The organism is Desulfovibrio sp. SGI.230, assembly GCF_050313065.1.
GTDB lineage: Bacteria > Desulfobacterota > Desulfovibrionia > Desulfovibrionales > Desulfovibrionaceae > Desulfovibrio.
The window spans coordinates 113,454-171,124 of record NZ_JBNPKS010000004.1 but is presented as its reverse complement, the minus strand read 5'-3'; the positions used below and the strand labels follow the sequence as shown (position 1 = coordinate 171,124).

Here is a 57,671-nt window from a genome sequence, read left to right as displayed (position 1 = left end):
ACTGGTGGAAGAACGCCACCGTCACCGCTACGAGTTCAACAACGCCTTCAAGGATCTGCTGGAAGAAAAGGGCATGGTCTTCAGCGGCACCGCCCCCGACGGCTCCCTGATGGAGATCGTGGAACTGCCCGACCATCCCTGGTTCCTGGGCTGCCAGTTCCATCCCGAGTTCAAGTCCCGTCCCATGGCGGCGCATCCCCTGTTCCGCGAATTCATCAAGGCCGCCAAGAACAACCACAAGAAATAGGGCTTTTGTGCAAGAAAAGCCGTTCAGGACGCTCCGCTGGCGCGGGGCGTCCTTTTTTTATGCAATGACTTGAAATATTCCCTTTTTTGTGCTCCCGGTCCAGCCTCCCTTGCCTATTGGTGCAGCATGTGGCATGGTATTTGAAACGTAGAAAATTTTTACTGACAGGATAGCACCCCATGGCATTGGAACTTCGTCAACAACTCAAATTGTCGCAGCAGCTGGTCATGACCCCCCAGCTGCAGCAGGCCATCAAGCTGTTGCAGCTTTCTCGTGTCGAACTTCTGGAGACCGTCCAGCAGGAATTGCTGGAGAACCCCTTCCTGGAAGAGGCCCCGGCCAATGAGCCCGTGGCTCCGCAGGATCAGGAGGAGCCGCGGCACGAGAAGCCCCAGGACGAAGTCTATGACGAAGACCTTTCCCGCAATGCCGACTGGGAGGAATATCTCGGCGAATTCGCCAGCACGCCGCGCACCTCGCAGGGGCGGGAACTGGAGATCGCGGAAGAGATCTCTCCCCTGGAGGCCCGTTACTCGGCCAAGCCCACGCTGGAAGGCCATCTGCTCTGGCAGCTGCATCTTTCTACCCTGACGGACGAGCAGAAGGAGATCGGCGAGATCATCATCGGCAATCTGGGCTCGTCGGGCTATCTGCGGGCCAGCGTGGAAGAGATCGCCGAGATGGCGTCCACCACGCCGGAGGCCGTGCAGACCGTGCTGGAGCGCGTACAGCTTTTCGACCCGGTGGGCGTGGCGGCCCGGGATGCCCGCGAATGTCTGCTGGTGCAGCTGAAGAGCCTGCGCTACGACCGTGACCCCATCCTGCTGGAACTGGTGCAGTCGCATCTGGAAGATCTGGAAGCCCACCGCTACAAGCCCCTGCTGCGCAAGTTCAAGCTGGATATGGAAGGCCTGCGCGAGTACCTGGACATCATCCAGTCCCTGGAGCCCCTGCCCGGTGCCAGCTTCGACGGCAGCGAGCCCACCTATGTAAGCCCTGACGTCTTCGTGTACAGCGTCGGTGACGAATTCGTCATCCTGCTCAATGAAGATGGTTTGCCGCATCTGCAGCTCTCCAGCATGTTGCGTGATGGCGTTCCCTCCTGTAATGAAAAAGAGAAGGACTACGTTTCGGAAAAGGTGCGTTCCGCATCCTGGCTCATCCGCAGTCTGTACCAGCGGCAGCGGACGCTGTATAAAGTGGTGGAGAGCATCGTCAAACATCAGCAGCCCTTTTTCCGTGACGGCGTCACCAAGCTCGCGCCGCTCATCCTCAAGGATATCGCCGACGATATCGGGATGCATGAATCCACGGTCAGCCGCATCACCACCAACAAGTATGTGGCGACGCCGCACGGCATCTTCGAACTGAAATTTTTCTTCAACAGCGGGCTTGAACTGGACGATGGAAGTCAGGTAGGCTCAGAGAGCGTCAAGGCTCTGATCAAAAAGTTCATCGCTGGCGAAGATCCCAAATCGCCCCTGAGCGACGAGCGGCTCGGCGAGTTGCTCAAGGAACAGTTGAAGGTCAATATCGCACGGCGCACGGTGGCCAAGTACCGCACGGCGCTGAACATCCCCTCATCCTCAAAGCGCAAGGAACATTTCTGATTCCTGCACCACGGGAGGTTCTATGAACATTGCTTTCACTTTCAAGAACTTCGAGGCCTCCGATCATCTGAAGAAGTATGCCCGTCGCCGCATGGAGAAGATGGGACGCTTTTTTGGCAAGGCTTCCGGACTGGAAGTCGGTGTTGTGCTTACTGTGGACAAGTTCCGGCATCGCTGTGAAGTGACCATCGCCGGCGAGGGGCTGCACCTGAGTGCTTCCGAGCAGTCTTCCGACATGTACGCCGCCATCGACCTTGTGGTGGACAAGGTCGAGGCCCAGATCAAGAAGCACGTCTCGCGCGTCAAGGAACAGCGCCGTCAGGCCCGCAACGCCAGCGTGGACGTCTTCACCTACAACCTGGAAGCCGATCCCGATGAAGAACCCGCCGTGGTGGGCACCGAGCGCTTTGCGCCCAAGCCCCTGCATCTGGACGAAGCCCTGATGCAGCTGGAATCCATCGGCAGTGAGTTCCTGGTCTTCATCAATGCCGAGACCGACCGCGTCAATGTGGTGTACCGCCGTCGCATCGGCGGCTATGCCGTCATCGACCCCGTCCTGTAAAGACTTCGGGGCCCCCGCAAGGGGGCCCCTTCGAGATTGCCATGAGCCAGACACCATCCGAGGGCGCGGCAGCGCCTGTCCAGGTCTGTATAGTCACCGGCCTTTCGGGGGCCGGTAAAAGTACGGCGCTGCGGGTCTTTGAAGACCTGCGCTATTTCACTGTGGACGGGTTGCCTGCCGGGCTGGCCGTCGAGATGGTGGAGATGATGCGGCGCGGATCTATGGAACGCTTCCGGGGCATGGCCCTGGGCATGGACATGCGCCAGCAGGACTTTCTGGAAGAGCTCAATGTGGCCCTTGCCCAGCTTTCCGAGCACGGGGTCCGGCCCATACTGCTTTTTCTGGAAGCCGGAGCGCAGGAGCTCATGCGCCGTTATGCCACCACCCGCCGGCCCCATCCGCTGGAGCGTGAGGGCATGGGCCTTGAGGATGCCCTGCACGAGGAACGCACGCGTCTGGCCCCCGTGCGCGAGATGGCGGATCTGGTCATAGATACCAGCCGTTTTTCCATCCATGACCTGCGCCGCGCCATCCAGAAGCGCTGGAGCAGGACGTCGGGCAAGCTGCGGGCCATCCGGGTCAACGTCATCTCGTTCGGCTTCAAGTACGGCGTCCCGCGCGAGGCGGATTTCGTCTTTGACCTGCGCTTTTTGCCCAATCCCTATTTTGTAGAAAAATTGCGTCCCCTCAGCGGCAAGGACAAGGCTGTCCGTGACTATGTCTTTGCCTCCGAGGCCGCGCAGGAATTCGAGAAGAAGCTTTTTGACCTGGTGCGTTTCATGCTGCCGCAGATGGAAGCGGAAGGCCGCTACCGGGTCGCCATCGCCGTGGGCTGTACCGGTGGCCGCCACCGTTCCGTCGCCACGGCCGAGGCCCTGTTCCAGATGCTGCGCCAGGCGGATTATCCGGCCAGTATCGAGCACAGGCACCTTGAACTTGGCTAGGAAAGCTGGCACTCTTGGCCTTACGTGCTGCATTTTGCAGAAATTTCAGTTCCAGCGCGAGGTATGTCATGTCGGAACAGCAATCTTCCACCCAGGTCGGCATTATCGTTGTCGCCCATGCCGACTATGGCTCTGCCATGCTGCGCACGGCGGAGTTCATCCTTGGTACCCTGAGCGACTGCACCTCCATCAGCGTGGACATCGCCCAGGAGGTGCCCGAGACCGTGCGCCGTCTGGATGATGCCGCCCAGCGGCTGGACAAGGGCGCAGGGGTCATCATCCTCACCGACATGTTCGGTGGCACCCCCACCAATCTGGCCCTCTCCCTGCTGGGGAGCCATAATGTGGAAGTCGTCACCGGCGTCAACCTGCCCATGCTGCTCAAGGTCTTCACCTGTCGCGAAAAGCCCCTGGCCGAGCTGGCCAAGCTGGCCGGAGAGGCCGGAACCAAGGGCATCGTCGTGGCCGGCAGCATGCTGCGTTCCCGGAACAAAGAAAAAACAGGCGATTGATCCGTATGCTCTGGTTCAGAGTGGACAACCGTCTGGTGCACGGGCAGGTCATCGAAGGCTGGCTGCCCTATGTGGCCGCCCGGCACCTGATAGTTGCCAATGACGCCATGTCGGCGGACCTTCTGCAGCAGCAGATCGTCTCCTTGGCCGTGCCGGAGCAGGTGGCCATCCACTTCGTACCGGTGGACGCCCTGCTTGAGACCCTGGCCTGCTGTGGCGAGAGCAGCCTCGTCCTCTTTGCCGACTGTCAGGATGCCCGCAGGGCCCTGGAGAGCGGCGTCGACATCCGGGCCCTCAATATCGGCAATCTGCACTACGCACCGGGCAAGATCCAGGTTTTCCCGCATGTGGCCCTTTCCGAACAGGACAGGGAGGACTTGCGGGCCATGCTGCAACAGCAGGTAGAGCTGGATTTCCGCTGTGTGCCTTCCGACAAAATCCGGGATGCTTATGAGCAGCTTCTCTGATGCCCTCTGGCTGGGCGTGCAATACGCTTTTTTTTTGTCCTCGCGGGGGTAGCCCGTTCCTCCTTTGTCTTCAGGCTGGCTGACAGGCCCCTGTTCTGGGCCCTGTTGCTGGGCGGCCTTTCCGGCCAGTGGCAGCCCGCGCTCTCGCTGGGGATCGTGGTGGAGCTGCTCTGGCTCGATGTCATCGCCCTGGGCAGTGTGGTCCCGCCTTTCGGGACCCTGGCCTTCCTGCTGCTTTTTCCCCTGTCCATCATCCCGGGCTGGTCTGAGGCCCATCAGTTCCTGGCCCCCCTGATGTTCGCGGTATTCGCGGCTTACGGCGCCAGCTATGCGGAGCGCTACCAGCGGGTGGCCCTCAATCCGTTGGTGGATCTGGTCACGGCGTGGTTCACTTCCGGTCGCGGCTGTACGCCGGGGCAGGCCGTAGCGCTGGGGGCCGTGGTGCGCGCTGCCTGGCAGTTCTCGCTCTACATGCTGTGCTATGTGGCCTTGTGGCTGGCCTGTGATCTGCTGGGAGAGGCGATATTCCTTTTTGAAGGGCAGATGGGCTGGCCCATACTGTTTGCTGCCAGCATGGTGGGCGGCATCCTTTCTTTGCGCACCCGCCGGGCGTATGCCTGCCTTACGGGGATGTTCGTGGCTGTCTGCGGCTTTTTGGCCGTGACCAGACTGGACATGTTCTAGGAGCTGCCGGGCGCTTCCGGGGAACAGATCCTTCATCACCTTGCCATAAAAAAGCTGCGTCCTGCACGGCATTGCCATGCGGACGCAGCTTTTTTCGGTCGCCATCCGTGGTGGCGGACAGTGCCGGAGGGAGACGGTTTCGCCGTCATCCCTGTTGAAAAGCCTGTATCCAGGCCAGCACGGGCAAGAGCAGGGCCAGCAGGGCGGACAGCCATTGCGGCAGGCCCGGCCAGCGCCGCCTGGTACGCAGGGCCTCCCAGAAGCCGAGGGTCATGCCGGCCACCAGGCCGCAGATGTGGGCCAGATAGTCCACGTTCCCTTCGCCCATGCCCCACATGGCCAGAATGCCTACGCCGGCCGCCAGCGGCAGGTAGCGCTTGCTTTCATGATGCAGGACCATATACCCGGCCAGGGCCCCGATGGCCGCGAAGACAGCCGTGGAAAAGCCCAGGCTGAGGACGAATTCCCGTCGCAGCGCCACGGTGAGCAGATTGCCGAGCCCGCCGCCCAGCACGGTGAGCAGCAGGGCCCGTCCCGGACCTGTCAGCCGGGCCAGCAGGGGCAGCATGATGCCGCCCAGCAGGATATTGCCGCCCAGGTGGGCGGCGTCGGCATGCAGGGTCAGGGCCGTGAACAGGCGTTGCCATTCTCCGTAGATGCGCAGGCGGACGTTGTCCAGCGCTCCGGCCTGTTCCCAGCCCATTGGGAGGGGCAGCCCGTCGGGCAGCGGCCACCAGCCGCTGCGCAGGCCGTGCCAGAGGACGAGCAGGAGCAGGGGCAGGGCAGCCAGCCAGCAGCGGGCATGGAGCGCGGGCGGCAGGCCGCGGGGTGCCGGAGGGCGCTGCTTTTCCGCATGGAAGTGCTGCAACTCCTGCCGGGCCAGACCTTCCAGCAGGGCAGGTACATAGATGTATTCTTTTTGGCGGAAGCGCCAGAGCTGATGGGGCAGACCGCAGGCGCTGAGCACGAGGATTATTTCCTGGCGCTGGCTGTAGGAGGTGATGCCCTCGGGGCCGGTGAGGGAACGCCAGTGGAACGGCAGGGGACGCGGGCGGCGCTGGGCGTGCCAGTACCCCGCAAAAGGGGCAGGCAGACGCAGAAGGCGGGGCTTCATAGCAAAAAAGCCCCGATTGCAGTGGCAACCGGGGCTTTGCGGACAAAAAACAAGTTAGTCCTGCTTGGCGCGGGCGGCGGGCTTGGTCACCACACCGGAGCGCAGGCAACGGGTGCACACGGTCAGGGTGCGCACGGTGCCGTCAGCGAACTGATGACGCACGCGCTGCAGGTTGGGGTTGAAGCGGCGCTTGGTCTTGATGTTGGAATGGCTGACAAGATTGCCGACCTGGGGCTTTTTGCCGCAGAAATCGCATTCTTTGCTCATGATGTCCTCCGTATATGCAGAAAACTGTGTGTATCGTTTATGCGGCAAAGCCGGGTAACAGCGGCCGCGCATTGCGCAGGCAATGAGCCATGCATCCAGCATGGCCGCGCAAGCAGTTCCTTTACCCAAGCTTTGCCAAAAAGGCAAGCCTTTTTCCGGGAAAAGCCCAAATTTCTTTGCTGCGGGCTATTTTTCGGGCGTCAGGCATGGGCAGAGCATCTGGCGCCGGGGCAGGGCGGCCCCTTCCGGAGGGCGACATCCTGCCTGTCCGGCTTCCGTATGCGACAGCAGGCGGGCATGGACGCGGCAGCCGATGGCGTAGGGGGGCAGCCACTGCCGCCACTGTGGTGTCGCGGCGTCGATGGCAAGCCGTGCCAGATCCGGGCAGGCGGTGCAGGAAGCACAGGGGGCATCCGGCAGTTCCAGAACGCAGCAGGCATCCGGGGATTGCTCCAGCGTGGCCATGAGGCTGACGGTGCGGTGGCGCAGATCCAGCTCGGCATCCATGACCGTGGCGCAGGCCTCGGCATCATAGCCCAGTTCTTCATAAGCCATCCAGATCACTTCGCCGTTCATGCGCCCGTACAGGGGATGGCTGTTCCGCAGGCGTTTTTTTTCAGCATCGGGCAGCGTGGCGCTGTCCACCAGGGGAAGGGTGTCGTCCATGGTCCTCCAGAGGCAAAAAAAGGGGCCGGCAGGGCCGGCCCCAGGATGATGGATGAGGCGGATGTTACTTCAGCAGGCCCTGCAGGGTCTGCTTGCCCTTGCTGATGGTCTGGTCGAATTCCTGCTGCAGGGATTCCATCAGTTCCTTGACGGAAACGATGCTGTTGACCCGGGCCACGTTGGCGCCGCAGAAGGCGAAGCCGCGTTCCAGGTTGCCCTTCATGGCGCTGATGAGGGCCTGGGCGATGCAGTAGGGCGTCTTTTCCTGGTCGCAGGTATGCACGCAGTGGAAGACGCATTTGAAGGGCTTTTTGTTGCCCTGGCGGGCGGCCTCGATGAAGTCGTTCTGCAGGGCGCGGCCGGGCATGCCCACCGGGCTCTTGATGATGGTGATGTCTTCCTCGCGGGCAGCAATGTAGCTCTGCTTGAAGCGGTCATCGGCATCACATTCCTTGGTGGCCACGAAGCGGGTCCCCATCTGGACGCCGGAAGCGCCGAGGTCGAGGAATTTTTTGATGTCTTCGCCGGTGTAGATGCCGCCGGCGGCGATGACGGGCACGGCGCGGCCTTTCTGGTCTTCAAGGCGCTTGGCGGCTTCGACCACCTGGGGGACCAGGACTTCCAGGGCGAAGTTCGGGTCGTTGATCTCTTCACGCTTGAAGCCGAGGTGGCCGCCGGCCTTGGGGCCTTCCACCACGAAGGCGTCGGGCAGGTAGTCGAAGCGGGAGAGCCACTTGCGGGCGATCAGGGTCGCCGCGCGGGCGGAAGAGACGATGGGGACCAGCTTGGTCTTGAACTCTTCCTTTTTTTCTTCGCAGGCCTGCAGGAGATGCTTGGGCATCTCCAGGGGCAGACCGGCACCGGAAAAGATGATGTCGGCACGGTTTTCGATGGCCGTGCGCACCATCTGGCTGAACGTGGTCAGCGCCACCATGATGTTGACGCCGATGATGCCCTGGGTCTTTTCCCGGGCCTTGGTCAGCTCCTGGCGCAGGGCGCGCAGGTTGGCTTCGATGGGGTTCTTGGCCACGTCGGGCTCTTTCATCCCGATCATGGCTCCGGCGATGACGCCGATGCCGCCCTGATTGGCAACAGCAGAGGCGAGGCCGGAAAGGGAAATGCCAACACCCATGCCGCCTTGGACGATGGGCATTTTAGCGGTCAGGTCTCCAATGGACAAAGAAGGAAAAGCCATGATGCAACCTCCAACATGGCGCTATAAGGTAAAGCCCTCGAGGGGCGGTATTGAAATCAATTTTCGGAAAGCATTACCAGAAAAACCTTATTTTCACAAGGCCGCTGTCTCTGTCAGGCATGGCAAAGTGCCTGATAGTCGCACCAGCGGCAACCTTCGCCCGGACGGCCGGTGAAATCAGGGCCGTGCTCCATATGCCAGAGCAGCAGGGAGAGGACGTCAAAGCATTGACGGATGCGTTCGCCATTGTCCAGATCCAGCCTGGGCCCGAACAGCCAGTATTCCCGCCCCTTGTCGCGCAGTTCCACCAGGGCGGCGTCGTGCAGATCCTTGAAACCGGCGGCGTGCAGCATGCACAGGTAGGCGGGCAGCTGGATCATGCGCAGCTTCTCGGCCAGCTGGTCGAAAGCCCCGGCGGCCAGCCGGCGGCGTTCCTCAAGAGGGATTCCTGCGTCCCGGACCTGCGCCATGTGGACGAACAGGGCTTCGTCATCCCATAAGGCACCGGCAGGACTGTTGATGGTACCGGTCTTGTAATCCACGATGCAGAGGCCGTCCTCACGCCTGTCCAGTCTGTCCAGGCGTCCCTTGAAGGTATATTCCCGGCCGTTGCAGCTGATGACCTGGGTCAGGGGATATTCCAGTTCCAGGATGGTGGCTTCCGGCTGGTTGCAAAGATATTCCTCCAGACGGCGCGGGGCTGCCATGGAGAACATCATCAGGCTGTCGGGCGGCAGCTGGGTCCGCAGGTCGTGTCTTTCCATCTGGCGCTGCAGTTCGGCACGCATGACGGCCATGTCGAAGGTCCCCGCATCCACCAGCTTGCCGCGATACGGACGGTAGAGCTGCTGCAGCACGTCGTGCAGCACGGAGCCCACTTCTGCCGGATCGTCTCTCTCGTTGACCTCCTGGACGGGCCGGAAGCGGCACAGATGTTTCCAGACGAAGGACAGCGGGCAATGCAGGTAGGTATCCAGGGCCGTGGGAGAGATGGGCGCGGCCAGAAAGGCCCGCATGGCATCCTGCAAGGCCTGGTTGCGCTTCAGGGACAGCTCGCGGGGCGGCATGGGGGCCACGGCACAGGTGGCCACAGCCAGCGGCGGCGTGCCCGGCTTGAGGATAGCCCCGGTGCGCTGCTCGTGCGCCCAGATGAGCTGCTCCACAAAACGGCTGCGGGCCTTCTTGCTGTCCATGAGTCCGGAACGGCCCTGGCTCTCCTGCCAGTAAAAATGCACCTCGCGGGCGCAGGCACACAGGCGGTAGAGGGTGTGGGAGGCCGCCCGTTCCCGGCGGCGGGCATCAGGCAGGCCGAGGATGCGGCGCAGGCTGTCCGGCAGCAGGGGATCCTGGCCTGGGGTACCGGGCAGGACGTCGTCGGTGGCATCGATGATGAAGATGCGGTCGAACTGGAGCAGACGGCTTTCCAGCATGCCCAGCACCTGCACACCACCCAGCGGATCGGCTTCGAAGGGGATGCGCTGCTGTTGCAGCAGCTGGCGAGCCAGACCGTGCAGAAGGCGGGAGTCCATCTCCTCGCCGGACAGGGCATTGTGCTGCAGTTCCGGCACGCAGTGGCGTACGAGCCGGTACAGGGCCTCGGCATCCAGGGGGAAACGTTCCCAGACGGCCTGTCCGTGGCGGGTCAGGAAGTCGCTCAGGCGCAGCAGGGCGCCGGCCAGACCGGACAGCGTGGAAACGGCGCCGAAATCCTCCAGCAGCAGGTGCAGCAGTTCTTCCAGCAGCGCGCGCTCGGGACTGGGGGCAGGGAGGGCACCGTCCGTGGCGTCCTCTCCGGCGGGAGCATCCATGCTTTCTTCGCCTTCGGCCAGGGTGGCCAGCAGATCCTCATGGGCCACCAGGCGCCTGCCGCTGCGGATGCGGCGCTCCAGACGGCGGAGCAGGGGCCGCAGGGACTGCCCCGTGCCGGGCTCTCCCCCGGGCGCGGCGGCCTGGAGCATGCCCAGATAGGGGTGGCGCAGGCAGGCCAGCAGATAGCGCCAGTAGAAAAGCCCGTCCTTGTCCCGTCCTTCATGCAGGCGGAACAGGCTGTCCAGCAGGTGGAAGAGGGGCGAACGGTCCAGCGGATAGCCCATGGAGATGTTGACTTCCTTGTCCGGCAGATGGTGCAGCACGGGCAGCAGAAGGTCGCCGTGGGTCAGAAGGATGGCCGTGGATGCCTCCGAAGGGGCATCCAGATCCTGTTGCAGGGCCTTGAGTTGGGAGTGGAGGTCATAACCCGCGAAATAGTGCCATTTTTGCGCGTCTTCCACCGGAGAGGGCGCGTCCGCCTCCCAGGGCCGGGCCGTGGCCTGCCAGCGTTGCAGCCACTGGACGTGTTCCTGACAGGCCCAGTGCACAGGCGGCCGCTCTTCCTCACCATGCCGGGCCAGGGCCGGATCCGTGTGCAGGCAGACACGGGCACCGGCCTGCCAGAGACTGCGGAGCAGGATGTCCTCGGTCTCGGTAAGCAGGGAAAAACCGGCCAGCAGCACGGGATGCCCGTCAGCCGGGCGCAGCAGGTCGGGGATGTCCTCCGCATGGCGGGCGGCCAGCCAGAAGTCATGGCCCGGCGTGGTCCAGCCCTTTTGAGCCAGCGCCGCCACATAGGCATCGCGGATGCGCCCCAGGGCCCCCAGCAGGGCCGCGGCTGGGGGGCTCACCTCGTCGATGAAGGGCAGGTCGTCCGTGACCATGTTCTGGCCCAGCAGTTCTTCCAGCAGATTGGCCAGACGTATGCCCCAGGGCAGGAAGGCGTCCGGGGACAGTTTGCCGAAGCGTTTTTCCAGTTCGTGGTCTTCGTCGGCCAGATCGAGGACGCAGTCCCGCAGCAGGGCCACCCTGTCCAGCAGGCAGGCCGTACGCAGCGGCACGGGGCTGGCATGCATGCGCCACAGGCGCACCATGTCCGGCAGGGAAAGGACCTTGGGCAGCAGGCCGGTGGTCCCGGCAGCGGCATAGATGTCCACAAGATAGCGCCACGGACGGTTGTGGGGGACGATGATGACGGCATCACCCGGCCGTCCGTCGCTCCAGAGGTCGGTGGCCTGTTTCAGGGCAGGCAGGAAAGGCTGCTGCCAGGAAAAGATATGGAAGGGGCTGCTCATGCCTCGTCCTCACAGAAGTAGCGGGGATAGGCCCCAAGATCCGTAAACAGTTCCGAAGCGCTGTCGGGTTCCACCAGGCGGAAAGACTGCCTGTCCAGATAGATGAGCAGGCCGCGGGCCACGGTGGTGCCGCTCTGTTCCAGACAGCGCAAATAGCGCTGCACTTGCCGGACATGCTCGTCCATGACCCTGCCGCTCTTGTAGTCCACCACCAGGGTCCCCCAGGACAGGGGGACGATGAGGTCGGCACGCAAAAGGTCCCGGCGGGAACCGTCGGCGGCCAGCATGGATTGCTCCGGCACACCGCGCCGCTGCCACAGGCCGAACTGGGGCAGACGCAACAACCAGAGCAGGCAGGATTCCATGTCGGCGGCAACGCTTTCCCTGTCGGGGGCGTCCTGTCCGTCGGCAAGGGGGATGGTGGCGAGCACTTCCCGCACGGCAGCCCTGATGTTGTCCTCACTGAGGCCGCCCAGAGGCAGCTGCTCCAGACAGGCATGGAGCAGGGTGCCGCGATCCCGTGCGGAAAAGTGCATCCGTTCCAGCGGGTTGCGGTAGATCTTGAGCCGGGGCAACCATTGCATGGGACGCCAGTCTTCCTCCGGGTCATGCGGCACTGCCGTCTGTCCGCCGGAGAGCTGGTCGGAGGCGCTATCGTCTCCTGCGTTTTCTGCTGCCGGGGGCGTATCGTCTCCTCCTTCCTCCGCCACAGCGGGCTGGACCGGATGCAGCACGTCGTCCCCGCCTTCCAGCAGGTAGGGGACCTCGAGTCCGGCCTGCTGCCAGAGGACATCCAGGGCGTGGCTGCCGCAGCCCTTGCGCACGGTGGCGGCGCTGGTACGGAAGACGAGGAGCTCTTCCCGTGCCCGGGTAAAGGCCACATAGAACTGGTTGAGCAGTTCCATGGCCTGCCGCAACAGGGCTTCGTAGTAGACCCTGCCGCAATGCGGGCCGTTCTTGCAGACCATGCGCAGGCCGTCTTCCTCCATGAGCACCGGGTCGCTCGCCTTCAGGGTGGCATCGGTCCAGGGCAGGAGGACCACAGGGGCCTCGAGGCCCTTGGATTTGTGGACGGTCATGATGCGAACGGCGTCGATGCCCTCAGGCATGGGGACTTTTTCCTCCTCGCCCTTTTCCTGCCAGTGGGCCAGAAAGTCGGGCAGGGTGGCCAGGCCCTGATCCTCGGCATTCTTGAGCACTTCAAGGAAGCAGCGCAGGAAAACATCGGCATCGGGATAGCGTTCGAAGACCTGCAGGCGGTCATACCATTCCATGACCGTGTCGTAGGGCGTCATGAGCCCGGCCTGATTGTGGAAAGGTGCCAGGACGGAGGCCCAGAAGCCGGGGAAGTTCCGTTGCAGATGCTGCACCAGGGGGATGCTGCCCCTGTCCACGCAACTGTCGTGCAAAGCCTGAAGGTCGGGGACAGGCAGGGGGCCCTGCTGCACCAGACTGCCCGTGACCACGGTCCAGAGGGCCAGCTCGTCTTCCGCGTTGCACAGGAACTGCAGCAGGGCCACGCTCTGGATCACCAGAGGATGGGTGGACAGCAGCAGGCTGTTCTCCGTGACGATGGGGATGTCGGCCGCTGCCAGATCCTCGGCCACCAGTGCGGCCTGGGCATTGCTGCGCACCAGCACCATGATCTCCTGCCAGCGACGGCGCGGGGCCAGTTCCTGCCGGAGTACATGGCGCAGGCGCGCCAGTACGGCGGTGTTGAGTTCTTCGCTGCTGTCACCGTCGATGGCTTCCACGCGCACAAGGCCGCCGGGAGGCGAGCTGGGCGAAAAATCCTGGGCCGTCCCGGCATAGCCCGCGGCCACACGTTCGGCATAGCTGTCCAGCAGATCGTCCGGCGTGTCCTGCGGCATCAAGGCGGAAAGGGCCTGCCGGGCTACGGCGGCATCCTCCAGAGGCGAGAACAGGGCATTGTTGTGCGCGATGACCTGACGGCAGCTGCGCCAGTTGGCCGTGAGCGTCTCGTGGCGCACATCCGGGGCCAGAAGGCGCAGGGGAGCTTCGATGCCGTCAAAAAGGGCGGCATCCCCGCCACGCCAGCCGTAGATGGCCTGCTTGACGTCGCCCACCCAGGTCAGGGAACCGCCCCGGGAAAGGGCCTCTTCCACCAGCGGGCTCAGGGCCTGCCACTGTTCGCGGCTGGTGTCCTGGAATTCGTCCAGCAGGAAATACTGCAGGCGGCTGCCCAGACGGCACAGGGCCTCGGAGACGCCAAAGCTGCCGCTGAGCACCAAGGCGGCCATCTCCGGCACCAGGACGGCGGGCAGGGTGCCTTCCTGCTGCTGGTTGGCCCGCATGGCGTGGACCAGCAACGTGGCCAGCTGGACGGCCGGGGCAAAATTGCGGGCCGAACGCAGCAGGGCATGACGGCGGCTGAAATCCGGCAGCCAGGACGTCAGCGCTTCCAGTGCCGACAGCAGTTCTTCCGTACGCTTCGTTTTGGCCGTGAGGAATTTGTCGACCTCGGGCTCGGCGATGGACTTGAGCTTGAAGGCCCCTTCGTCCCGCTCCTGAAGGCGCACCAGGGCCTTGCGGCTCGTGGCATGGAGCTTGGTCTTGGCCTGCTCCTCCGCGTCGAGGACAGCCCGGATCAGGCCGCGCGTCCTGTTCCAGAGCTGCTGGTGGCGGCTTTCCAGCTCTTCCGGGCTGGCGATATCCGTGAATTCGTCGCGCAGGATGCCGTCCAGCAGGGGGCGGATGATGTCGCCCAGCTTTTCCCCCGCATTGAAGCCCTTGCTCTGCTGCACATGGACGATGGCCCAGTAAAGGTCGCGCAGCAGTTTTTCCATCTTCTCGTTGCCCTGGGAGGCCTGGTTGAGCAGGGTATCGAGATAGGGCGTCACGGCATCCATGCTCACGAAGGCGGGCTGGAAATCCGGGGGCAGATCCAGCTGCAGGGCGGCCGAACGCACGATGGCGTGGAGCAGGCTGTCGATGGTGCGGATGTTGAGGCTGGCCAGATCTCGCAGGATGACGTCCAGCCAGCGGGCGGCCATGTCGGGCGTCAGGGGGATGCCTTTTTCCGGCGTGCCCAGGGCGATGGCCTTGAGGCGGCCGATGACGCGGTCGCGCATCTCGCCGGCGGCGGCATTGGTGAAGGTGATGGCCAGGATCTCGTCCCAGCCCGAGGGGCCGGTGCCCAGCCCGCAGGAGGCGGCAGCGGCCGGTGCCGGGGCCCCGCAGGCCGCCAGCAGACACAAAAAACGCCGGGTCAGGTCATAGGTCTTGCCTGACCCGGCGGATGCCTTGACTTGATACAGACTAGCCATGCGTCTCCTGCTGCGGCAGCATACCGGCCAGCATGCCCTGTCCCGTGGATTCCAGGGCGGCGCGCCAGAGATCGGAATAGATGTTGAGCTTGCGGCGGCGGCGCGTCACCAGCTCCAGCGGCAGATGCACGTAGCGGTCCTGGATCTTGCCCACCACCATGTCGGTGCGCCCGGCCATGGCCGCATGGACGGCGTACTGGCCCAGGAAGCCGCAGTAGACCTTGTCGTTGGCCGTGGCCGGCACGGAGCGGATGATGTAGCTGGGGTCGATGTACTTGAGCGCGTGGGGGATGCCGCGGGCGTCCATATAACGCTTGATCTCGGAGCGCAGCAGGTCGGCCACGTCGCCCAGCAGCAGGTTGCCCGAGGCGTCGGTGGCGCCGGAACGGTCCAGCAGATGCTGGCCGGCGCCCTCAGCCGCCACGATGACGGCGTGATGGCGGCTTTTCAGGCGTTCTTCCAGCGCGGGCAGCAGGCCGCCTTCCCCTTCGAGGGTGAAGGGCGCTTCCGGCACCAGGACAAAGTTCACTTCCTTCATGGCCAGCGTGGCCTGGGCGGCGATGAAGCCCGATTCCCGGCCCATGAGCTTGACCAGGCCGATGCCGTTGGGCATGCCCCGGGCCTCGGTGTGGGCGCATTCGATGGCCTCGGTGGCCTTGTAGACGGCGGTCTCGAAGCCGAAGGACTGGGGGATGAAGTTGATGTCGTTGTCGATGGTCTTGGGGATGCCGATGACGGCGATCTTGAGGTTGCGCGCCTGCACTTCGCGGCTGATGCTCAGGGCGGCCTTCATGCTGCCGTCACCGCCGATGACGAACAGGATGCTGACGTTGGAGCGTTCCAGGCTGTCCACGATCTCTTCCGCGGACTGGGGACCGCGCGACGAGCCCAGGATGGTGCCGCCGAAGCGGTGGATGTCGGCCACGCGTTCGGGCGTCAGTTCCATGGGCTGATGCCCGCAGGCCGGGATGAAGCCTTCCAGCCCGTAGCGGATGCCCATGATGGAGGGCACATGGTAGGCGTGGTGCGCCTCCATGACGATGGCGCGGATGACGTCATTGAGCCCCGGGCAAAGGCCACCGCAGGTCACGATGGCGCATTTTGCCCGGCTGGGATCGAAGTAAAGTTTTTTCCGGGGGCCGGCAGCCTCGAAATCCAGACATATGGGTTCGGTGAACTCGTCGCAGAGTTCCCTGTCCACCTGTATGGGCAGGCGCACGTCATCCACCCAGGTACGGTAGGGCAGCCTGGACGTGAGTTTGGGGGTGCCGAGAGTACGGATGCTGGTATCGATGGCGCCGGGTTTGGTCATGCTTCACCTCGTGGTGGGATGCTCGGTTCAGGCAGGCTGCGAAAAGCAGTCGCGCATGGCGGCGATGGAAAGGGCCAGGAAGGCATCCAGCGGCAGGCCCGCCTGTTCGCACTGGCGGATGTTGTCGCGGCAGACGCTGGCGGCAAAGGCCTTGTCCTTCATCTTTTTCTTGATGCTCTTGACTTCCATGCCTTCATAGCCCGTGGGACGCATCAGGGCGGCGGCGCTGATAAGGCCGGTGATGGTCTCGCCGCAGCGCAGGGCGAAGTCGAAACGGGTCTGGGGCGCACAGCCGGTCATCTCGCCGTTGTGGGCGCGGATGGCGGTCAGGGCCTCTTCGGGCAATTTGCCTTCCAGCAGGCGGGCGCCTTCCAGACCGTGCTTTTCCGGTGTGGCTTCCGTGGCGGGATAGTCCACATCGTGCAGCAGGCCGGTCAGGCCCCACAGTTCTTCATCTTCACCAAATTCACGGGCCAGGGCCCGCATGACGGCCTCGGAAGCAATGGAGTGTTGCAGCAGGCCCGCCTGGACATGGTTCTCCGCCAGCAGGGCCAGCGCTTCGTCTCGTGAGATCATGATGGTATTCTCCTTGCCGTGATTCTAAAACAGGCAGAACTGCATAGCAAGGGAAAGCCCCGCTATCCAGGGAAGGAAGCAAGACGGGGAAAGGAGGGCGAGTGATGCCGTTCCGTTGAGGCTCTTCCTTATATTATGGATACTGCCGGACAGCGGCAGGGCAGGGGCTTGATGGACGGAGCAGGAAGGGAAAGACTTTTGCCGGCCTGTGGCGGGCGCGGGGGCTGCCTGTTGACAGCGGCCCGGATATGCCCGATGTAAAGGGATTCAGATAATCCCCGCAACAAAGATTGGGAACTATGCCAATATACGGTTTGCGCTTTCGCGCTTTGGGACAGACCCTGTACCATACGGGCCCTGCCGATCTGGCCGTGGGCGATCATGTGCTGATCGCGGCCGATCAGGGGCAGGCCCTGGCGCAGGTGGTCTCCGGTCCCTATGATTATGTGGCCGGTGTGGAGCCGGAGAGCCTGACGCCCATCGAGCGCCGGGCCACGGAGGAAGACCTGGCCGAGGGCCGCACCAACGAGAAACTGGCCCGCGAGGCCACGGAGTTCTGCCGCCAGTGCATCCGTGACCGCCGCCTGGACATGAAGCTCGTGGACGTTGAGGTCTTTTTTGACCGCAGCAAGCTCATTTTCTATTTCACGGCGCCGGCCCGCATCGACTTTCGCGAGCTGGTCAAGGATCTGGTGCGCGAATACCGCGCCCGCATCGAACTGCGCCAGATAGGGGTGCGTCACGAGACCCAGATGGTGGGGGCCGTGGGCAACTGCGGCATGGTCTGCTGCTGCCGCCGGTACCTGCGCAAGTTCGCTCCCGTGACCATCCGCATGGCCAAGGAGCAGAACCTGTTCCTCAACCCTGCCAAGATCTCGGGCATCTGCGGCCGCCTGCTCTGCTGCCTTTCCTACGAGCAGGAGAACTACGACCGCTTCCACCACAATTGCCCGCGTCTGGGCAAGAAATACCAGACCACGCAGGGCACCATGAAGGTGCTGCGGGCCAACATGTTCCGCAATTCGCTGTCCGTGCTCAACGAGAACAACGAAGAACAGGAACTGACGCTGGAAGAATGGCAGGCCCTGGATCCGCATCGTCCCGAGCCCCATCCCAACAATGCCCAGCCCAAACAGGCGCAGCAGCCCCAGAAGGCGGCACAGGGGGATGGCCTGCTGGTGGTCTCCGTCACACCGGAGAACGTGGACGATCCCAACCTGTTCGCCGATGTGCTGCCGCCCGACGCGCCCCTGACCGCCGGGCCGGAAGTCCAGCCGCAGCAGGCCCAGCCGCAGGCCGAGGCCGCCCCCGCAGAGAACAGCAAAAGTCGCCGCCGCCGTCGCCGCAAGTCGCAGCAACGGCAGGACGGCGCCGCCGAATAAACGGAGTCAGACGTGAAGAACTTTTATATCACCACCCCCATTTACTATGTGAATGCCAAGCCCCATCTGGGACATGCCTATACCACCATCGTGGCCGACTCCCTGTCGCGCTTCCACAAGACCCTGGGCGACAACACCATGTTCCTGACCGGTACGGACGAGCACGGTGACAAGATCGTCAAGGCCGCCGAAAAGCAGGGCGTCTCCCCCAAGGAATTCGTGGACGGCATCAGCGGCCTGTTCCAGCAGCTGTGGCCGCATCTGGGCATCGAGAACGACGCCTTCGTGCGTACCACCGACGAAGACCACAAGGCCCGCGTGCAGCGCTTCCTGCAGCAGGTCTATGATGCCGGCGACATCTATTTCGGCGAGTTCGGCGGCCACTACTGCTACGGCTGCGAACGCTTCTATACGGAAAAGGAGCTGGAGAACGGCCTGTGCCCCCAGCATCTGACCAAGCCCGAATTCATCAGCGAGAAGAACTACTTCTTCCGCATGTCCAAGTACCTGCCCTGGCTGCGGGAATACATCGAGAGCCATCCCGACTTCATCCGCCCCGAGCGCTACCGCAACGAAGTGCTGTCCATGCTGGAGTCGGGCGCGCTGGAAGACCTGTGCATCTCCCGTCCCAAGTCCCGCCTGACCTGGGGCATCGAACTGCCCTTCGACAAGGATTACGTCTGCTATGTGTGGTTCGACGCCCTGCTGAACTACATCAGCGCTCTGGGCTGGCCCGACGGTGAAAAGTACAAGACCTTCTGGCCCGGCGAACATCTGGTGGCCAAGGACATCCTCAAACCCCATGCCGTGTTCTGGCCCACCATGCTCAAGGCCGCGGGCCTGCCCGTGTACCAGCACCTGAACGTGCACGGTTACTGGCTGGTGCGCGATACCAAGATGTCCAAATCCCTGGGCAACGTGGTGGAACCGCTGGAGATGCGCCAGAAGTACGGTCTGGACGCCTTCCGCTATTTCCTGCTGCGCGAGATGCATTTCGGTTCCGATGCCTCCTTCAGCGAAGAAGGCATGGTGACCCGCATCAACGCCGACCTGGCCAACGACCTGGGCAACCTGTTCAGCCGCGTGCTGTCCATGACGGCCAAGTATTTTGAGAGCAAGGTGCCCCAGCCCGGCGAATTCAGCGAAGACGATAAGGCCATCGTCGAGCTGTGCGCCACGGCCATGACCAATTACATCCAGCTGTTCGGCAACACCCAGTTCGCCCAGGGCCTGGATTCCCTGTGGGATCTGGTGCGCGCGCTCAACAAGTACGTGGATTCGCAGGCGCCGTGGACCCTGTTCAAGCAGGGCGACACCACGCGTCTGGGCACGGTCATGTACGTGCTGCTGTCGGCCATGCGCAAGGTGGCCCTGTGTCTGTGGGCCGTCATGCCCGATGCCTCCCGCACCCTGCTGGAGCAGCTGGGCCAGCAGCCCGGCGAAGGCCCTGTGACCACCTCGCTGGAAGCCGAGGCCGGCAACTTTGACGGTCTGCAGCCCGGCACCGAAGTGGCGGCCAGCTCCAACCTTTTCCCGCGCATCGACGTCAAGGCCCTGCAGCAGGAAGCTCCGGCCGAAAAGGCCCCCAAGGCCAAGAAGGAAAAGAAGCAGGAAGCCCCCAAGGCCGCTCCTGCCGCCGAAGGCCAGAGCGGCGAGATCAGCTTCGACCAGTTCAAGGCCGTGGAGATGCGCGCCGGGACCGTGGTCGTGGCGGAAAAGCATCCCAATGCCGACCGCATCCTGCGTCTGGAGATCGACTTTGACGAAGGCCAGCCGCGCCAGATCCTGTCCGGCTTGGCCGACTACTACAAGCCCGAGGAGCTGGTGGGCAAGCAGGTCATCGCCGTGCTCAACCTGGCGCCGCGCAAGATCCGTGGCCTCATGTCCAACGGCATGGTGCTGACCGCGGAAAAGGACGGCAAGCTCTCCGTCCTGACGCCTGCCGCACCTGTGCCCAACGGCAGCCAGATCGCCTAGGATAAACGATTCTCGACAAGGGCGGGGAGGGCTTTTTGCCGGCGGCAAGGAGGCCTCCCTTCCCCATGCCTCTTCCTTTTTCGGCGCCCTTCAGAGGGAGCGGGGGAGAGCAGCGGGGAGCCTCCGGGCAGAGACAAAAAACTCCCCCGTCCGCAAGGGATGGGGGAGACCGGAACAAGGGGAGTACGACCATCAGGCCGCCTTCCCTTTTTTCATACCTCGCGGCATGATGCGCACGACGGGGATTGCAATGCCCGGCATTTCCGTCTATAGGCTGGCCGCGGGCGCTGCGACCGGGGCGGCAGCCGGGGATGGGCTGCTGCCATCCGGGAAGCGCGGCACCCTGCGGGACCGGGGTCCCGGAGAGGGCGGCGATGCCCCCTGTGCGGGCTCCGGCCGCTGTCCGGGAAGGCTAGTCGTTTTTTTCCTGCGTCGCGGGATCGAACAGGCGGCCCAGTGCCGCCGCGTCCAGCGGGTTGAGGTTGAAGCGCATCCCGGCTTCGTCCAGAAGGGCGGCCAGGGATTTTTCGGGATACAGGGCGCGCTGTTCCGCCAGCCAGGCGGCGGCTCGCCGTACCAGTTCCGAAGCGGGCATGATGGTGGCCATGGAGTTCTCCTTTTTGTGGATCACTCTAGCCGAGTCCGTTTCGGGAAACAACGGGTCTTCGGATCCAAAGGACGGCATATATGGATAATTTGTGGGTTGCGTTCATCCTCAGCATCGTGGAAGGGCTGACGGAATACCTGCCGGTCTCGTCCTCGGGCCATCTGGTGCTGGTGGGCGATCTGCTCAATTTCAGCGGTGAAAAAGCTGCCACCTTCCAGGTGGTCATCCAGCTGGGCGCCATCATGGCAGTGGTCGTCCTCTACTGGGGACGCTTCTGGGGTCTGCTGCGGCCGCAACAGGGCGTGCCCTTTGCCGGTCTGCGCGGCATCTGGATGCTCTTCCTCACCTGCGTGCCCGCCTGTGTGCTGGGCCTGCTGCTGCACTCCCAGATCAAGAGCCTGTTCACGCCGAGCATGGTGCTGATCCCCTTCGTCATCGGCGCCCTGCTGATGATCTTTGTGGAGCGCCGCCAGTTCCATCCCCGTTATGAGACCCTGGACGACATGACGCCCGGCCTGGCCTTCGGCATCGGCTGCTTCCAGTGCCTGGCCCTGTTCCCCGGCTTTTCCCGTTCGGCGGCCACCATCATGGGCGGCATGATCCTGGGGGCCCGCCGTCCGCTGGCGGCCGAATATTCGTTCATCGCCGCCGTGCCCATCATGGTGGCGGCCACGGGCTTTGACCTGCTCAAGAGCCTGCATCTGTTCACCGCGGCGGACATCCCCTTCTTTGCCGTGGGCATGATCGGCTCCTTTATTTCCGCCCTGATCGCGGTCAAGGCCTTCGTAAGGCTGGTGGGCCATATGACCCTGGTGCCTTTTGCCGTGTACCGCCTGCTGCTGGCTCCCTTTATCTGGTATTTCATGGTGCATTAAAAAAAATTGGGAAAATCCCCAAAAAATGCTTGCCAAAGGGGAGCAACTTCTGTAGATACATCCCTGCGTTGAGTGGGACACGAAACGCCATCACGGCAAGGTAGCTCAGTTGGTCAGAGCATGCGGTTCATACCCGCAGTGTCGGGGGTTCAAATCCCTCCCTTGCTACCAGAATATGACAGGAAGCCCGGAAATTTTCCGGGCTTCTTTTGTTATGGACTTTTTTGCCGCATGTCCCGAGATGCGAGACAGCGCCCGGCGCGTCCTGCCGGTCCTTCATGGAAGGGCGGGGCGACGGGTGAGGGGCTGTCCCGGCCGGAATCGTCTGCTGGAGGACTTCCGCATACGGCCATCGTTTGGGGGATTGCTGCGGTCCCGGGATGGGAAGTCTCTAGAGCCATTTCGCCAGGAGAAACAGCCACGGCCTAGATCCTTCAGGCCGGGCCCTTTGCGGGAGTTTTTCTCCTTGCCGGGAGAAAATACAGAAAAAGCTTGCCAAAGGAGAGCAAGTTCTGTAGATGCATCTCTGCGTTGTGGAAAATCCACAAAGCCTTATGGCAAGGTAGCTCAGTTGGTCAGAGCATGCGGTTCATACCCGCAGTGTCGGGGGTTCAAATCCCTCCCTTGCTACCAGAAACTCACAAGCGGTTCGGGTCTGTCCCGGACCGCTTTTTTGTTATGGCTGTATCTGTGAACACTGCGGTGCGAAATGCAGCATCCTCCGCTCTGCGGGAGTTCTTCATTTTTTGCACCTCCCGGCATCCGGGGCACAGGCAGTTGCCGGTAAGGACATCCGCATGCGGCTGTTCTGGTCCGGATCGGAAACAGGGATGGACAGCCCGCACAGGCAAGGCTTATGGGCCCTAGCCGGAAGACAGGGGGACTCCCTGCAAAAGGGCCCTTCATCCCTGAGCATCACGGGAGGATTTTGAGCCATATCCGGGCAAATCCCGCAAAAAAGAGGCATTCCTTGACGCCATCAGGGCAAGGCGGTAAGGGAAAACGGACGCTTGTCACCAAAATGTCACCAAAGCGCCACAGTTCGACAGATCTTTTGAGGAGGAAACATGAAAAAGATCCTTGCTTTCCTGGTCATGGCCCTGCTGGCCATGCCGCTGGCAGCTTCTGCGTGGACCCCTGACGGCGATGTGACCGTCATCGTGGCTTACAAGGCCGGTTCCGGCACGGATACCGGTGCGCGCCTGCTGGCTTCTCAGGCCGAGAAGTATGTGGGCAAGACCCTGATCATCAACAACCTGCCCGGCGGCGACGGCAAGATCGGCTGGACCGAGCTGGTCAACTCCAAGCCCGACGGCCGCACCATCGGCTTCATCAACCTGCCCACCTTCACCACCCTGGCCGTGCAGCCCGGCTCCACCTTCGCCGTCAGCGACGTGGTGCCCGTCTGCAACCAGCTGAGCGAGACCGGCGTGGTGGTCGTGCGTGCCAACAGCCCCTGGAAGAGCCTCAAGGAACTGGTGGATGCCTGTAAGGCCAAGGGCAACCTGCGCTGCTCCACCAACGGTGTGGAAGCTTCCAACCATACCGCCGCCCAGCTGCTGGCCACTTCCGCCGGCTTCGATTACAAGGCCATCCCCTACGGCGGTACCGCCGACCAGCTGCTGGCCCTGCGCCAGGGCGAAGTGCACTTCTCCTGCGCCAAGGTGGCCGACGTGGCCGCCCTGTGCAGCGGTGACAAGCCCGAACTGCGCATCCTGGGCGTGTTCAACACCGCCCGTCTGCCCGAATACCCCGACGTGCCCACCCTGGGCGAGCTGGGCTACTACAAGGAATGGTACGGTTCCGCCCGTGCGCTGGTGCTGCCCAAGGGCACCCCGCAGGAGGTCGTGGACTTCTATGTGGAAGCCTTCCGCAAGACCATGCAGGATCCCGCCTGCATCGAGGCTCACCAGAAGGCCGGCATGAGCCTTGATTTCAAGGACAACAAGCAGCTGGCCGAACTCATCGCCGCGCAGGAGATCTTCTGCCGCGACGTGGTCTCCAAGCTGTACAAGAAGTAATCTCTGTCATGTCCCGGCGGGGAAGGGCGACCTTTCCCGCCGTTTTCCATTCAGGCGGTCCGTATGAAACGATCCGATATCGGCGTGACGGCACTGGTGTATGCCTTCACGCTCTTTTTTCTGTACATGACCCTGGAACTGCCGCCGGACGCGCAGACCTATCCCCTCTGCCTCATCGCCGGCCTGCTGATCCTGAATACCTGCTATCTGGTGCGCTGCCTGTGGCAGCTGCGCCGCCAGGCGGGCATCCACAATGATCTGCCCGATCTGTTCGCGGGCTTCCAGTGGAAGCAGTTCGCCTTCATCTGCCTGGGCTGCGTGGGCTACATGCTGCTCATGCATGTGGCGGGCTTTTATATCGCCAGCATCTGCTATCTTGTGGGCACGCTGGCCTTTTTGCGTGTCCCGCGCTGGCATATCGTGCTGACGGTAGTGGTCATGGCCGCGCTCATCTACGCGGTGTTCACGCTTTTCCTCAAGGTTCCGCTGCCTGTGGGCCTGCTGTTCAAGTAAGGGGATCGTCATGACGGATACTCTGGCTCTCATGGCTGCAGGCTTCATGCATGCCATCTCGCCCATCAATCTGCTGGCCATGCTGGCGTCCACCATCGTGGGCATCACCATCGGCTGCCTGCCCGGCCTTTCCGCCGCCATGGGCGTGGCCCTGCTGCTGCCCGTCACCTTCGGCATGGATCCGGCCACGGGCCTGATCGTGCTGGGCGGCATCTACTGCGGTGCCATCTTCGGCGGCTCCATCAGCGCCATCCTCATCCATACGCCCGGCACGCCCGCCTCGGCGGCCACCGCCATCGAAGGCTATCAGCTCACCCTGCGCGGCAAGGCGGCCAAGGCGCTGTTCACGGCCTGCTTCGCTTCCTTCTGCGGCGGTCTTCTGAGCTGCATCTCGCTGTACTTCTTCTCCCCGCTGCTGGCGCAGCTGGCCATGAAGTTCAAGAGCCCGGAATATTTCTGGCTCTCGCTCTTCGGTCTGACCATCATCGCAGGCGTATCGTCCAAGTCCATCCTCAAGGGCCTCATCTCCGGCGGCATCGGCCTGCTCATTTCCACCATCGGCATGGACCCCATGGAAGGGGTGCCGCGTTTCATGTTCGGGCAGACGACCCTGTATAACGGCGTCAACACCACCTGCGCCCTCATCGGCCTGTTCTCCATGTCGCAGGTGCTCATCCTGGCGGAAAAGCGCATCGTGCAGCGGCCCAAGGCTTCGGCCATGACCGACCGTTTCGGCCTGAGCAAGGCGGAATACAAGCGCATCACGCCCACCATCATCCGGTCGTGGCTCATCGGCAACATCGTGGGCATCCTGCCCGGTGCGGGTGCCTCCATCGCCTGCTTCATGGGCTATAACGAGGCCCGCCGCTTCTCCAAGCACAAGGATGAATTCGGCAAGGGCTCCATCGAAGGCGTGGCGGGTTCCGAGGCGGCCAACAACGCCGTGACCGGCGGCTCGCTCATCCCCACCCTGACCCTGGGCATCCCCGGCGAGTCCGTGACCGCCGTGCTCATGGGCGGCCTCATCATCCACGGCCTGCAGCCCGGACCGGAGCTGTTCACCACCTATGCCGGCATGACCTACACCTTCTTTGCCGGTTTCGTGCTGGTGCAGTTCTTCATGCTGGGCGTGGGCATGCTGGGCTGCAAGGGCTTTGCCCAGATCTCCCGCCTGTCCGATGCCATCCTCATCCCGTCCATCTTCCTGCTGTGCGTGGTCGGTTCCTACGCCATCCACAACAACGTGGTGGAAGTGGCCATCATGCTCATCTTTGGTGTCATCGGCTATCTGGCGCGCAAGTTCGACTTCAATGCCGCCGCCATCGTGCTGGGCCTGATCCTTGGCCCCATCGGCGAACGCGGCCTGCGCCGCTCGCTGCTCATCAGCGACGGGGACCCGTCCATCCTCTTCTCCACGTCCCTGTGCTGGATCCTGATCGCTTTGTGCGTGCTGGGCGTGCTGTCGCCCCTGCTCATGGAGCGCATGGAGCGCCGTATGCGCGAAAGCGCCGAAAGCTAGCGGACGGATGCTTCCCGGCTGTGAAGCCGTGGTGGCGACATGCTGACGATGAAGGCCGGCAGATACCGAAAAGGTGTCTGCCGGCCTTTTTTGCAGGGTGGGGAAGGCTCAGGCGTTGCGGCTGAGCCCGTACTTGCGGATCTTGGCGTACAGGGCGGAGCGGCTGATTTTGAGGATGGTGAGCGCGCCGCCCTTGCCGTCGATGCGCCAGGCCGTATGCTCCAGGACTGCCGCGATATGGGCCTTTTCCATCTCTTCCAGAGAGGAGAGCCGCGCCGGTATGGCGGGCGGTACGGCAGAAGGCGCTTCCTGCGGGACGGCCGGAGGATCGTCGTCCAGGATGTTCTCGTGGAAGAACAAGGTGCGGCCGCCGCTCAGGATCACGGACTGTTCCACCACGTTGCGCAGTTCCCGGATATTGCCCGGCCAGGGCCATTGTTCCAGCAGCCGGCGGTTCTCGTCGGAAAAATCCTGCACGCAGGGGCGGGCATGACGGTTGGCGAAGTAATGCAGATAATAACGGGCCAGCGGCAGGATGTCCTGCCGTCGTTCCCGGAGGGGCGGGATCTTCAGGTAGATGACGGCGACCCGGTAATAGAGGTCCGCCCGGAACCTGCCCTGGCGCACGGCCTCCTTCATATGGCGGTTGGATGCCGCCACGAGGCGGAAATTGATGTTGATGGGACGCGTCCCGCCCACGCGCAGGAACGTCCGCTCCTGCAGGACCCGCAAAAGTTTGGCCTGAACCCGCGGGCTGGCTTCCGTCAGCTCGTCGAGGAAAAGCGTGCCGTTTTCCGCCAGTTCCACCAGGCCGATCTTGCTGCTGATGGCGCCGGTGAACGAGCCTTTTTCATGGCCGAAGAACTCGCTCTCGAACAGGTCGTCCTGAAGGCTGGCCATGTTGATGGTGACAAGCCGCCCGCTGCGACCGCTTTTTTCGTGGATGCGGCGGGCCAGCATCTCCTTGCCTACCCCGGATTCCCCGTTGAGCAGGATGGAGGCATCCGTCCCGGCCACGGTATCTATGTCTTCAAGAAAACGCCGCATCTCCGGTGAAGCGCAGACCAGTTCCTGATGGCCTTCCGGCAGGGGGGCATTGCGCAGCACGCTCTGTTCCGTCTCCAGGACCGTGGTGCAGGACCAGGCCAGGATCCTGCCGATGTCCCGCAGAAGATCCTCACTGAGCATGGGGCGGATCTCTTCCCGGAACGAACCCATGTGACACAGGACGTAGATGCCGTAGGGGCGGCAGTCCACGGGGATGCCCGCCAGGATGACACGGGCACCGCTGCCGCCGCCCAGATTGTCCAGCAGGAGCGGGGAGCCTTCGGCCACGATGCCTGCGATCTCGTCCAGGGTGGAGGGGATGGAGAGCTCCGGCCCGACGGCGGAGCTGTCCTGGCTTGCCAGCTGGCGCAGGGGTGCCGAAGGATGGGATTGCAGGAAGAGGCAGCTGTGCTCCGCTCCCAGAATCTGGGCGGATTCCGTCAGGAGGATGGGCAGGAAGGATTCGAACGAGGTCCGCAACCGCTGCGGGGCAAAATGCTCACGATAGGCCGCCAGCAGGGAACGCTCGGAGACGGCCTGGTCCTGGCCTTCCCGCAGGTAGCGGGGGATGAGCGGGAGCAGGGATTCCGGCCAGAAGTGATGCTTCAGGTAAGGGTAGACCGCCCAGGCTTCATGGAGCAGCAGGCGGGCCTTGCCTTCATCTTCCGGCAGCAGCAGCTGGGCCAGCAGCAGGCGGCTCTTGCCTGCTTCCAGCGCGTCATGCAGGGCGTCCAGCAGGGTGATGCTGTGGCGGCAGGCCTCGATGGCCTGGGCCGTCTGACCCGCCGCGGCCAGCTGCTTGCCGTGCAGGCGCAGGGCCACGCCCCGCAGCAGTCGGTTGGGGCCGTTGAGGCAGCGTTGCAGCTCCTGGGGAAAATCATAGCAGGGCAGGGGAGGAAAGCCCCGGTCATGGAGGGCCTCGAGCAGTTCGAGCACCATGCCGTTCAGATAGGTGGGACGCTGGAAACCGCGCTGGGCCGCCTTGTGCAAGACGTTCTGCAACACATGGTAAGCAGCGTCGGCGTGGCCTTCCCGCATGTGGTAGCAGGCCAGATGGCGCACCGTGGTGACCATGCTCGTGATGTCCGTCTGTTCCGTGATGTCGGAAAGAGCGATATCCAGCTGCTCCAGGGCCTTGTCGCTTTTTCCTGTCCGCAGGTACAGAGAGGCCAGCTGGCTGCGGAGGCTGCGGGTCAGGGACATGTCGTTACGGATGGACGACTGGCGCAGGCGGGAAAGCAGCAGGCTGGCCGCCAGATCGAAGTCGCCGCGGTTGGCCGCGGCAAAACTCCAGTGGCGGACATAGAAAAGTTCGAACAGGTGGCGTTCCTGGGCACGCAGCTTGCGGCTGACGCGGGTAAAGATGCTCATGGCCTGATCGTAATCCCCTTCCAGGAAGGCAAGGATGCCCAGGTAGGGGGCCGCGGTCTCGAACAGGTCGGGCTTGCGCAGGGATTCCAGCTGGCGGCGGCCGCGCAGCATGATGGCATGCAGGCGCGGATCGTTGTGCCGCGGGGTGTTGCAGACATTGAGCGTCCCGATCAGCAGGTCGAAGAGCGCCATCTCCTCCCTGTCGGCGATGCGGAAGGCCTGTGCCCTGGCCCGGAAGCAGAGGGCGGGAAGTTTCGGGATGAAGTTGCCCGAACAGGTGATGGTCATATGGAGTTCCCGGCAGAGCCGGAGATAGGGGCGCACGGCATCAGCGGAAGACAGGGGCAGGCGGAGCAGACGTTCCGACAGGCAGAGCAGCAGCCCCTTGATGACCCCGGGCCGCAGGCTGTCGATGCGGCGCAGGCAGAGGGCCAGCAGGGCCTCCAGCGCTTCGAGCTCGCGTTCCTGTCCCAGCAGGGCAAGGATCGGGGGCAGGCCATCCGGCTCCGGCAACCGGCGGAATATCGTCCCGGCGGCAGGGTATGCGTCCAGCAGGTCTTTCAGGGGAACGAAGTCCGGCTGCGGAGACGCAGCAGGACAGAAAGCCGTTGCTGCCGTTTCCGGGGGCAGGCCCCCCAGCTGTATCAGCAGCTCGGGCTGCCAGCATTCCCCCAGCAGGGCATGCAGGAAATTCCCGCAGTCGTGATGTCGGTACCAGTCGTTTCTGTACATAGCTCGGGCCCCTCCACCACGCAGGCTACCTGTCCTTTTTTCGGAATACAAGATACAAAAATGTATTTTTTAAGCACAAAAAATCACAAGTTAATATCTATTGTAAAAAATATTCAGTAAAAACAATAAAATATATTTTGGTACGCTCCTTGCTAATAAAAGGGAAAATTCAGGGGCAGCCCCGTGCTGCACATCCCATGCAAAGGAGCGGTTATGATTCAAAGTATCGATCCCGCAGCCTGTACCGGTTGCGGCAGCTGCACGAAAACCTGCCCGCTTGACGTATTTCGCCTTGAGACAGCACAGGAGCAGATATCCCCGTGCATGGCGGCCTGTCCTGCGGGTGTGGATATTCGCGGCAACCATTATCTGATCCAGCAGGGCAACCTGGACGAAGCCGCGCGCAATTATCTGGCTGTCCAGCCGTTCCCGGCCATCACCGGCCGTGTCTGCTTCCATCCCTGTGAATCCGCATGCGCCCGTGCCCGTGTGGACAGCGCTGTCAATATCAATGCCGTGGAGCATGTGCTCGGCGACTGGGCCGCGCAGATGCCGCTGGAAAAGCCCGTGCGCCGTCACATCAGCAAGGTGGCCGTGGTGGGTTCCGGTCCGGCCGGTCTTTCCTGCGCCTGGTTCCTGGCCCTCATGGGCTATCCTGTCACGGTCTTCGAAGCCCGTCCGTTTCCCGGCGGCATGCTGCGTTACGGCATCCCCGCCTACCGTCTGCCCGATGATGTGGTGGCCACCCAGGTCCGCCGTCTTGAAGAGATCGGCGTGCGTTTCTGCTGCAATACCCGCGTGGGCAAGGGCGCGGACGTCAGTCTGGCCGAACTGAAGCGCCGCGGCTACAAGGCCATCATGCTGGCCCCCGGTACCTCCGCCAGCCGCCGTCTGGAACTGGAAGGCAGCGATCTGCCCGGCGTGCACTGGGGGCTGGATTTCCTGAGCGCCTGCCGCAGCGATGAAAAGCCTGTCATCAGCGGTGACGTGGTGGTCGTGGGCGGCGGTGACGTGGCCGTGGACGCGGCCATCACGGCCCGTCGTCTCGGTGCCGCCCGAGTCCACATGGCCTGCCTGGAAAGCCGGGAAGAAATGCCCGCCTATCCCCACAACCAGAAGGATGCCGAAGACGAAGGGATCGAGTTCCATTGCGGCTTCGGGCCGGCCCGCCTGCTGCAGGAAGATGGCCGTCTGGTGGGCCTGGAACTGCATGCCTGCACCAGCCTCAAGGACGAGGAAGGCCGCTTCGCCCCCCGTTTCGACACTTCGTCCACCCTGCGCCTGGCCGCGTCGCACGTTATCTTCGCCATCGGCCAGGTCTCGGAACTGGACGGTTTTGCCGGTGATGTGAGCGTGGAACGCGGCCGCATCGTGGTGGAGGACATCACCCTGGCCACCAGCCAGTGGGGCGTGTTCGCCGCCGGTGACGCGGCCACGGGCCCGGCCTCTGTGGTGGCGGCCATCGCCGGTGGCCGTGAGTGCGCCATCTCCATCGACCGCATGCTCAAAGGGGCCGACATCCAGGGCGAGCGCGGCCGCAAGCGTCCCCAGGTTCCCGAAGACCGCCTGCCCGGCCAGGGCATCGGCCAGGAGCCCCGCCATGAGCGCGGCCGTGTGCCCGCCGATCCGCAGGATCCCATGGCGGAGAACGTGCGCCCCCTCGATATGGAAGCCTGCTTTGCCGAAGCCCTGCGCTGCATGACCTGCGGCAGCCGTTCGCGTATCGCCTACAATGACGACTGTATGACCTGTTTCACCTGTGAGCTGCGTTGTCCTTCCGGGGCCATCTTCGTGCATCCGTTCAAGGAACGGTTTGCCCGGACCCTTGATCAGGTTGACGTCGTAAAGAGCTAACTGCCGGAGGACATCATGAAAGAACCCAGAGGATACGAATACACGACGGACCTGCTTGTGGTCGGGTGTGGTTTCAGTGGCATGTGGGCGGCCATGCGCGCCAAGGATTTTCTTGACGACGTGCTGGTGGTGGACAAGGGCCCCCGTGACTGGGGCGGCCTTGGCGGCCTTTCGGGCGGCGACATGATCGTCAAACAGCCCGACATGAACCTTGATGACCTGCTGGACGATCTGGTCTATTACTACGATGGCTTGGCCGACCAGAAGCTGCTGGGGCAGATCCTGACCCAGTCCTATGACCGCTTCATGGATTTTGAGAACTGGGGCCACAAGTTCGTCCGCAACGACAAGGGCGAGCTGTGCTTCATCCCCCAGCGTGCGCTGGATTACATGCGCTTCTATTACTACCATCCCTACGGCATGGGCGGCATCGACAAGGCCCGCCTGCTCAAGCGGGAGTGCGAAAAGCGCGGCGTGCGCCGTCTGGGCCGTGTGGTCATCACCGACGTCATCACCGACGGCGAGCGCGTCACCGGTGCCGTGGGCTTCCACGCCCAGAGCGGCAAGCCCGTCTACATCCGGGCCCGTGCCGTGCTGCTGGCCACCAATACCGGCGGCTGGAAGCCTTCCTACCATCAGAACACCCCTGCCAGCGAAGGCGTGAGCATCGCCTGGAACGCCGGCTGCGCCATGCGCAACTTCGAGTTCTGGAAGGTCTGGAACGTGCCGGTGGACTTTGCCTGGGAGGGACAGACCGGTCTGCTGCCCAAGGGGGCCCGCTTCCTCAACAACAAGGGCGAAGACTTCATGCTCAAGTATTCCCCCAAGTTCGGCGCCAAGGCCGACCCGCATTACAATACGCGCGGCATGATCTGCGAAGTGCGCGCCGGTAACGGCCCCATCCTTTTCGACTGCAGCAAGATGTCGGCCGAAGACGTGGAGACCATGCGCCCGCGTGCGGGCTGGATGGGCCTTAACGACAAGAAGCTGCGGGCCATGGGCATGGACTTTTTCGCCCAGAAGCTGGAGTGGATGCCGCAGGTGCGCCATACCTACGGCGGCATCGTGGCCGATCTGGACGGCGCCACGGCCATCAAGGGCCTGTACGCCGCCGGTCTGGCCCGCAACCCCGACCCCGGTGTCTACATGGGCGGCTGGGCCACCTGCATCACGGCCACCACGGGCTATTCCGCCGGTGAGGCCGCGGCCCGTTTCGTGGAAGGCCATGACGCCGTCCCCTTCGACAAGGCCTATGCCGCTGACCGCCTGAACGGCATCCTGCGTTATCTGGGACGTGACGGCATCGCGCCCAAGGACGTCATCGCCGACATGCGCGAAGTCATGAGCGCGCCCGACGTGGCCCTGATGAAGACGGGGCGCGGCCTGAGCCGTGGCCTGGATCGCGTGGCCGAAGTGCGGGAAGAGTTCCTGCCCGAGCTGGGGGCCCGTGATGCCCACGAGCTGGCCAAGCTCTTTGAAGCGACCTCCACCGTGCTGCTGACGGATCTGTGCCTGACCGCGGCCCTGGCCCGCAAGGAATCCCGTGCCGGTCATTACCGCGAGGATTACCCCCAGCGTGACAATGCCAACTGGCTCAAGTGGATCGAACAGCGGCAGGTGGACGGACGGCATGAGCTGCACACCGTGCCCGTGCCCCTGGATGACTATCCCGTGAAGCCGTACCGCTATTACATGGACAACTTCACCTGGCCCGAACCTCCGCGTGCGGACTAGGCCGACGGCCCGGTGACTGGCCGGTGCCATCCCTTGCGGCATGAGCCGTGAGCGGTTCCTTCTGTGAGCCGGGGGCGTCTTCTCCCTGCCTCCGGCTCATTCCGTCCGCAACTTCATCCCCGCGCAGGGCCCCGTGCCCGCGCGATTTACAGGAAACGATATGTCAGCAACGACCCCGGAGAAGAAAGCTCCCCTGTCTCTTGCCTATTATGTCCACAGCCTCGTCTGTCTGTGCATCATGTTCGGCTTCGGCCTGCTGGACCCTGTGGAACCCCTGACCCCGCTGGGGATGCGCCTGGTGGGCGTGTTCCTGGGGGTGCTGTACGGCTGGGTGTTCATCGAGATCGTCTGGCCCAGCCTGGCCGGCCTGCTGGCCATGATGCTGGTGGGCGGCATGAAGCCCGTGACCCTGCTGAACAACAGTTTCGGCCACCCCATCGTGCAGATGATGTTCTTCATCTTCGTCTTCTGCGCCACCATCAACCACTACGGTCTGTCGCGCTTCATCTCCCTCTGGTTCATCACGCGCAAATTCGTGGCGGGCAGGCCGTGGCTGTTCAGCTTCACCTTCCTGGCCTCCATCTTCATCCTGGGGGCGCTGACCAGTGCCTCTCCGGCGGCGCTCATCGGCTGGAGCATCCTGTACGGCGTGTGCGAGGTCTGCGGCTACAAGAAGGGCGACAGCTACCCGACCATGATGGTCTTCGGCATCGTCTTCGCCGCCCAGATCGGCCAGTCCATGATCCCCTTCAAGCAGGTGGCCCTGACCGTGTTCAGTGCCTATGAGACCATGTCCGGCATGGGCATCGACTATGCCAAGTACATGCTCATCGCCTGCCTCATCTGCCTGCTGTGCGCCCTGTTCTTCATCGTGCTCGGCAAGTACATTTTCCGCCCCGACATGAGCAAGCTGCTCAATCTGGAAGCGGACAAGCTGGATACCGACGGCAGTCTGAACCTGACCGGCGTGCAGAAGACCGTGCTCCTTTTCCTCTTCCTGCTGGTGCTGCTGCTCCTGGCCCCCAACTTCCTGCCTGCGGACTTCTTCCTGACCCGCTTCCTCAAGGCCATCGGCAATACGGGTATCGTCATCCTGCTGGTGACGGTCATGGCGGCCATCAAGGTGGAAGGCAAGCCCCTGCTGAATTTCAAGGTCATGGTGGACTCCGGCGTCACCTGGGGCATCGTGCTGCTGCTGGCCTTCGTGCAGCCCCTGACCATCGCCATGGCGGCCCCGGGCAGCGGCATCACGGACTTTCTCATGCAGCTGCTGACGCCTTTCTTCGGCGAGAGCTCTTCCATCACGTTTGCCCTGTTCATCGGCTTCGCCGCCGTGGCCCTGACCCAGGTCATGAACAACGGCGCCGTGGGCGTGGTGCTCATGCCGGTCATCCACAGCTTCTGCCAGGCCTCCGGTATGGCGCCGGAGCTGCCGCTCATCATGGTGGTCATGGGCGTCCACTTCGCTTTCCTGACGCCTGCCGCCAGTGCCAGTGCGGCCCTGCTGCACGGCAACGAATGGTGCAATACCAAGGCCATCTGGAAGTCCTCGCCCCTCGCCATCCTGGGCGCTTACGCGGCCACGGCCATCGTGACCCTGCTGCTGGGCAGCCTGCTGTATTCCTAGGCATTCCCCCAGGCGGCACGACCCGGATGCGTGCCTCCACCGGAGCGGCCCTGCTGGAGGGCCGCTCCCGCAAAGGGGACGACCGGCAGCCGGTCATCACCGTAACCCAGCCATCAAAAAAGCTCCGCCCGCGCACAAGACGCAGGCGGAGCTTTTTTGATGGAGAAAACAGGGACACAGGGCAGGAGCAAGGTCTCGTTCCAGGCCTTGAAGGAACCTGCCGCAAAGCGGGCTCAGGCCCGGCCCAGGACGAGGATTTCGTCCCTGCTGCGGGGCAGGACTTCGGGCAGGGCGGCGATAAGGCGGCTCACAGGTGTGGACGGATCGGGCCGGCAATGGGCGGCCAGCAGGCGGGCCAGACGTGCGGCGGCCAGGGCGGCCGTGGCGGTGGGCAGACCGGCGCACAGCAGGCCGGTGACGAGGCCGGTCACGATGTCCCCGGTACCGCCGATGCACTCCATGGCCGGGACCGAGGGACTGTCCACCACGGCGTGGAGGCAGCCTTCGTGGATGATATGGTCGGCCTTGCCCTTGATGATCAGATTGGCCGGGCAGTTGCCGTGCTCCTGTGCCCGGGCCAGCAGCACGGGGATGTTCTGTTCCTCGGCCAGCAGGAAGCCGCGCGTATAGAAGGGGTGGGGCGCTTTTTCATCCGCCAGGAAGGCCAGTTCGCCCACGTCCGGAGTGAAGAGTTCGTAGGCATCGGCATAGCCGCTCATCTTGGCCACGTACATGAAGCCCGCATCGGCCACCATCAGGGGCGCGTTCTCCAGTTCCCGGACAGCCAGCAGCAGGCGGTTGTGCCAGTCCACGTCGGGGAAGAGGTAGTGGAAGGTCAGGCCGCGCGGGGCCAGGGCGGGCAGGGCTTTTTCCAGCCAGGCGTAGAGCTGGCGGCTGCCGGAACCGGAGCCGGTATCCCCGGCCAGCAGCAGGGCAGGGGGCGTGCAGCCAAGGGCCGCGCAGGTCTGCAGGGCCGTGGCTGCCAGGGCCGCGGTGCCCCGTTCCACGGGCACGGTACGGCCGTCAGGCAGGTGCAGGCCCGCTTCCGAAAGGCTGGCGCTACGCGGGGCGGGGCCTTCCGGCACCAGCAGAGAAAAATCAGGGTCGGGGATGGTTCCGGCTATGATCCACATGCGAGCTGTCTCCGTATCTCCTCAAAGGCTTTTTGCAGGCTGTAGCAGCACAGGGTCTGCCCCATGCTCAGCGGTTCGGGGGCCGTATCCAGCGTTTTGCCGCACAGGCAGTGGGCCAGCCAGGGCACGTCCGGGCAGCCGCCGCCGGAGATATTGACGATGCGTCGGTCGCGGCAGTCCACCGTGATCTTCATGTTGGCCGCGCGTACCATGAGCCAGTGTTCCAGACGGCTGGTCTGGAACAGGGACACGGGCTCCAGCAGCACGTCATGGGCGCTGACCACCTGTTCCGGCTCCAGATCGGCCGTTTTCAGGCTGGCCAGCACTGCGGCCTGGCGGATGAGCGGGAAGACCACCACCATGTCGCAGCCGGTACGCATCTGCGGGGGCGGGCCCTTGACGTCTACGTCAAAGCCCTGCTGCCGCAGCAGGCGTTCGGCCCGGATGACGTCGCCCGTATGGGAAAAAGCCAACAGCCCCCGGTCGGAAAGGGCGCGGGGGCCTGCATCGGGAGCGGACTCTTTTTTGAACAGGCCGCCCAGACGGCGACCGAGAGAGGAAAAAAGGGAATGCTTCGAGGTCATGCTTTTCCTGAAAAGGGGCGGCCGGAGCCGCCCCTGCATGGATTTTTTTAGGCCTGACGGCTGATCTCCAGCCGCCAGATGCCGTTCTCTTCACTTTCCGTCACATCGAAGCCGCTGTTGCGGGCCGCGCGGGTCACGTTTTCGCGGCTGGCCTCATTATCCACCAGGACGGAGAAAGGGCCTTCGGGCTGCTTTTTGGCAGCGGTCAGGAACATCAGGACAGGCTGGGGGCAGGAAAGCCCGCAAGTATCGATAAGGGTCGCCATTACGCACCTCGCTTGCAATTGAAGAAACCGATGAGCAGGCAGACGGCCAGGCCGCCCAGGGCGCCCAGCATGCCGTTGGGGCCGATGCCCGCCGTGCTGGAGGCCATGCCGAAGTTATGGGCGCAGGCCGCGCCCACGATGAGACCGACCACGAACACGGCTGCGTCGTTGTCGCCTTCACCGGCCATGAAGAGTTGGCGGCCGGGGCAGCCGCCGGCCAGGGCAAAGGCCAGACCGGCCGTCACCATGCCCAGGAAGTTCCACAGGCCGTCGGTATGGGCCACGGGCTGGCCGTCAAAACCGGGATGGAAGCCGCCGATGGCCAGATTGGCCACCAGCGCGGCGACCAGCATGGCCAGGAAGCCCAGGGCCAGATGCCACTGGTTGAACAGCAGGACGTCACGCACGGCGCCCATGGTGCAGAAGCGGCTGCGCTGGGCCAGGAAGCCCACCAGCAGACCGGCACCGAGCGAGAGCAGGAAGGGGGCGTGCATGGAGCCGGGGCCCTTGAGGGAGTAGAAGAGGACGCCGTTCTGGGCCTGTCCTTCCATGGGCGGGTTGAACAGATAGACGGCGACCAGGGCGAGCATGATGCCGGGCAGGATCAGGCCGGACGCCTTGCTCTGGCTCTGGCTGCGGCCCAGGGAGAAGCCCATGCGGAAGAAGACCGTGCCCAGACCGATGCCGACCACCAGGCCGGCCAGGCCGAACAGGGCGTTGGCGTCGCCGCCGGCCAGACGCATGATGACGCGCCAGGGGCAGCCCAGGAAGACCAGGGCGCCGATGGCTGCGATGACGCCCAGCAGGAAGCGGACGGCCGGAGCGGAGCCGCCGCGGGCGCGGTATTCGCCAAAGCAGAGGGCAGCGGCCAGGGAGCCCAGCACCATGCCCATGATCTCGGGACGCAGGTACTGGACGATGGGCGCGCGGTGCAGGCCCACGGCCCCTGCGATGTCGCGGTTGAAGCAGACCACGCAGATGCCCATGTTGCCGGGGTTGCCGGAGAACTGCAAAAAGACGGCGATCAGGCCCAGGATAAGGCCCGTGACCACGATGCCCGTGGTGGACGAGAAGAAATTGAAGCTGTTTTTCATGCGACCCCCCAAAAGACGGGATGCGGCAAAAGTTGAAAAAATGCGCGCAGATCCGTGACGGACCTAGGGGATGGGGGACCGTGATATGGCGAAGGTCAAGGAATCAGGACATGCCGTCGGCGCGACCACCCCGCTGCGCTCCACACCGTGAAGCCGGTGGTGTTGCGTCAGGTATGGTGCATGGGCATGGACGTGCTCCTTGGATCAGACGGGTCGTGATGGATAAGGGCAGCCTAGGAAAAGAACAGGGACGGGTCAAGTTCTTTCGGGAAAAAAGGGGACAGGCGGCCGGACCGGGAGCAGGGCGGGCATGAAAAAAGGGGCATCCGGCGGATGCCCCTGCAGGTCAGTTCTTGGCGGTCAGCAGGACTTCGTCCCGTCCGTCCCGTTCTTCCAGCAGGACGTCCACCTGCTCCTGCGGGCGGGTGTCCACGCTGCGGCCGATGTAGTCGGCCTGGATGGGCAGTTCGCGGTGGCCGCGGTCCACGAGCACCAGCAGCTCCACCTTGCGGGGACGGCCGTAATCCAGCAGGGCCTCCAGGGCGGCACGGATGGTGCGTCCGCTGAACAGCACGTCATCTATAAGGATGATCTCCGCGTTGTCCACCGGGGCGGTGATGCGCGACTGGCCGATGTGGGGCTTGCCTTCCAGGCTGGTCCAGTCGTCACGGTACAGGTTGATGTCCAGCGTGCCCAGGGGCAGGGGGCGCTGCAGCTTCTGCTGCATCAGGGCGCCCAGGCGGCGGGCCAGGTCGGCGCCGCGGCGTTCGATGCCCACCAGCATGACGCGCTCGCACTGCCCGTGCCGTTCCAGCACTTCGCAGGCAAGACGTTCCAGAATACGGGTCATTTCCTCTTTGTCCAGCAGCAATGTCGTGGGCATAATTCCTCCAGAAGTGATGTCTTTCCATACGCCTTTTTGGCAGCGGAGAAAAGCCCCGCGAGCGATTGACAATCTTTGGGGCTGACCTTACATGTTACGGGCAACACTGGAGGTAGTGCCATGCTTACGTTGACCGATGCCGCCCAGAAGGAACTGGAAGGTTTTTTTGCCGACAGGGAAAAAGCGACCGTTCGCATCTACCTTGCCCCCGGCGGCTGCTCCGGCCCGCGCCTTGCTCTGGCGCTGGACGAAGCCGGTGAGAACGATACCCGGATCGAACAGGGCGGTTTTGCCTTCTGCATCAACAATGAACTTTTGCAGCAGGTGAAAAGCGTCAGTATCGATGCCAACTACCTTGGCTTTCTGGTGACCCCCGAAGTGCCCCTGCCGTCGTCGGGCGGCAGCGCCTGCGGCGGTTGCTGCGGTGCCTGCGGCAGCCACCAGTAGCCTTTGACGGGAAGGCGCAGCATGTTCCTTCCCGCGTCATCCCTGCTCTGACGATACCTGTCACCTCCTGCGTCAACAGTTGCCGCACCGGCAACGGGCGCTGCCCTGAACGGCGCCTCTTCCCCTGCGGGATACGGGAAGTCCGGGACGCGGCATCGTCAAGGAGAAGGAATGATCACTTTGTCTGAAAATGCCCGCAAAGAGCTGGAAGCCTATTTTGCGGACAAGGAACGCCAGACCATCCGTGTGTATCTTGCTCCCGGCGGCTGCTCCGGCCCCCGGCTCGTCCTGGCTCTGGACGAACCCGGGGACGAGGACGCCAGGTTCGAACAGGACGGCTTTGCGTTCTGCATCAACAAGGAATTGCTGCAACAGGTGAAGAGCGTCAGCATAGATTTGAGCTATCTGGGCTTCACCGTGACCCCCGAAGTGCCCCTGCCTTCGTCGGGCGGCAGTTCCTGCGGCGGTTGCTGCGGCAGCTGCGGCAGTCATCAGTAGTCCCTGTCCGGTGGGGCCGGCTGTCCCGGCCCGGCCGGTTTTGTCATAACAGAAGGTCCCGTCTTCTGTTTCCATCAACTGCCGTTACCGGCGGAGAGGGCCTGTTGCCCCAGGGCATCGGTCCCGGTTCCTGACGGGCAGGACGCTCCGCAGATACGGCCCAGAGAGGAATAGGAATGATCACTCTGTCTGAAAACGCTCGTAAAGAGCTGGAAGCCTACTTCGCGGACAAGGAACGCCAGTCCATCCGCGTGTTTCTTGCCCCCGGCGGCTGAAGCGGCCCGCGTCTCGCCCTGGCTCTGGATGAGCCTAACGCACAGGACAGCACCGAGGAAGTTGACGGTTTCACCTTCTGCATGGCCACCGACCTGGTGGCGCAGATCAAGGGCGTCAAGATTGATATGACCTACATGGGATTCACCGTGGATCCCGAGGTGCCGCTGGCCTCTTCCGGCAGCAGCTGCGGCAGTTGCGGCAGCAGCTGCGGCAGTCACTAGGCGGATCGTGATCCGTCGGCTGTCCGTGCGGGGAAATGTTCCCACACCGCCCGGGATGTGCATGCACGCATCCCCCCGGGTCGCTTGAAGCATGGCCCCCGACAGCTACAGATAAGAGATCCCGCAAGGCGGCCTTCGGGCCGCCTTTTTTGAACCCTTTCCCAGGATTCGGCGTCGTTGGTGGCGTCGTTTTTGCTTTTCCGGCGGACAGTATGGCAGATATCCTTTCCCTGCTTTCAGGGCCGGCCGAGGCCCGACACTGGCAGCGCAGCGGCATGGCGTCCTGTTGCCGTCTTGCCTGCGCCGCGCTGGCCCAGGGACGCAGCAGCGTCATCCTGGTGCGCGACCGTGAGGAATACACGGCGGCGCGCGCACTGCTGACCCTTTTTTCTCCTTCGCTTTCCCTGGCTGACATGGCCCCTGATGTCCCTGCCTGGAAACTGCCCTTTGCCGCGCTCCCTGCCGGCCTTTTGCTGCGCCGTGACCGGGATTCGTGGGCAGGACGGCTGGCGGCCCTGTACGGCCTTGCCCAGGGCGGACCCCGCTGCCTCATCCTGAGCACGGAAGCGCTGCTGCTGCGCCATGTGCCCCGCGATTTCTTTGCCGAGCACACGCTCGACCTGACGCGGGGCAGCGACTATCCGCCGGAGCTGATCCTCGATCAGGCCGTGGAGTGGGGGTACGAACGAGTCCCCCTGGTGACCCGGCCGGGGCAGATGGCCCGGCGCGGCGACATCTTCGACATCTTCCCGTCCGGCTATCCGCGTCCTGTGCGCATGGAGTTTTTTGGCGATACGCTGGAAGAACTGCGCCTGTTCGATGCCGAGAGCCAGCGCTCCCTGCAGGGTCTGGACGAGCTGACCCTGCTGCCGGCCCTGCCTTTCGTGCTGGATGCGCAGGGCCTGGCCGCGGCCCGCAAGCGCATGGATGCCCTGTTCGCCGGGGCGCGCATCAGCGAGAACGACTGCTACACCTTCAAGAAGACCCTGGATGCCGGCGGTCTGGGCCTGCTGCCGGGCGTGGTGCACGAAAAGGCCAGCACCATCGCGGACTGGCTGCCCGAGGAGCCGCTCTGGTTCCTGCCAGGACAGGCGGACTGCGATGCGGCCCTGCACGGGACGGCCATGCAGTTGCGCGACCAGCTGGAAGAAGATGATGCGCCCCTGCCGCAGCCGTCCGCCCTGTGCCTGTGCGGCAGCCTGCAGGATCTGCCCTGGGAAAAGGCCCGCCGTTTTTATCTGGAGCCCCTGGTCATGGGCGTGGACGCCGTGGGGGACGACGTACAGGAACGTCCGCTCCATGCCTTTACGGATCTTTTCCCCGTCCCCGGCGCGGCCGACCGGCCGTGGCAGCATCTGTCTGCCGGTCTGAAGGAATGGCAGAACCGGCGCCGTCAGGTGGTGCTGAGCTTCTCCTCGCAGCGCAGCCGGGCCAAGTTCCTCAAACTGGCCGAGCAGGAAGGCATCACGCCTGCCTTGCGTTATGCGCCGGAACAGCGCGGACTGTTCGCCCTGGTCTCCCCCTGGCGTTCGGGTGCGGAGCTGGTCTGGGACGATGTGCTCGTGCTGGGCGAGGACATCCTCTATCCGCGTGCGGAAAAGAAGGCCCGTGCCTCCTCGCGTGCGTTCAAGGGACTGGACAGCTTCGATGACCTCAAGGCCGGGGACCTGCTCGTCCACCGGGATTACGGCATCGGCCGTTTTGCCGGTCTGCACCATCTGGTGCAGGGAGGACAGGGCAATGACTTCCTTCTGGTGGAATACTCCGGGCAGGACAGGCTCTATGTGCCGGTGGACCGCCTGGGGCTCATCCAGCGCTTCAAAGGTGGCGAGGGTGCGGAACCGGCCCTTGACCGTCTGGGCGGCGCCAGCTGGAGTTCCGGCAAGGAGAAGGTCCGCAAGGCCATCGAAAAGATTGCGGCCGACCTGGTGGAGATGTACGCCTACCGCAAGGTGGCCAAGGGCTTCCGCTACGACCCGCCGGGCGAGCTGTACCACGAGTTCGAGGCGACCTTCGGCTTTGAGGAGACCCCGGATCAGGCCCGGGCCATCGAGGACGTTTTGGCCGACATGGACAAGTCCGAGCCCATGGACCGTCTGGTCTGTGGTGACGTGGGCTTCGGCAAGACCGAAGTGGCCCTGCGCGCCGCCTTCCGCGCGGCCAGCGAGGGGCGTCAGGTGGCCCTGCTGTGTCCCACTACGGTGCTGGCCGAGCAGCATTACCAGACCTTCCGGGCCCGTCTGGCCGGTTTCCCGGTCACGGTGGGTCTGCTGAGCCGTTTCGTGCCCCGTGCCCGGCAAAAGGAAGTCCTCAAGGCCGCGGCCGAGGGGCAGATCGACATCCTGCTGGGCACGCACCGCCTGCTGTCGTCGGACGTGTCCCTGCCCAATCTTTCCCTGCTCATCCTGGACGAGGAACAGCGCTTCGGCGTGCGGCACAAGGAAAAGCTCAAGGCCCTGAAAAAGAACGTGGACGTGCTGACCCTGACGGCCACGCCCATCCCGCGCACCCTGCAACTTTCCATGTCCGGCATCCGCGACCTTTCGGTCATCGAGACCGCGCCGCAGGACCGCAAGCCTGTGGCCACGGCCGTGCTGCGGCGTGACGATGCCACCCTGCGCACGGTACTGGAGCGCGAGCTGGCGCGGGAAGGTCAGGTGTTCTGGGTCTACAACCGTGTCCAGGGGCTGGAGCGCGTGGCCGAATATGTGCGCAAGCTGGTGCCCACCGCCCGGGTGGGGATGGCGCACGGCCAGATGTCGGAAAGCGAGCTGGAAAGCAACATGCACAAGTTCTGGCACGGCGAGCTGGATGTGCTGGTCTGTACGGCCATCGTCGAGTCGGGCCTGGACTTTCCCCGCGCCAACACCCTGGTGGTGGACCAGGCCCAGCTCTTCGGCCTTGGCCAGCTCTATCAGCTGCGGGGCCGGGTGGGCCGCAGTGACCGTCAGGCCTACGCCTTCTTCGTGGTGCCCGATACGGAGCATCTGAGCGAAGTGGCCGAGGAGCGGTTGCGCATCATCATGGACATGGACTATCTGGGGGCCGGTTTCCAGGTGGCCATGGAAGACCTGCGCCTGCGCGGTGCGGGCAACATCCTGGGCGAGGTGCAGTCCGGCCATATGGGCCGGGTGGGGCTCGACCTGTATCTGGAGATGCTGGAAGAGGCCGTGGCCCGCCTCAAGGGCACGCCCGTCACCCAGGACGTGGAGACGGAGCTCAACCTCGGTCTGCCTGCCCATATCCCCCAGTCCTACATCGAGGATGGCCGGGAACGCCTGCGCTGCTACAAGGCGCTCACGTCGGCCGCCAGCGGCGCGGCCCGCGAGGAAGTGGCCCTTTCCATGCGCGACCGTTTCGGCAGCTTCCCGCAGGAACTGGTCAACTTCATCGCCGTGCTCGATTTCAAGCAGTTCCTGAGCCATTTGCAGGTCCAGCGTGCGGACATCTATCTGGATCATGTCCGTCTGGTGTGGGGCGACGGCCAGACCGCCGTGCAGCCGGAGCGCATCCTGAAACTGGTGGCTTCCATGAAGGGCGCCCGGATGCTGCCGCCGGCGTCGCTCATGCTGCCCCTGCCTGCGGACAAGGATTTTGCCCAGGGACTGCAGGGGCTGCGACAGGCCCTGGAAAACATCCGCACGCCGGAAGCTCCGGGCGGCACGGCCTAGGCCGCGGCGATTGCCAAAGAGGGAAATATTGGCTATTTTCGGCTGCTACTACAGCCTATGCGCATAACGGGAGAATTTGCCTTGAAAAAATATGCCCTTCTGATCCTGATGGCATGGCTCTGCCTGGCCTGCACGGCCCAGGCTGCCCAGCTCAACAAAATTGCCGCGGTGGTCAACGGCCAGGTCATCACCATGTTCGACCTGCAAAAGGCCGCGCTGCCTGAACTGGGGCGTGCCCGTCTCAATCCCAATGACCCCAAGCAGGCCGACAAGGTCAATGTGGTCTTCCGCAAGGTGCTGGATTCCATGATTATGGACATCCTGCTGGAACAGGAGGCCAAGCGTCTGAGCATCACGGTCTCCGACAGCGAGATCGATCAGGAACTGACCAAGATGATGAAGATGCGCCGCCTGAACCGCGCCCAGTTCGAAGCCGAGCTGAAGAAGCAGGGCATGAGCGTGGATGAGCTGCGCAAGAGCATGAAGACCAACATGCTGCGCCAGCGCGTCATGGGGGCCGAAGTGGGCCGCCGCGTGGTGGTGACCGATGACGAGATCCGCGCCTACTACGAAAAGCACAAGGACACCATGTATGACCGCAACGGTCTGCATATGGGCCTGATCGTCTACAATCCCAATGTCAATGCCAGGAGCATCGCGGCACAGATCGCTTCCGGAGCCCTTTCGTTCGAAGAGGCCGCCCGCAAGTATTCCATCGCTCCCAATCGCGAAAAGGGCGGCGACATGGGCCCGGTGGAGTGGGGACGCCTCAATCCCGAGTGGGAGACCCGCCTGAACAAGATGAAGCCCGGCGATGTGACCGACATCTTCACCGTGCAGGGCCACAAGGCCCAGGTGCATCTGTTCCGTCCCGGACAGAGCGGTCCCGGCCGTCCCATGACCTTTGAGGAAGCCCGGCCCGTCATCGATAACATCCTGCGCCAGCCCAAGGCCATGGAGCGTTTTGACGAATACTCCCAGCAGCTGCGCAGCAAGGCCGTCATCGATATCCGTCTGTAAGATACTGCCTTCCGGCCGGAACCAGACGGGGAGACCCGGCCGGCAGATACCCGCTTTCCCCGTATCGAGGTTTGCATGACTTTTGAAGAACTGGGTGCGGCGCTGTGCGCGGAGCGCGAACGCCGCGGCCTGAGCCTTGATGATGTGGCCGCCCACCTGAAGATCAGCACGCGGCTCATCCAGGCCCTGGAGAGCGGGGATCTTTCCGCCTTGCCCCATCCTGCCTATACCAAGGGCTTTTTGCGGGCCTATGCCTCGTACATGGCCCTGGATCCCGAAGCCGTGGCGGAAGTGGCGCACGCCCTGCAGCCCGCGGCGGCCACGGAATGCACCGTCATGGGGGGCGACGAGGACCTGCGCAGCAATCCCGCCATCTTGCGTCACGGCGCCCGTCAGGGCATCGCGGGCTGGCTGCGTGTCTTCATCCTGCTCATCCTGGTGGTGGCGCTGGCCGGTGGCGGCTGGATGCTGTGGCAGCGGGGCGTATTCAAGGATCTGACCGGTAGCAAGGAACAGAGCCTGCCGACTGCAGAGCCTGCAGCCGTGGCTCCTGCCCCTGAGCCGGTGGCTCCGGCACCGTCTGCCACGACGCCTGCGGCGCCTGCTCCGGCCGGTGCCCAGACTGTCCCGGCCCCCCAGGGCAATGGCGGCACGGCCGCTCCTGCCGGCGGTGTGGCGCCTGTGCCCGGTACCGCACAGCCTGAACGCAGTGCCGCGCCCGCATACACGGGCATGATGGATACCCGTCCTGCGGAGCTGACCTGGGGCCAGACGGCCAATGCCGCCACGGTCCAGGATACGGCCGCCCAGGATCCGTCCCTGCCTGCTGGCATGCACCGTGTGGTGGTGACCGGTATCGGCGAATGCTGGATGCGGGCCACCGTGGACGGGGAAGTGCGCCAGTTCTCGGTGCGCAAGGGCGACATCATCACTCTGGAATTTGCCAAGGCCCTGGAGGTAAAGCTGGGCAACGCCGGTGGGGTCCAGGTCTCGTATGACGGGACGGAACTGCCGGCTCCCGGTCAGGCCGGTCAGGTGAAGACCCTGGTCTTCCCGCCTGCCGCCAACTGATGGAATGGACCGACCAGGCCCTCGTGCTGCGCATGGGGGCCTTTCGTGAGTCGGATCTCTGGCTCAAGCTGTTGTGCCGTGAACATGGCCTGCTGACGCTGTTCGCCTTTGGCGGCAGCTGCAGCAGGCGACGCTTTTGCGGCTGTCTGGATGTGCTGAACAGCCTGCAGTGCCGTGTCCGTTCCTCAAAGGACGGGCGTTTCCTCAATCTTGAGGAGGCGGCCTTGCTGCAGGGGCCGCGCCTGCTGCGGCGCAACTGGCAGCGCATGGGGCTGGCGGCCAACTGCCTGCGCTTTGTGGAAGCCATGGGCGTAGGGGAGGACGCCGCGACGGAAGCCTTCCTACTGGTGGAGGATCTGCGCGCGGTACTGGAGGCGGAAAAGGCCCCGCCTGTGCTCCTGCCCCTGTATTTCCGCCTGCGTCTGGCCGGGGCCCTGGGCTTTGCCCCCAACCTGGGGCAGTGCGGCCGGTGCGGCCGGACCATCAGCGAGGACGCGCTCTTCGTGGTCGATGAAGGCCAGCTGCGCTGTTCCTCCTGTCGCAGCAGCCGCTTCGAACTGGAGCGTTATGGCGTGGAGATCCCCGCACAGGGGCTTGACCTTCTGCGCCATGTACAGCAAAGTTTCCCGTCCGGGTGGCCGGACGGCGAGCTGCCGCCCCCGGTGCGGCGGGCCTGTGCCCGGGCCATCGATGGTTTTGTCCAGTACCATCTGGGGCTGGCCTGGGAAGGGAACTATTTTCGTCGGGTTTGAGTCTGCCCGTCCCGTCTGCGGGACAAAAGACGAACGAAGGGGACGCGTCGGACTGGCGGCGCCGTAGCTGACGCGAGCGTCGCGTCGTGCCGAAATGTGTTAAAAAAGGACTGCACATGTATTTTCAGGATGTCATCCTTACCCTGCAACGCTACTGGGCGGAGCAGGGCTGTGTCGTGGAACAGCCTTCAGGCGTGGAATGCGGGGCGGGGACGTTCAACCCCAACACCTTCCTGCGCGTGCTGGGCCCCGAACCCTGGAGCGTGGCCTATGTGGAACCCAGCCGTCGTCCCACTGACGGCCGCTACGGGGAAAACCCCAACCGCCTGCAGCGCTACTTCCAGTTCCAGGTCATCATGAAGCCTTCTCCTGCCAATGTGCAGGAACTGTATCTGGAAAGCCTGAACGCCCTGGGCATCAATCCCGCCCAGCACGATATCCGCTTTGTGGAAGACGACTGGGAATCGCCCACCCTGGGCGCCTGGGGCCTGGGCTGGGAAGTGTGGCTCAACGGCATGGAAGTGAGCCAGTTCACCTACTTCCAGCAGGTGGGCGGCATCGACCTGCATCCCATCAGCGTGGAGCTGACCTATGGTCTGGAACGTCTGACCATGTATCTGCAGGGCGTGGAATCCGTTTACGACCTGAAGTGGAACAAGAACGTGACCTACGGCCACATCTACCACCAGAACGAAGTGGAGCAGTCCAAGCACAATTTCGAGGCCAGCAACCCCGAGATGCTGCTGCGTCATTTCAATGATTTTGAAGGCCAGTGCAAGGCCATGCTGGAGCAGAACCTGCCCTGGCCCGCCTATGACTACTGCCTCAAATGTTCCCACACCTTCAACCTGCTGGATGCGCGCGGCGCCATCTCCATCACGGAACGTGCCGGCTATATCGGCCGTGTGCGCGCTCTGGCTGCAGGCGTGGCCAAACTGTATGTGGCCCAGCGTGAAGAGCTGGGGTATCCGATGCTCAACACCGAGGCGAGGTAAGGCATGGCGACCTTTGTGCTTGAAATTGGCAGCGAAGAACTGCCTGCCCGTTTTTTGGCCGGCGAAGAAGCCGAACTGGCCGCCCGTTTTACGGCGGCCCTGCAGGAAGCCAGTGTGGAACACGGCGCCCTGCGTACCATGAGCACGCCGCGTCGTGCCATCGTCATCATCGAGGACGTGAACCCCGTGCAGCAGGAGCGCGAGGAAGAAGTGGCCGGCCCGCCGGTGCGTGTGGCCTTTGCCGCTGACGGCAAGCCCACCAAGGCCCTGGAAGGCTTTGCCCGCACCAACGGCGTGAGCGTGGACGATGTGTACCGCATCACCACCGAAAAGGGCGAATACGTGGCCGTGCGCAAACGCATCGGCGGCGCTGCCGTTGCCGATCTGCTGGCCGAGATCTGTCCCGCCGTCATCACCTCCCTGCCGTTCGGCAAGCGCATGCGCTGGGGCAGCAATACCCTGGCCTATGCCCGTCCGCTGCGCTGGATCGTGGCCCTGCTGGATGACGCCGTGGTGCCCTTCACCGTGGGCCCCGTGGCTTCCGGTCGCGAGACCATGGGCCACCGCATCCACGGTCATGGTCCCTTCAGCGTGGCCCATGCCAATGAGCTGCTGGCCGTGCTGGCTGACAAGGGCGGCCTGACGCCCGATGCCGCCGACCGCCGCAAGGTCATCGTGGAAGGCGGTGACGCCCAGGCTGCCGCCATCGGCGGCAAGGTGCTGTGGCGTGACGGCCTGCTGGACGAGGTGCAGGGCCTGACCGAACATCCCGTGCCCCTGCTGGCCGACTTCGATCCTTCCTATCTGGAAGTGCCCCGTGAAGTGCTGCTCACCAGCATGGAAAGCCATCAGAAGAGCTTTGGTATCGAGGCTGCCGACGGTACCCTGATGCCGCACTTCCTGACCGTGCTCAACATCTCCCCCGAGGACATGAGCCTGGTCAAGCACGGCTGGGAACGCGTGCTGCGTGCCCGCCTGGAAGATGCCCGTTTCTTCTGGCATGCCGACCTGCGCGACAATTTCGACTACTGGCTGGAAAAGCTGGATCACGTCATCTTCATCGGCCGTCTGGGCACCATGGGCGAAAAGACCCGCCGTCTGGAAGCCCTGTGCCGCTGGCTGGCCGAGAACGTGGCCCAGGGCAAGGTCAGCGCCGAGGACGCCGCCCGTGCCGGCCGTCTGTCCAAGGCCGACCTGGTGACCGGCATGGTGGGCGAGTTCGATACCCTGCAGGGCATCATGGGCGGCATCTACGCCGAGCGCAAGGGCGAGACCCCGGTGGTGGCCCAGGCCCTGCGCGAACAGTATCTGCCCGCCGGCCCCGACAGCCCCGTGCCTGCCAGCCTGTGCGGCGCGCTGCTGTCCATGGCCGACAAGGCCGATACCCTGGTGGGCTGCTTCGGCCTGGGCATGATCCCCACCGGCGCTGCCGACCCCAATGCCCTGCGCCGTTGCGCTCTGGGCATCATCCGTATCGCTCTGGAGTTCGACCTGCACTTCGACATCCGTCAGCTGTTCGCCCGTGCTCACGAACTCTATGGTGACCGCCAGTGGAAGCTGGCTCCGCAGGAAGCCCTGGACAAGCTGCTGGACTTCTTTGCGGGCCGTGTGCGCAATTACTGGCAGAACCGTGGCGAAGACAGCCTGCTGGTGGATGCCGCTCTGGGCGCCGGTGTGGCTGATGTCTGCCAGTGCGGGGCCCGCCTGGCCGCCCTTGCCCAGTTCAGCAAGGAAGCCGGCTATGCCGAGGCCGTGCAGACCTTCAAGCGTGTGGCCAACATCGTCCGCAAGCAGGGCGCGGCTGAACAGCTTGCCGCTGCCTGGCAGGCTGACCTGCTGCAGGAAGATGCCGAAAAGGCCCTGGCCGCCACGCTGGACGATCTGCTGCCGCGTCTGGACAGCCTGTGGGAGGCCGGTGACCATACCGCCGCCCTCAAAACGCTGCTGGAAGTCCGTCCTGTGGTGGATGCCTTCTTCGACGGCGTCATGGTCATGTGCGATGATGCGGCGCTGCGCGCCAACCGCCTGGCCATGCTCAATGCCCTGGGCACCCGGTTTGCTCGGCTGGCGGATTTTGCCGCCCTGCAGATCTAAAATGTGGCAAGGGGCACTGCCCCTTGCATGAAAATGCGCCAATATGGCCGCAGAGCTTGACAGATATGCCATGCTCTGCTAAGAATCCGTCTTCACACGAAGGCACTATACCTGCATTGCAGGCCAAAATATCGGAGGAATACCGTGGCTAACCATAAGTCTGCCATCAAGCGTCATAAGCAGAGCCTGAAACACGCCGCCCGCAACCGCGCTGCCCGTACCCGCGTGAAGAACGCCGTCAAGGCTGTGCGCGCCGCCATCACCGGCAACGACAAGGAACAGGCCAGCAGCGCTCTGACTGTTGCCGCTTCCGTGCTGGCCAAGGCCGCCGGCAAGGGCGCCATGCACTGGAAGAAGGCTGCCCGCAAGCTGTCCCGCCTGTCTCGCGCCGTCAACGCTATCGACGCTCAGTAGTGCGGCTGCACCGGTCACCGTCGTTTTTGCTTGACGGACACGGCCGGGTAACGTAATATTTCAAACATGCGCTCGTAGCTCAGCTGGATAGAGCAACAGGCTACGAACCTGTAGGCCAGGAGTTCGAATCTCTTCGGGCGCACCATCACAAAAATAAGCGGTTGGCTGTTATGGCCGGCCGCTTTTTTTGTATTTTCAATGCCTTGTTTCAGGGCCCCGGGATGCCACGGGCCGGTATCTTTCGGGGTTCTGCCCGTACTGCCGCATCATTCCCGGTACGGACATCTTTCCCGCATGGCTCCGGTGTGTCCTCTTCCATGACATGGAGCGCAGGCCCCTTGGGTATCCTGGTTTGCGTGCCGCTTCCGGTGCCGGGTGCCGGGAAAGGAGAGATGGCCGATCTCCAAAAGCTGGAGGCGTGCCGGGATGTCTGCAGGCAGCCGGAAAGGGGAGCCCTGCGCATGAAACGACACCAAGAGACGCCATCGACGGATCCTTCCGCCCCTGATCAGAAAGGGGCGGCTCCCTCCACATCTCCTGTGCTGCCGTCGCATCGGCAGCGCGTACGTGAAACGGTCAGCGAGCTGCGGCTGCTGTTCGACCTTTCCCAGGTCATCGACCATTCCCGCGACATCAGCCACAGCCTGGAGGCGACGCTCTCTCTGATGGCGCAGCACCTGCACATGATGCGGGGCATGATCACCCTCGTGTCTCCCCATACCGGCGAGATCCGCATCGAGGTGGCCCACGGCCTGAATCCCGCCGAGCAGCGGCGGGGCCATTATGCGCTGGGTGAGGGCGTCACGGGGCGCGTCATCCAGAGCGGCCAGCCCATGGTCGTTTCCAATGTTTCGGCCAGCCCCATCTTTTTGAACCGTACCCGTTCCCGTGACCTGCAAAAGGATACCATCGCCTTCATCTGTGTGCCCATCAAATTCGAGGACGAGGTCCTGGGCGCCCTTTCCGTGGACCGTGTCTTTGCGGATGCCGTGACGCTGGAAGAAGACGAGCGCATCCTGACCATCATCGCGTCCATGATCGCCCATGCGGCCAGGGCGCGGCAAAACGTCATGGACGAGCGTGTCGCGGCCATCGAAGAGAACATGCGCCTGCGCAATGCGCTGTCCGCGCCGCTGCGTCCGCACGGTTTTGTCGGCAATTCCGATGCCATGCGCCTTGTCTATGAGCAGATCTCGCAGGTGGCGCCTTCCACGACGACGGTGCTGCTGTACGGCGAGAGCGGCACAGGCAAGGAGCTGGCCGCCCATGCCATCCATTCCGCCGGCAAGCGGAGCAAGGGGCCGTTCATCTCGCTGAACTGTGCGGCCTTGCCGGAAAACCTCATCGAAAGCGAACTGTTCGGCCATGAGAAGGGAGCTTTTACCGGTGCTTCGGGCATACGCAAGGGACGCTTCGAGCTGGCGGATGGCGGGACGCTCTTTCTTGATGAAGTGGGGGAACTTTCCCTGCTGACGCAGGCCAAGCTGCTGCGTGTCCTGCAGGAGCGCTGTTTCGAGCGTCTGGGCGGTACGGAGAGCCTGTCCGTGGACGTGCGCATCATCACGGCCACCAACAGGGATCTGGCCCGCATGGTGGAGGAGGGCACGTTCCGCCGCGACCTCTATTACCGTCTGAATGTGTTCCCCATCCACATGCCGCCCCTGCGCGAACGGCAGAACGACATCCAGCCGCTGGCGGCCTATTTCGTGGACAAGTACGCTGCGGCCAACGGACGTTCAGGCATCCGCATCTCGCTGGCCGTCATGGACATGCTGCAACGTTATTCCTGGCCCGGCAATATCCGTGAGCTGGAGAACGTCATGGAGAGGGCCGTGCTCCTGGTCGGTCAGGATGGTCTGATCCTGCCCCAGCATCTGCCGCGTGAACTGCACAGTACGCATTGTCCGTTCGGCCCGGAGGCGCACAAGGGACCTGTGGAGCCCTATACGGCTTCCGGCACCTTGCAGGATCGTCTCGACGAGCTGGAGCGCGCCTGCATCACCGATGCCCTTGCCCGGCACAAGGGGCACATGGGGCATGCGGCCCAGGCCCTGGGGCTCACGGAGCGCGTCATGGCCCTGCGTATGAAGAAACATGGCATCAGCTACAAGGATTTCCGCCAGCACTGATGCAAGGATTTGCTTGGGAAGGGCGGAGGCTGTCCCCATCCGTGCTGATGGCCGCAGCATCCGCTCTTTGTCTGTTGCAGCACGAAAAAGGCCCGCCGGAGTCATGCTCTGGCGGGCCTTATGCATAAGGGAGCGCTTCGTGCCTTCCCCGCGCTCCGGTATGCCCTTGGGGAAAAGAGTGTCTGTCCTTCCAAAAGAAGACAAAAGTGTGGCGGATGGGCCCTGCCGCTTTGCTGGCAAGGGCCCATCCCCGAATGAGATTTACAAGCTCAGTCCCTGCAAACGTTCCAGGGCCTCGGTGGTATCCTCCTCACTGCCGAAAGCGGTGAAGCGTACATAGCCTTCGCCGCTGGGCCCAAAGCCCGCACCGGGGGTGCAGACCAGGGAAGTGCGGGAGAGCAGAAGGTCGAAGAACTCCCAGGAACCCATGCCGTCAGGCGTCTTCACCCAGATATAAGGGGCATGGATGCCGCCGTAGCAGGAAAGGCCCATGCCCTCGATACCGGAACGGATACGCGCCGCATTGGCCATGTAGGCCGCGATGGTGGCGCGGACCTGTTCCTGCCCCTCTGGGCTGTAGACGGCCTCGGCGGCACGTTGCACGATGTAGGGACAGCCGTTGTACTTGGTGCTCTGGCGGCGCTTCCACATGTCCTGCAGACAGACGCGGGAACCGTCCGGGCCGGGGATGGTCACCGCGGCCGGGATGGTGGTGAAGGCGCAGCGCAGGCCCGTGAATCCCGCCGTCTTGGAGAAAGAGCGGCACTCCACGGCCACTTCTTCGGCGCCGGGGATCTCGAAGATGCTGTGCGGCACCTCGCTGTCCGTATCCTTGATGAAGGCTTCATAGGCCGCATCATAGATGATGAGGGCCCCGTGGCGGCGGGCATAGTCCACCCAGGCAGCCAGAGCATCCCTGTGCAGCACCGTGCCCGTGGGATTGTTGGGATAGCAAAGATAGATGATGTCGGGCACCGCGTCGGGAAAGTCCGGCACGAAGTCGTTGGCTTCCGTGCAGGGCAGATAGATGAGGTCGCTCCAGCGCTCGCCCGTCCACCGGCCCGCGCGGCCTGCCATGGCATTGGAATCCACATAGACGGGATAGACGGGGTCGGTGACCGCTACGCGGCAGGACAGGGAGAACAGTTCCTGGATGTTGGCCACGTCGCACTTGGAACCGTCGCTGATGAAGATGTCCGCGGCGTCCATCTGTACACCGTGGGCCCGGTAGTCATGCGCGGCGATGGCTTCGCGCAGGAAATCATAACCCTGTTCCGGGCCGTACCCCTTGAAGGAGGCGGACGAGGCCATCTCGTCCACTGCCGAATGCAGGGCCGTGATGACAGCGGGCGGCAGGGGGCGGGTCACGTCGCCGATACCCAGGCTGATGACGGGCAGGGCGGGATGCTGTTCCCGGTGCGCGCGGACCCTGGCGGCCACCGTGGCGAAAAGATAGGCGCCGGGCAGTCCGGCGTAATGTTCGTTGCTGCGGATCATGGCTAGTCCTCCTGTCCCTGGGCAGGGCTGTATTCTCCAGAAAAAACGGTGCGGGCCGGGCCGGTCATCAGGACGTGCCCCGTCCGTTCATCCCAGCGGATGTCCAGCGTGCCGCCGCGCAACTGCACCGCCACTTCCCTTCCCGTACGTCCGGTCAGATGGCAGGCCACGGCCACGGCACAGGCGCCGGTACCGCAGGCCAGGGTCTCTCCGGCACCCCGTTCCCAGACGCGCATGCGTACATGTCCCGCGTCCATGAGCTGCACGAATTCGGTATTGGTGCGGCTGGGGAACCAGGGGTGGTGTTCGAAGGCCGGGCCCACCACAGGCAGATCCAGACTGTCCACATCGTCCACGAAGACCACGGCATGAGGATTGCCCATGGACACGCAGGTCACGGCCCATTCACGATCCAGCACCCGGATGGGCTGGCCGATGCACGGGCTTTCGGGATCCGATGTCGTGTCGGGGCGGACGGGGATGCGCTGCCGGGCCAGTTCCGGCGTGCCCATGTCCACACAGACACGGGAGGGGCAGCCCCCGGCATCGTCCACCCGCTGCAGGAGCTTGACCCCGGCCAGGGTCTCCAGGCGTATGACGGGCCTGTCGGTCAGGGCATGCTCCCAGGCAAAGCGTCCTACGCAGCGGGAAGCGTTGCCGCACATCTCGGCTTCACTGCCGTCGGCATTGAACATGCGCATGCGCAGGTCGGCACTGTCCGGTGAGGTGGGCGGCAGGATGAGCACCAGCCCGTCGGAGCCCACGCCGTAATGCCTGTCGCTGACGGCACGGGCCAGCGAGGGGATGTCCCCTTCCGCGAGCCGCAGATCTTCCGAAAATCCGTCAAGATAGACGTAATCGTTGCCGCAGCCTTCCATCTTGGTGAAGGCGATCTTACGCATGGTCGTTCTCTCCTCGTACATGGAACACTTCTTCGGTGGCGGAGGCGGTCTCCGCGTCGTGGGCGGCTTCCGCCTGACGGCGGAGCACGTTCTTGTAATCCAGCGGCATGACCTTGACGAAGAGCGGCAGGGCGGCATCCCAGTTGGCCAGCAGGGACGCTGCCTTGGCGCTGCCGGTGCAGGCCGCGTGCCGTTCCACCAGGCGGCGCAGCAGGGCCTGATCCTCTTCCTGCCAGACGGATTCCAGATCCACGCTTTCGATGTTGCAGCGGTTCTGGAAATGCTCGTCCAGATCGTAGACGAAGGCCGTGCCGCCGCTCATGCCTGCGGCGAAGTTGTAGCCGGTGCGTCCCAGGACGACGACGGTACCGCCGGTCATGTATTCGCAGCCGTGGTCGCCCACACCTTCCACCACGGCGCAGGCACCGGAGTTGCGCACGGCAAAACGTTCCCCGGCCTGGCCGCAGAAGTAGGCCTCCCCGGCGGTAGCGCCGTACAGGGCCACGTTGCCGGCCACGGCCTGTTCCGCCGCCACGAAGCGGGCCCCGGCATCGGGGTGGACCACGATGGTGCCGCCGGCAAGGCCCTTGCCCGCGTAGTCATTGACGCTGCCTTCCACCTCAAGGGTCACGCCGGGGGCCAGGAAGGCCCCGAGGCTTTGCCCGGCCTGGCCGTGGAAGTGGAGGTGCAGGCTGTCCTGGGGCAGACCGGCGGCCCCGTGACGCAGGACGATGCTGCCGGAAAGGCGCGCGCCCACGGCACGGTCCACATTGCGGATGGTCCGCTCGATGCGCAGATGGTCGCACTGTCCCGCCAGCACGGGTTCGGCGGCCTGATCGAGGTCCTGTTCCAGGGCCGTGGGTTCACAGACACGGGGGAAGCCTCCGGCATGGTGTTCGCAGGCCGCGTCAGGCGTCCAGAGCAGGCGCGAAAGGTCGAGGGAGTCCGCCCGGCCCGTGATGTCCGTACGCTGTGCCAGCAGATCGGCATGGCCGACGGCTTCGTTCAGGGAGCGGAAGCCCAGGGCGGCCAGTTCACGGCGCACGTCCCCGGCCAGCAGGCGCAGGAAACGTTCCACATGTTCGGGGCGGCCCTTGAAGCGGGCACGCAGCTTTTCGTCCTGGGTGGCGATGCCCGCCGGGCAGCGGCCCTTCATGCAGTTGCGGCACATGACGCAGCCCATGCTGACCATCAGCGCCGTCCCGAAGGCGAATTCCTCGGCGCCCAGCAGGGCAGCCACGAGCACGTCGCGCCCGGTGCGCAGCAGACCGTCGGTCTGGAGGGACACCCGCCGGCGCATGCCGCAGGTCACCAGCGCCTGATGCGCCTCGGCCAGACCGGATTCCCACGGCAGGCCCACATAGTGGATGGCGGAATGCGGGCTGGCACCGGTGCCGCCGTCATGGCCGGAGATGACCACGCAGTCCGCACCGGCCTTGGCCACACCCACCGCGATGGTCCCGACACCGCTTTCGGCCACCAGCTTGACGGAGATGCGGGCCGAAGGATTGAGGTGACGGAGGTCGTAGATAAGCTGCGCCAGATCCTCGATGGAGTAGATGTCGTGATGCGGCGGCGGGGAGACCAGGGAGACCCCGGGCATGGTGGCGCGGACGCGGGCGATGTCCACCGTGACCTTGTAGGCGGGCAACTGGCCGCCTTCACCGGGCTTGGCACCCTGGGCCGCCTTGATCTGGATCTCTTCCGCATGGGCAAGATATTCCGCCGTGACGCCAAAGCGGCCCGAAGCGATCTGGCGGATGCGGGAGCGCGCGTCATGACGACGGCCGTCCGCGTCCGTCCGGGGCGTGTTGCGGGCCGGATCCTCGCCGCCTTCACCGCAGTTGGAGGGCACGCCGCAGGCATTGCAGCCTTCGGCCAGGGTGCGGTGGGCTTCGTCACTGATGGCGCCATAGGAGATGGCCGCACCGACGAAGTGCCGCAGGATGGCCTCTTCCGGCTCCACCTCGTCCAGAGGGACGGGGGCGCGGGCCGGGTCGGGCGCGATCTCCAGCAGGGAGTGCAGCGTGAAGCCCTGGGCTTCCTGTTCGTTGCAAAGGCTGGAGAAGGTCTGCCAGGCCGGGGAGGGAGCCTGTCCGTCCGTATCTTCATTGACGGCCGTATGCAGGGCGCGCACGGTACGGGGGCTCCAGAGACGCGCCGCAGGGGCGGCAGCGGTGGTATCGGCATCGTCCCAGGCCTGCGCGTGACGCAGGGCGGCATCGCGGGCCAGGGTCTCCAGACCGATGCCGCTGATGGAGCAGGGCGTGCCCGTGAAATAACGGTCGATGACATCCTGTGACAGTCCCAGGGCCTCAAAGGGCTGCGAGCCGCGGAAAGATCGCAGGGTGGAGATGCCCAGACGGGCAAAGGCCTTGAGCAGGCCCTTCTTCAGGGCGTTGATATAGCGTTCCTGCGCGTCTTCTTCGTCAAGAGGGCCGGTGTCCGTGCTCAGGCGGCCTTCCCGTGCCATGCGGCGGACGGCATCCAGAGCCGCGTGCGGGCAGACGGCATTGACGCCGTAGCCGATGAGCTGCGCCATGTGGATGACCTCGCAGGCTTCGCCGCTTTCCGCGATGATGCCGCAGGCATGGCGAAGCCCGGCACGGATGAGATGATGGTGCAGGCCCGCGCAGGCCAGCAGGGCGGGGATGGGCGCCTTGTCCGCCGTCATGGCCGTATCGCTCACCACCAGGATGGTGGCCCCTTGGGCGATGGCAGCCTCGGCGTCCGCGAACAGGCGATCGAGGGCCGCGCGCAGGGCTTCCCCGTCGCCGTGGGCCGGGAAAGTGGCGTCAAGGGTGACGGCCCGGACGGCGGGACGCCGCGAGGCCCGGATCCGGCGCATGTCGTCCGTGGTGAGGAAAGGATGGGGCAGGCGCAGGACAGCGCAGCTTTCGGGGCCCGGTTCCAGGATGTTGCCCGCACGTCCGGCATGGCCCATGAGCGACATGGACAACTGTTCCCGGTAGGGGTCGATGGGCGGGTTTGTCACCTGGGCGAAACGCTGCTTGAACCAGCGGAACAGGGATTGCGGCTCGTCGCTGAGGCAGGGCAGGGGCTTGTCCGTCCCCATGGAGCAGACGGGCTCCTGGGCGTTCTCGGCCATGGGCACGAGGACCTGACGCTGCCAACTGCTGTCGCAACCGGCCTGACGCAGACGGCGGTCCAGCGGCGGCAGGGCGTGCACGGCATCGCTTTCTTCGCCCATGCCGTTCAGGGTCTCAAGGCGCACGGCGTGCTTCTGGAGCCAGCGACGCCAGGGCTGGGAGCGGATGACCTGCCCCTTGATCTCCGCATCAGGCGCGATGCGGTGGTGTTCCACGTCCGCCAGGATCATGCGCCGGGGCTGGAGCTGGCCGCGCTGGATGATGTCCTCTTCAGGCACGTCCACAAGGCCGCTTTCCGAGCCGAGCACCATCAGGCCGTCCCGGGAGACGCTCCAGCGGCAGGGGCGCAGGCCGTTGCGGTCGAGCATGGCGCCTACGCGCCGCCAGCCGTCGGTGAAGACGAGGCAGGTGGGGCCGTCCCAGGGTTCCATGAGGGACGAGTGATATTCATAGAAGGCGCGCTTGTTGTCGCCCATGACGAAGGTGGGCCCGAAGGGTTCGGGGACCATCATCATCAGGGCGTGGGGCAGGGTGTAGCCCGCGCGGACCAGCAGCTCCAGCACGTTGTCCAGGGTCCCGGAATCCGAGGTATCGGGATTGATGACCGGCAGGGCGTCCTTCAGATGCGCCCCCAGCAGGGGCGAGGCGAGCACGGCCTCGCGCACGCCCATGTGGGCCGCGTTGCCGCGCAGGGTGTTGATCTCGCCGTTATGGGCGGCCAGGCGGAAGGGCTGGGCCAGGGGCCACGAAGGCAGGGTGTTGGTGGAAAAACGTTCGTGGAACACGGCAAAAGGCGCGGCGCAGTCCT

Annotated in this window: 45 protein-coding genes and 3 tRNA genes (2 of these 48 cut by a window edge); 30 read left to right on the top strand and 18 right to left on the bottom strand. The window is 64.0% G+C overall.

What is annotated here, in order from left to right; all coding sequences use genetic code 11:
* The 7 genes from ACQRAG_RS05940 to ACQRAG_RS05910 form a co-directional block, all read left to right on the top strand.
* Positions 1-247: the end of a CTP synthase gene (locus tag ACQRAG_RS05940; protein ID WP_006004567.1), read on the top strand. It extends 1,397 nt beyond the left edge of the window; only the last 247 of its 1,644 coding nucleotides appear in the window; the start codon falls outside the window, past its left edge; the stop codon is at positions 245-247.
* A 179-nt stretch (positions 248-426) separates the two neighbouring features.
* Positions 427-1,857, top strand: a complete 1,431-nt coding sequence (rpoN, locus tag ACQRAG_RS05935; protein WP_204625251.1) for an RNA polymerase factor sigma-54 — start codon at positions 427-429, stop codon at positions 1,855-1,857.
* 22 nt (positions 1,858-1,879) lie between these two features.
* Complete coding sequence (gene hpf, locus ACQRAG_RS05930) at positions 1,880-2,419, top strand: ribosome hibernation-promoting factor, HPF/YfiA family (protein ID WP_204625252.1); 540 nt, start codon at positions 1,880-1,882, stop codon at positions 2,417-2,419.
* Positions 2,420-2,460: 41 nt separating this feature from the next.
* Entirely contained in the window at positions 2,461-3,363 is a 903-nt protein-coding gene (gene rapZ, locus ACQRAG_RS05925; protein WP_168935756.1) for an RNase adapter RapZ, read from the top strand.
* Between the two features lie 68 nt (positions 3,364-3,431).
* Positions 3,432-3,875, top strand: a complete 444-nt coding sequence (locus tag ACQRAG_RS05920; protein ID WP_006004575.1) for a PTS sugar transporter subunit IIA — start codon at positions 3,432-3,434, stop codon at positions 3,873-3,875.
* A 5-nt stretch (positions 3,876-3,880) separates the two neighbouring features.
* Positions 3,881-4,342, top strand: a complete 462-nt coding sequence (locus ACQRAG_RS05915; RefSeq protein ID WP_204625254.1) for a PTS sugar transporter subunit IIB — start codon at positions 3,881-3,883, stop codon at positions 4,340-4,342.
* Positions 4,343-4,447: 105 nt separating this feature from the next.
* The gene (locus tag ACQRAG_RS05910; protein WP_427803886.1) at positions 4,448-5,026 is read left to right on the top strand and encodes a hypothetical protein; all 579 of its coding nucleotides are present in this window, start codon (positions 4,448-4,450) and stop codon (positions 5,024-5,026) included.
* Between the two features lie 145 nt (positions 5,027-5,171).
* On the opposite strand, the gene ACQRAG_RS05905 is transcribed toward ACQRAG_RS05910, so the two are convergent.
* The 8 genes from ACQRAG_RS05905 to ACQRAG_RS05870 form a co-directional block, all read right to left on the bottom strand.
* A complete protein-coding gene (locus tag ACQRAG_RS05905; RefSeq protein WP_427803887.1) occupies positions 5,172-6,140 on the bottom strand; it encodes a rhomboid family intramembrane serine protease in 969 nt (322 codons plus the stop codon).
* A gap of 54 nt (positions 6,141-6,194) precedes the next feature.
* Positions 6,195-6,407: a 50S ribosomal protein L28 gene (rpmB, locus tag ACQRAG_RS05900; protein WP_040369119.1), complete on the bottom strand. Its 213-nt coding sequence runs from the start codon at positions 6,405-6,407 to the stop codon at positions 6,195-6,197.
* 186 nt (positions 6,408-6,593) lie between these two features.
* Positions 6,594-7,073, bottom strand: a complete 480-nt coding sequence (locus tag ACQRAG_RS05895) for a hypothetical protein (RefSeq protein WP_297138471.1) — start codon at positions 7,071-7,073, stop codon at positions 6,594-6,596.
* Positions 7,074-7,137: 64 nt separating this feature from the next.
* On the bottom strand, positions 7,138-8,268 hold the full coding sequence (locus ACQRAG_RS05890; RefSeq protein ID WP_204625258.1) for an NAD(P)H-dependent flavin oxidoreductase: 1,131 nt from the start codon (positions 8,266-8,268) through the stop codon (positions 7,138-7,140).
* 113 nt (positions 8,269-8,381) lie between these two features.
* A complete protein-coding gene (locus ACQRAG_RS05885) occupies positions 8,382-11,372 on the bottom strand; it encodes a PD-(D/E)XK nuclease family protein (RefSeq protein WP_427803888.1) in 2,991 nt (996 codons plus the stop codon).
* Positions 11,369-14,659, bottom strand: coding sequence for a UvrD-helicase domain-containing protein (locus ACQRAG_RS05880; protein ID WP_427803889.1), 3,291 nt, complete (start codon positions 14,657-14,659; stop codon positions 11,369-11,371). The genes ACQRAG_RS05885 and ACQRAG_RS05880 overlap by 4 nt, the downstream gene beginning before the upstream one ends.
* Positions 14,652-15,971, bottom strand: a complete 1,320-nt coding sequence (locus tag ACQRAG_RS05875; RefSeq protein WP_427803890.1) for an ATP-dependent 6-phosphofructokinase — start codon at positions 15,969-15,971, stop codon at positions 14,652-14,654. The genes ACQRAG_RS05880 and ACQRAG_RS05875 overlap by 8 nt, the downstream gene beginning before the upstream one ends.
* Before the next feature lie 27 nt (positions 15,972-15,998).
* The gene (locus tag ACQRAG_RS05870) at positions 15,999-16,547 is read right to left on the bottom strand and encodes an HDIG domain-containing metalloprotein (RefSeq protein ID WP_168935747.1); all 549 of its coding nucleotides are present in this window, start codon (positions 16,545-16,547) and stop codon (positions 15,999-16,001) included.
* Between the two features lie 299 nt (positions 16,548-16,846).
* Here ACQRAG_RS05870 and ACQRAG_RS05865 point away from each other — a divergent pair, with 299 nt between their 5' ends.
* Both ACQRAG_RS05865 and metG read left to right on the top strand, forming a co-directional pair.
* Positions 16,847-17,929, top strand: a complete 1,083-nt coding sequence (locus ACQRAG_RS05865) for a PSP1 domain-containing protein (protein ID WP_168935746.1) — start codon at positions 16,847-16,849, stop codon at positions 17,927-17,929.
* 12 nt (positions 17,930-17,941) lie between these two features.
* A complete protein-coding gene (metG, locus tag ACQRAG_RS05860; protein ID WP_168935745.1) occupies positions 17,942-19,906 on the top strand; it encodes a methionine--tRNA ligase in 1,965 nt (654 codons plus the stop codon).
* 412 nt (positions 19,907-20,318) lie between these two features.
* On the opposite strand, the gene ACQRAG_RS05855 is transcribed toward metG, so the two are convergent.
* Positions 20,319-20,513 (bottom strand): hypothetical protein, encoded by a 195-nt coding sequence (locus tag ACQRAG_RS05855; protein WP_168935744.1) that lies wholly within the window; start codon positions 20,511-20,513, stop codon positions 20,319-20,321.
* Positions 20,514-20,593: 80 nt separating this feature from the next.
* Here ACQRAG_RS05855 and ACQRAG_RS05850 point away from each other — a divergent pair, with 80 nt between their 5' ends.
* The 6 genes from ACQRAG_RS05850 (at position 20,594) to ACQRAG_RS05825 (ending at position 25,441) form a co-directional block, all read left to right on the top strand.
* Positions 20,594-21,388, top strand: a complete 795-nt coding sequence (locus ACQRAG_RS05850) for an undecaprenyl-diphosphate phosphatase (RefSeq protein WP_006004607.1) — start codon at positions 20,594-20,596, stop codon at positions 21,386-21,388.
* A gap of 94 nt (positions 21,389-21,482) precedes the next feature.
* A tRNA-Met gene (locus tag ACQRAG_RS05845) sits at positions 21,483-21,559 on the top strand.
* Positions 21,560-21,944: 385 nt separating this feature from the next.
* Positions 21,945-22,021 (top strand) — tRNA-Met (locus ACQRAG_RS05840).
* A 434-nt stretch (positions 22,022-22,455) separates the two neighbouring features.
* The gene (locus ACQRAG_RS05835) at positions 22,456-23,409 is read left to right on the top strand and encodes a Bug family tripartite tricarboxylate transporter substrate binding protein (RefSeq protein ID WP_427803891.1); all 954 of its coding nucleotides are present in this window, start codon (positions 22,456-22,458) and stop codon (positions 23,407-23,409) included.
* 63 nt (positions 23,410-23,472) lie between these two features.
* Positions 23,473-23,922, top strand: a complete 450-nt coding sequence (locus ACQRAG_RS05830; protein ID WP_168935008.1) for a tripartite tricarboxylate transporter TctB family protein — start codon at positions 23,473-23,475, stop codon at positions 23,920-23,922.
* Positions 23,923-23,932: 10 nt separating this feature from the next.
* Positions 23,933-25,441 (top strand): tripartite tricarboxylate transporter permease, encoded by a 1,509-nt coding sequence (locus ACQRAG_RS05825; RefSeq protein WP_204625264.1) that lies wholly within the window; start codon positions 23,933-23,935, stop codon positions 25,439-25,441.
* A gap of 108 nt (positions 25,442-25,549) precedes the next feature.
* Here the strand turns inward: ACQRAG_RS05825 and ACQRAG_RS05820 are convergent, their stop codons facing one another.
* Complete coding sequence (locus ACQRAG_RS05820) at positions 25,550-28,591, bottom strand: sigma-54 interaction domain-containing protein (protein WP_303996712.1); 3,042 nt, start codon at positions 28,589-28,591, stop codon at positions 25,550-25,552.
* A gap of 213 nt (positions 28,592-28,804) precedes the next feature.
* On the opposite strand from ACQRAG_RS05820, the gene ACQRAG_RS05815 reads away from it, so the two are divergent.
* From ACQRAG_RS05815 to ACQRAG_RS05805, 3 genes are all read left to right on the top strand, one after another.
* A complete protein-coding gene (locus ACQRAG_RS05815) occupies positions 28,805-30,445 on the top strand; it encodes an FAD-dependent oxidoreductase (protein WP_329968104.1) in 1,641 nt (546 codons plus the stop codon).
* A 15-nt stretch (positions 30,446-30,460) separates the two neighbouring features.
* Positions 30,461-32,179 (top strand): FAD-dependent oxidoreductase, encoded by a 1,719-nt coding sequence (locus ACQRAG_RS05810; RefSeq protein ID WP_297159220.1) that lies wholly within the window; start codon positions 30,461-30,463, stop codon positions 32,177-32,179.
* Between the two features lie 160 nt (positions 32,180-32,339).
* Positions 32,340-33,806, top strand: a complete 1,467-nt coding sequence (locus ACQRAG_RS05805; protein WP_240937647.1) for an SLC13 family permease — start codon at positions 32,340-32,342, stop codon at positions 33,804-33,806.
* Positions 33,807-34,039: 233 nt separating this feature from the next.
* Here the strand turns inward: ACQRAG_RS05805 and ACQRAG_RS05800 are convergent, their stop codons facing one another.
* The 5 genes from ACQRAG_RS05800 to pyrR all read right to left on the bottom strand — a co-directional run bounded on the left by ACQRAG_RS05800 (position 34,040) and on the right by pyrR (position 37,766).
* A complete protein-coding gene (locus tag ACQRAG_RS05800; protein WP_427803892.1) occupies positions 34,040-34,939 on the bottom strand; it encodes an NAD(P)H-hydrate dehydratase in 900 nt (299 codons plus the stop codon).
* On the bottom strand, positions 34,927-35,523 hold the full coding sequence (locus ACQRAG_RS05795) for a DUF3343 domain-containing protein (RefSeq protein ID WP_168935003.1): 597 nt from the start codon (positions 35,521-35,523) through the stop codon (positions 34,927-34,929). Before ACQRAG_RS05795 ends, ACQRAG_RS05800 begins: the two co-directional genes overlap by 13 nt.
* A 47-nt stretch (positions 35,524-35,570) precedes the next feature.
* On the bottom strand, positions 35,571-35,789 hold the full coding sequence (locus tag ACQRAG_RS05790) for a sulfurtransferase TusA family protein (RefSeq protein WP_168935002.1): 219 nt from the start codon (positions 35,787-35,789) through the stop codon (positions 35,571-35,573).
* Complete coding sequence (yedE, locus tag ACQRAG_RS05785; protein ID WP_427803893.1) at positions 35,789-36,883, bottom strand: YedE family putative selenium transporter; 1,095 nt, start codon at positions 36,881-36,883, stop codon at positions 35,789-35,791. Before yedE ends, ACQRAG_RS05790 begins: the two co-directional genes overlap by 1 nt.
* Positions 36,884-37,229: 346 nt before the next feature.
* A complete protein-coding gene (pyrR, locus tag ACQRAG_RS05780; RefSeq protein ID WP_168935000.1) occupies positions 37,230-37,766 on the bottom strand; it encodes a bifunctional pyr operon transcriptional regulator/uracil phosphoribosyltransferase PyrR in 537 nt (178 codons plus the stop codon).
* A gap of 120 nt (positions 37,767-37,886) precedes the next feature.
* Here pyrR and ACQRAG_RS05775 point away from each other — a divergent pair, with 120 nt between their 5' ends.
* The 12 genes from ACQRAG_RS05775 to ACQRAG_RS05720 all read left to right on the top strand — a co-directional run bounded on the left by ACQRAG_RS05775 (position 37,887) and on the right by ACQRAG_RS05720 (position 51,354).
* Positions 37,887-38,213 (top strand): IscA/HesB family protein, encoded by a 327-nt coding sequence (locus tag ACQRAG_RS05775; protein WP_006004629.1) that lies wholly within the window; start codon positions 37,887-37,889, stop codon positions 38,211-38,213.
* Between the two features lie 171 nt (positions 38,214-38,384).
* The gene (locus tag ACQRAG_RS05770) at positions 38,385-38,711 is read left to right on the top strand and encodes an IscA/HesB family protein (RefSeq protein WP_168934998.1); all 327 of its coding nucleotides are present in this window, start codon (positions 38,385-38,387) and stop codon (positions 38,709-38,711) included.
* Between the two features lie 176 nt (positions 38,712-38,887).
* A complete protein-coding gene (locus ACQRAG_RS05765) occupies positions 38,888-39,208 on the top strand; it encodes an IscA/HesB family protein (RefSeq protein WP_081446798.1) in 321 nt (106 codons plus the stop codon).
* 212 nt (positions 39,209-39,420) lie between these two features.
* On the top strand, positions 39,421-42,879 hold the full coding sequence (gene mfd, locus ACQRAG_RS05760; RefSeq protein ID WP_427803894.1) for a transcription-repair coupling factor: 3,459 nt from the start codon (positions 39,421-39,423) through the stop codon (positions 42,877-42,879).
* 81 nt (positions 42,880-42,960) lie between these two features.
* A complete protein-coding gene (locus tag ACQRAG_RS05755) occupies positions 42,961-43,899 on the top strand; it encodes a SurA N-terminal domain-containing protein (RefSeq protein WP_239463843.1) in 939 nt (312 codons plus the stop codon).
* 75 nt (positions 43,900-43,974) lie between these two features.
* On the top strand, positions 43,975-44,970 hold the full coding sequence (locus ACQRAG_RS05750) for a helix-turn-helix domain-containing protein (protein WP_304020521.1): 996 nt from the start codon (positions 43,975-43,977) through the stop codon (positions 44,968-44,970).
* The gene (gene recO, locus ACQRAG_RS05745) at positions 44,970-45,722 is read left to right on the top strand and encodes a DNA repair protein RecO (RefSeq protein ID WP_427803895.1); all 753 of its coding nucleotides are present in this window, start codon (positions 44,970-44,972) and stop codon (positions 45,720-45,722) included. Before ACQRAG_RS05750 ends, recO begins: the two co-directional genes overlap by 1 nt.
* 116 nt (positions 45,723-45,838) lie before the next feature.
* Positions 45,839-46,717 (top strand): glycine--tRNA ligase subunit alpha, encoded by an 879-nt coding sequence (glyQ, locus tag ACQRAG_RS05740; protein ID WP_006004641.1) that lies wholly within the window; start codon positions 45,839-45,841, stop codon positions 46,715-46,717.
* A 3-nt stretch (positions 46,718-46,720) separates the two neighbouring features.
* Positions 46,721-48,811, top strand: a complete 2,091-nt coding sequence (gene glyS / locus ACQRAG_RS05735; protein WP_204625273.1) for a glycine--tRNA ligase subunit beta — start codon at positions 46,721-46,723, stop codon at positions 48,809-48,811.
* A gap of 144 nt (positions 48,812-48,955) precedes the next feature.
* The gene (gene rpsT, locus ACQRAG_RS05730; RefSeq protein WP_006004646.1) at positions 48,956-49,225 is read left to right on the top strand and encodes a 30S ribosomal protein S20; all 270 of its coding nucleotides are present in this window, start codon (positions 48,956-48,958) and stop codon (positions 49,223-49,225) included.
* Between the two features lie 68 nt (positions 49,226-49,293).
* A tRNA-Arg gene (locus ACQRAG_RS05725) sits at positions 49,294-49,370 on the top strand.
* Positions 49,371-49,686: 316 nt separating this feature from the next.
* Complete coding sequence (locus ACQRAG_RS05720; RefSeq protein WP_204625274.1) at positions 49,687-51,354, top strand: sigma-54 interaction domain-containing protein; 1,668 nt, start codon at positions 49,687-49,689, stop codon at positions 51,352-51,354.
* Between the two features lie 261 nt (positions 51,355-51,615).
* On the opposite strand, the gene ACQRAG_RS05715 is transcribed toward ACQRAG_RS05720, so the two are convergent.
* The 3 genes in view from ACQRAG_RS05715 to gltB are tightly spaced (at most 2 nt apart) and all read right to left on the bottom strand, a layout consistent with a single transcriptional unit that may run on beyond the window.
* On the bottom strand, positions 51,616-52,851 hold the full coding sequence (locus ACQRAG_RS05715; RefSeq protein WP_303877427.1) for an LL-diaminopimelate aminotransferase: 1,236 nt from the start codon (positions 52,849-52,851) through the stop codon (positions 51,616-51,618).
* Between the two features lie 2 nt (positions 52,852-52,853).
* Entirely contained in the window at positions 52,854-53,753 is a 900-nt protein-coding gene (gene dapF / locus ACQRAG_RS05710) for a diaminopimelate epimerase (protein ID WP_239463842.1), read from the bottom strand.
* A protein-coding gene (gene gltB / locus ACQRAG_RS05705) for a glutamate synthase large subunit (RefSeq protein WP_427803896.1) crosses the window boundary here: on the bottom strand, positions 53,746-57,671 show its 3' portion. It continues 655 nt past the right edge of the window; 3,926 of the gene's 4,581 nt are visible here — the last part of the coding sequence; the start codon falls outside the window, past its right edge; its stop codon occupies positions 53,746-53,748. Before gltB ends, dapF begins: the two co-directional genes overlap by 8 nt.

Coding starts and splice junctions, on each gene's coding strand:
- rpoN (WP_204625251.1), top strand. CDS start 427: ATGGCATTGGAACTTCGTCAACAACTCAAATTGTCGCAGCAGCTGGTC.
- hpf (WP_204625252.1), top strand. CDS start 1,880: ATGAACATTGCTTTCACTTTCAAGAACTTCGAGGCCTCCGATCATCTG.
- rapZ (WP_168935756.1), top strand. CDS start 2,461: ATGAGCCAGACACCATCCGAGGGCGCGGCAGCGCCTGTCCAGGTCTGT.
- ACQRAG_RS05920 (WP_006004575.1), top strand. CDS start 3,432: ATGTCGGAACAGCAATCTTCCACCCAGGTCGGCATTATCGTTGTCGCC.
- ACQRAG_RS05915 (WP_204625254.1), top strand. CDS start 3,881: ATGCTCTGGTTCAGAGTGGACAACCGTCTGGTGCACGGGCAGGTCATC.
- ACQRAG_RS05905 (WP_427803887.1), bottom strand. CDS start 6,140: ATGAAGCCCCGCCTTCTGCGTCTGCCTGCCCCTTTTGCGGGGTACTGG.
- rpmB (WP_040369119.1), bottom strand. CDS start 6,407: ATGAGCAAAGAATGCGATTTCTGCGGCAAAAAGCCCCAGGTCGGCAAT.
- ACQRAG_RS05895 (WP_297138471.1), bottom strand. CDS start 7,073: ATGGACGACACCCTTCCCCTGGTGGACAGCGCCACGCTGCCCGATGCT.
- ACQRAG_RS05890 (WP_204625258.1), bottom strand. CDS start 8,268: ATGGCTTTTCCTTCTTTGTCCATTGGAGACCTGACCGCTAAAATGCCC.
- ACQRAG_RS05885 (WP_427803888.1), bottom strand. CDS start 11,372: ATGAGCAGCCCCTTCCATATCTTTTCCTGGCAGCAGCCTTTCCTGCCT.
- ACQRAG_RS05880 (WP_427803889.1), bottom strand. CDS start 14,659: ATGGCTAGTCTGTATCAAGTCAAGGCATCCGCCGGGTCAGGCAAGACC.
- ACQRAG_RS05875 (WP_427803890.1), bottom strand. CDS start 15,971: ATGACCAAACCCGGCGCCATCGATACCAGCATCCGTACTCTCGGCACC.
- ACQRAG_RS05870 (WP_168935747.1), bottom strand. CDS start 16,547: ATGATCTCACGAGACGAAGCGCTGGCCCTGCTGGCGGAGAACCATGTC.
- ACQRAG_RS05865 (WP_168935746.1), top strand. CDS start 16,847: ATGCCAATATACGGTTTGCGCTTTCGCGCTTTGGGACAGACCCTGTAC.
- ACQRAG_RS05855 (WP_168935744.1), bottom strand. CDS start 20,513: ATGGCCACCATCATGCCCGCTTCGGAACTGGTACGGCGAGCCGCCGCC.
- ACQRAG_RS05850 (WP_006004607.1), top strand. CDS start 20,594: ATGGATAATTTGTGGGTTGCGTTCATCCTCAGCATCGTGGAAGGGCTG.
- ACQRAG_RS05835 (WP_427803891.1), top strand. CDS start 22,456: ATGAAAAAGATCCTTGCTTTCCTGGTCATGGCCCTGCTGGCCATGCCG.
- ACQRAG_RS05830 (WP_168935008.1), top strand. CDS start 23,473: ATGAAACGATCCGATATCGGCGTGACGGCACTGGTGTATGCCTTCACG.
- ACQRAG_RS05825 (WP_204625264.1), top strand. CDS start 23,933: ATGACGGATACTCTGGCTCTCATGGCTGCAGGCTTCATGCATGCCATC.
- ACQRAG_RS05820 (WP_303996712.1), bottom strand. CDS start 28,591: ATGTACAGAAACGACTGGTACCGACATCACGACTGCGGGAATTTCCTG.
- ACQRAG_RS05815 (WP_329968104.1), top strand. CDS start 28,805: ATGATTCAAAGTATCGATCCCGCAGCCTGTACCGGTTGCGGCAGCTGC.
- ACQRAG_RS05810 (WP_297159220.1), top strand. CDS start 30,461: ATGAAAGAACCCAGAGGATACGAATACACGACGGACCTGCTTGTGGTC.
- ACQRAG_RS05805 (WP_240937647.1), top strand. CDS start 32,340: ATGTCAGCAACGACCCCGGAGAAGAAAGCTCCCCTGTCTCTTGCCTAT.
- ACQRAG_RS05800 (WP_427803892.1), bottom strand. CDS start 34,939: ATGTGGATCATAGCCGGAACCATCCCCGACCCTGATTTTTCTCTGCTG.
- ACQRAG_RS05795 (WP_168935003.1), bottom strand. CDS start 35,523: ATGACCTCGAAGCATTCCCTTTTTTCCTCTCTCGGTCGCCGTCTGGGC.
- ACQRAG_RS05790 (WP_168935002.1), bottom strand. CDS start 35,789: ATGGCGACCCTTATCGATACTTGCGGGCTTTCCTGCCCCCAGCCTGTC.
- yedE (WP_427803893.1), bottom strand. CDS start 36,883: ATGAAAAACAGCTTCAATTTCTTCTCGTCCACCACGGGCATCGTGGTC.
- pyrR (WP_168935000.1), bottom strand. CDS start 37,766: ATGCCCACGACATTGCTGCTGGACAAAGAGGAAATGACCCGTATTCTG.
- ACQRAG_RS05775 (WP_006004629.1), top strand. CDS start 37,887: ATGCTTACGTTGACCGATGCCGCCCAGAAGGAACTGGAAGGTTTTTTT.
- ACQRAG_RS05770 (WP_168934998.1), top strand. CDS start 38,385: ATGATCACTTTGTCTGAAAATGCCCGCAAAGAGCTGGAAGCCTATTTT.
- mfd (WP_427803894.1), top strand. CDS start 39,421: ATGGCAGATATCCTTTCCCTGCTTTCAGGGCCGGCCGAGGCCCGACAC.
- ACQRAG_RS05750 (WP_304020521.1), top strand. CDS start 43,975: ATGACTTTTGAAGAACTGGGTGCGGCGCTGTGCGCGGAGCGCGAACGC.
- recO (WP_427803895.1), top strand. CDS start 44,970: ATGGAATGGACCGACCAGGCCCTCGTGCTGCGCATGGGGGCCTTTCGT.
- glyQ (WP_006004641.1), top strand. CDS start 45,839: ATGTATTTTCAGGATGTCATCCTTACCCTGCAACGCTACTGGGCGGAG.
- glyS (WP_204625273.1), top strand. CDS start 46,721: ATGGCGACCTTTGTGCTTGAAATTGGCAGCGAAGAACTGCCTGCCCGT.
- ACQRAG_RS05720 (WP_204625274.1), top strand. CDS start 49,687: ATGAAACGACACCAAGAGACGCCATCGACGGATCCTTCCGCCCCTGAT.
- ACQRAG_RS05715 (WP_303877427.1), bottom strand. CDS start 52,851: ATGATCCGCAGCAACGAACATTACGCCGGACTGCCCGGCGCCTATCTT.
- dapF (WP_239463842.1), bottom strand. CDS start 53,753: ATGCGTAAGATCGCCTTCACCAAGATGGAAGGCTGCGGCAACGATTAC.